The 50,245-nt window shown below is 62.1% G+C and carries 48 protein-coding genes and 1 pseudogene (1 of these 49 running past the window's edge); 16 read left to right on the top strand and 33 right to left on the bottom strand.

Features of this window, described 5'->3' with window-relative positions:
- From C5P05_RS33440 to C5P05_RS33430, 3 genes are all read left to right on the top strand, one after another.
- Window positions 1–278: sensor histidine kinase (locus C5P05_RS33440; RefSeq protein ID WP_232834764.1), on the top strand; the 278-nt coding region annotated here is incomplete at its 5' end.
- 73 nt (window positions 279–351) lie between these two features.
- Window positions 352–1,374: a P1 family peptidase gene (locus C5P05_RS33435; RefSeq protein WP_114974159.1), complete on the top strand. Its 1,023-nt coding sequence runs from the start codon at window positions 352–354 to the stop codon at window positions 1,372–1,374.
- 21 nt (window positions 1,375–1,395) lie between these two features.
- A complete protein-coding gene (locus C5P05_RS33430; protein WP_198674942.1) occupies window positions 1,396–2,724 on the top strand; it encodes a TAXI family TRAP transporter solute-binding subunit in 1,329 nt (442 codons plus the stop codon).
- On the opposite strand, the gene ettA is transcribed toward C5P05_RS33430, so the two are convergent.
- Window positions 2,708–4,369, bottom strand: a complete 1,662-nt coding sequence (gene ettA, locus C5P05_RS33425; protein ID WP_114974157.1) for an energy-dependent translational throttle protein EttA — start codon at window positions 4,367–4,369, stop codon at window positions 2,708–2,710. The two genes, C5P05_RS33430 and ettA, sit on opposite strands and share 17 nt — an antisense overlap.
- Window positions 4,370–4,682: 313 nt before the next feature.
- Here ettA and C5P05_RS33420 point away from each other — a divergent pair, with 313 nt between their 5' ends.
- Entirely contained in the window at window positions 4,683–6,419 is a 1,737-nt protein-coding gene (locus tag C5P05_RS33420; RefSeq protein WP_114974156.1) for a DEAD/DEAH box helicase, read from the top strand.
- Between the two features lie 169 nt (window positions 6,420–6,588).
- Here the strand turns inward: C5P05_RS33420 and C5P05_RS33415 are convergent, their stop codons facing one another.
- The 6 genes and pseudogenes from C5P05_RS33415 to C5P05_RS33390 form a co-directional block, all read right to left on the bottom strand.
- Complete coding sequence (locus tag C5P05_RS33415) at window positions 6,589–7,131, bottom strand: PaaI family thioesterase (protein ID WP_114974155.1); 543 nt, start codon at window positions 7,129–7,131, stop codon at window positions 6,589–6,591.
- An 84-nt stretch (window positions 7,132–7,215) separates the two neighbouring features.
- A pseudogene (locus tag C5P05_RS33410) lies at window positions 7,216–7,521 on the bottom strand (short-chain dehydrogenase/reductase); the annotation flags it as partial.
- A gap of 68 nt (window positions 7,522–7,589) precedes the next feature.
- Window positions 7,590–8,396 carry an oxidoreductase gene (locus C5P05_RS33405; protein ID WP_114974154.1) on the bottom strand — a complete coding sequence of 269 codons (807 nt, stop codon included), beginning with the start codon at window positions 8,394–8,396 and terminating at the stop codon, window positions 7,590–7,592.
- 46 nt (window positions 8,397–8,442) lie between these two features.
- Complete coding sequence (locus C5P05_RS33400; protein WP_114974153.1) at window positions 8,443–11,511, bottom strand: efflux RND transporter permease subunit; 3,069 nt, start codon at window positions 11,509–11,511, stop codon at window positions 8,443–8,445.
- Window positions 11,508–12,623 (bottom strand): efflux RND transporter periplasmic adaptor subunit, encoded by a 1,116-nt coding sequence (locus tag C5P05_RS33395; RefSeq protein ID WP_114974152.1) that lies wholly within the window; start codon window positions 12,621–12,623, stop codon window positions 11,508–11,510. Before C5P05_RS33395 ends, C5P05_RS33400 begins: the two co-directional genes overlap by 4 nt.
- Window positions 12,624–12,708: 85 nt before the next feature.
- Window positions 12,709–13,326, bottom strand: a complete 618-nt coding sequence (locus C5P05_RS33390) for a TetR/AcrR family transcriptional regulator (protein ID WP_114974216.1) — start codon at window positions 13,324–13,326, stop codon at window positions 12,709–12,711.
- A gap of 98 nt (window positions 13,327–13,424) precedes the next feature.
- Here C5P05_RS33390 and C5P05_RS33385 point away from each other — a divergent pair, with 98 nt between their 5' ends.
- Entirely contained in the window at window positions 13,425–14,885 is a 1,461-nt protein-coding gene (locus C5P05_RS33385) for an efflux transporter outer membrane subunit (RefSeq protein WP_114974151.1), read from the top strand.
- A gap of 121 nt (window positions 14,886–15,006) precedes the next feature.
- Here C5P05_RS33385 and C5P05_RS33380 read toward each other — a convergent pair whose 3' ends face one another.
- The 5 genes from C5P05_RS33380 to C5P05_RS33360 form a co-directional block, all read right to left on the bottom strand.
- Window positions 15,007–16,119, bottom strand: a complete 1,113-nt coding sequence (locus tag C5P05_RS33380) for an MFS transporter (RefSeq protein ID WP_114974215.1) — start codon at window positions 16,117–16,119, stop codon at window positions 15,007–15,009.
- Between the two features lie 80 nt (window positions 16,120–16,199).
- On the bottom strand, window positions 16,200–17,594 hold the full coding sequence (gene rmuC / locus C5P05_RS33375) for a DNA recombination protein RmuC (protein ID WP_114974150.1): 1,395 nt from the start codon (window positions 17,592–17,594) through the stop codon (window positions 16,200–16,202).
- 161 nt (window positions 17,595–17,755) lie between these two features.
- Window positions 17,756–18,538, bottom strand: coding sequence for a slipin family protein (locus C5P05_RS33370; RefSeq protein WP_114974149.1), 783 nt, complete (start codon window positions 18,536–18,538; stop codon window positions 17,756–17,758).
- A 20-nt stretch (window positions 18,539–18,558) separates the two neighbouring features.
- On the bottom strand, window positions 18,559–19,998 hold the full coding sequence (locus C5P05_RS33365; protein ID WP_114974148.1) for an NfeD family protein: 1,440 nt from the start codon (window positions 19,996–19,998) through the stop codon (window positions 18,559–18,561).
- The gene (locus tag C5P05_RS33360; RefSeq protein WP_198674941.1) at window positions 19,995–20,876 is read right to left on the bottom strand and encodes a universal stress protein; all 882 of its coding nucleotides are present in this window, start codon (window positions 20,874–20,876) and stop codon (window positions 19,995–19,997) included. The genes C5P05_RS33365 and C5P05_RS33360 overlap by 4 nt, the downstream gene beginning before the upstream one ends.
- Before the next feature lie 198 nt (window positions 20,877–21,074).
- On the opposite strand from C5P05_RS33360, the gene C5P05_RS33355 reads away from it, so the two are divergent.
- On the top strand, window positions 21,075–22,148 hold the full coding sequence (locus tag C5P05_RS33355; protein WP_114974146.1) for an AI-2E family transporter: 1,074 nt from the start codon (window positions 21,075–21,077) through the stop codon (window positions 22,146–22,148).
- 11 nt (window positions 22,149–22,159) lie between these two features.
- On the opposite strand, the gene C5P05_RS33350 is transcribed toward C5P05_RS33355, so the two are convergent.
- The 6 genes from C5P05_RS33350 to C5P05_RS33325 are packed head-to-tail and all read right to left on the bottom strand — an operon-like array spanning window position 22,160 to window position 27,940.
- The gene (locus C5P05_RS33350) at window positions 22,160–23,146 is read right to left on the bottom strand and encodes a 2-hydroxyacid dehydrogenase (RefSeq protein WP_114974145.1); all 987 of its coding nucleotides are present in this window, start codon (window positions 23,144–23,146) and stop codon (window positions 22,160–22,162) included.
- A gap of 12 nt (window positions 23,147–23,158) precedes the next feature.
- The gene (locus tag C5P05_RS33345; RefSeq protein ID WP_114974144.1) at window positions 23,159–24,568 is read right to left on the bottom strand and encodes a sodium:proton antiporter; all 1,410 of its coding nucleotides are present in this window, start codon (window positions 24,566–24,568) and stop codon (window positions 23,159–23,161) included.
- A 42-nt stretch (window positions 24,569–24,610) separates the two neighbouring features.
- Window positions 24,611–25,858 carry a nicotinate phosphoribosyltransferase gene (gene pncB, locus C5P05_RS33340; RefSeq protein WP_114974143.1) on the bottom strand — a complete coding sequence of 416 codons (1,248 nt, stop codon included), beginning with the start codon at window positions 25,856–25,858 and terminating at the stop codon, window positions 24,611–24,613.
- The gene (locus C5P05_RS33335) at window positions 25,855–26,550 is read right to left on the bottom strand and encodes a nitroreductase (protein ID WP_114974142.1); all 696 of its coding nucleotides are present in this window, start codon (window positions 26,548–26,550) and stop codon (window positions 25,855–25,857) included. The genes pncB and C5P05_RS33335 overlap by 4 nt, the downstream gene beginning before the upstream one ends.
- Window positions 26,547–26,993 carry an acyl-CoA thioesterase gene (locus C5P05_RS33330; RefSeq protein WP_114974141.1) on the bottom strand — a complete coding sequence of 149 codons (447 nt, stop codon included), beginning with the start codon at window positions 26,991–26,993 and terminating at the stop codon, window positions 26,547–26,549. Before C5P05_RS33330 ends, C5P05_RS33335 begins: the two co-directional genes overlap by 4 nt.
- The gene (locus C5P05_RS33325; protein WP_114974140.1) at window positions 26,990–27,940 is read right to left on the bottom strand and encodes a histone deacetylase; all 951 of its coding nucleotides are present in this window, start codon (window positions 27,938–27,940) and stop codon (window positions 26,990–26,992) included. The genes C5P05_RS33330 and C5P05_RS33325 overlap by 4 nt, the downstream gene beginning before the upstream one ends.
- A gap of 195 nt (window positions 27,941–28,135) precedes the next feature.
- Between C5P05_RS33325 and C5P05_RS33320 the strand changes: the two genes are divergently transcribed.
- Window positions 28,136–28,678: a phasin family protein gene (locus C5P05_RS33320; protein WP_114974139.1), complete on the top strand. Its 543-nt coding sequence runs from the start codon at window positions 28,136–28,138 to the stop codon at window positions 28,676–28,678.
- A gap of 174 nt (window positions 28,679–28,852) precedes the next feature.
- Here C5P05_RS33320 and C5P05_RS33315 read toward each other — a convergent pair whose 3' ends face one another.
- Window positions 28,853–30,112 (bottom strand): MFS transporter, encoded by a 1,260-nt coding sequence (locus C5P05_RS33315; RefSeq protein ID WP_114974138.1) that lies wholly within the window; start codon window positions 30,110–30,112, stop codon window positions 28,853–28,855.
- Complete coding sequence (locus tag C5P05_RS33310; RefSeq protein WP_114974137.1) at window positions 30,105–30,587, bottom strand: MarR family winged helix-turn-helix transcriptional regulator; 483 nt, start codon at window positions 30,585–30,587, stop codon at window positions 30,105–30,107. The genes C5P05_RS33315 and C5P05_RS33310 overlap by 8 nt, the downstream gene beginning before the upstream one ends.
- Before the next feature lie 62 nt (window positions 30,588–30,649).
- Between C5P05_RS33310 and C5P05_RS33305 the strand changes: the two genes are divergently transcribed.
- Window positions 30,650–31,201, top strand: a complete 552-nt coding sequence (locus C5P05_RS33305) for a PaaI family thioesterase (protein ID WP_114974136.1) — start codon at window positions 30,650–30,652, stop codon at window positions 31,199–31,201.
- Complete coding sequence (gene gloA, locus C5P05_RS33300; protein ID WP_114974135.1) at window positions 31,198–31,608, top strand: lactoylglutathione lyase; 411 nt, start codon at window positions 31,198–31,200, stop codon at window positions 31,606–31,608. The genes C5P05_RS33305 and gloA overlap by 4 nt, the downstream gene beginning before the upstream one ends.
- 67 nt (window positions 31,609–31,675) lie before the next feature.
- On the opposite strand, the gene eda is transcribed toward gloA, so the two are convergent.
- Window positions 31,676–32,317: a bifunctional 4-hydroxy-2-oxoglutarate aldolase/2-dehydro-3-deoxy-phosphogluconate aldolase gene (gene eda, locus C5P05_RS33295; RefSeq protein WP_114974134.1), complete on the bottom strand. Its 642-nt coding sequence runs from the start codon at window positions 32,315–32,317 to the stop codon at window positions 31,676–31,678.
- Window positions 32,318–32,348: 31 nt separating this feature from the next.
- Window positions 32,349–34,175 (bottom strand): phosphogluconate dehydratase, encoded by a 1,827-nt coding sequence (gene edd, locus C5P05_RS33290; RefSeq protein ID WP_114974133.1) that lies wholly within the window; start codon window positions 34,173–34,175, stop codon window positions 32,349–32,351.
- A 142-nt stretch (window positions 34,176–34,317) separates the two neighbouring features.
- Here edd and pdxH point away from each other — a divergent pair, with 142 nt between their 5' ends.
- Window positions 34,318–34,968: a pyridoxamine 5'-phosphate oxidase gene (gene pdxH / locus C5P05_RS33285; RefSeq protein WP_114974132.1), complete on the top strand. Its 651-nt coding sequence runs from the start codon at window positions 34,318–34,320 to the stop codon at window positions 34,966–34,968.
- A 6-nt stretch (window positions 34,969–34,974) separates the two neighbouring features.
- Here pdxH and C5P05_RS33280 read toward each other — a convergent pair whose 3' ends face one another.
- Entirely contained in the window at window positions 34,975–35,886 is a 912-nt protein-coding gene (locus C5P05_RS33280; protein WP_114974131.1) for an HTH-type transcriptional regulator ArgP, read from the bottom strand.
- Between the two features lie 117 nt (window positions 35,887–36,003).
- Here C5P05_RS33280 and C5P05_RS33275 point away from each other — a divergent pair, with 117 nt between their 5' ends.
- Window positions 36,004–36,660: a LysE/ArgO family amino acid transporter gene (locus tag C5P05_RS33275; RefSeq protein WP_114974130.1), complete on the top strand. Its 657-nt coding sequence runs from the start codon at window positions 36,004–36,006 to the stop codon at window positions 36,658–36,660.
- A gap of 11 nt (window positions 36,661–36,671) precedes the next feature.
- Here the strand turns inward: C5P05_RS33275 and C5P05_RS33270 are convergent, their stop codons facing one another.
- The 8 genes from C5P05_RS33270 to C5P05_RS33235 all read right to left on the bottom strand — a co-directional run bounded on the left by C5P05_RS33270 (window position 36,672) and on the right by C5P05_RS33235 (window position 44,573).
- Complete coding sequence (locus C5P05_RS33270; RefSeq protein ID WP_114974129.1) at window positions 36,672–37,619, bottom strand: AEC family transporter; 948 nt, start codon at window positions 37,617–37,619, stop codon at window positions 36,672–36,674.
- Window positions 37,620–37,625: 6 nt separating this feature from the next.
- Window positions 37,626–41,033 (bottom strand): EAL domain-containing protein, encoded by a 3,408-nt coding sequence (locus C5P05_RS34885; RefSeq protein WP_114974128.1) that lies wholly within the window; start codon window positions 41,031–41,033, stop codon window positions 37,626–37,628.
- 4 nt (window positions 41,034–41,037) lie between these two features.
- Window positions 41,038–41,181, bottom strand: coding sequence for a DUF3149 domain-containing protein (locus tag C5P05_RS33260; RefSeq protein WP_114974127.1), 144 nt, complete (start codon window positions 41,179–41,181; stop codon window positions 41,038–41,040).
- Window positions 41,182–41,328: 147 nt separating this feature from the next.
- Window positions 41,329–41,856, bottom strand: a complete 528-nt coding sequence (locus C5P05_RS33255) for a DUF3299 domain-containing protein (RefSeq protein WP_114974126.1) — start codon at window positions 41,854–41,856, stop codon at window positions 41,329–41,331.
- A gap of 27 nt (window positions 41,857–41,883) precedes the next feature.
- Window positions 41,884–42,132 (bottom strand): hypothetical protein, encoded by a 249-nt coding sequence (locus C5P05_RS33250; RefSeq protein ID WP_114974125.1) that lies wholly within the window; start codon window positions 42,130–42,132, stop codon window positions 41,884–41,886.
- 14 nt (window positions 42,133–42,146) lie between these two features.
- A complete protein-coding gene (locus tag C5P05_RS33245; RefSeq protein WP_114974124.1) occupies window positions 42,147–43,349 on the bottom strand; it encodes an ABC transporter permease in 1,203 nt (400 codons plus the stop codon).
- A gap of 10 nt (window positions 43,350–43,359) precedes the next feature.
- A complete protein-coding gene (locus C5P05_RS33240) occupies window positions 43,360–44,028 on the bottom strand; it encodes an ABC transporter ATP-binding protein (protein WP_114974123.1) in 669 nt (222 codons plus the stop codon).
- A complete protein-coding gene (locus tag C5P05_RS33235; protein ID WP_114974122.1) occupies window positions 44,025–44,573 on the bottom strand; it encodes a Fur family transcriptional regulator in 549 nt (182 codons plus the stop codon). Before C5P05_RS33235 ends, C5P05_RS33240 begins: the two co-directional genes overlap by 4 nt.
- A 128-nt stretch (window positions 44,574–44,701) precedes the next feature.
- Here C5P05_RS33235 and C5P05_RS34120 point away from each other — a divergent pair, with 128 nt between their 5' ends.
- From C5P05_RS34120 to C5P05_RS33220, 4 genes are all read left to right on the top strand, one after another.
- A complete protein-coding gene (locus tag C5P05_RS34120; protein ID WP_198674940.1) occupies window positions 44,702–44,848 on the top strand; it encodes a hypothetical protein in 147 nt (48 codons plus the stop codon).
- 92 nt (window positions 44,849–44,940) lie between these two features.
- Window positions 44,941–45,798, top strand: a complete 858-nt coding sequence (locus tag C5P05_RS33230) for a metal ABC transporter ATP-binding protein (protein WP_232834763.1) — start codon at window positions 44,941–44,943, stop codon at window positions 45,796–45,798.
- A gap of 10 nt (window positions 45,799–45,808) precedes the next feature.
- Window positions 45,809–46,729, top strand: a complete 921-nt coding sequence (locus tag C5P05_RS33225; RefSeq protein WP_114974120.1) for a metal ABC transporter permease — start codon at window positions 45,809–45,811, stop codon at window positions 46,727–46,729.
- Between the two features lie 92 nt (window positions 46,730–46,821).
- The gene (locus C5P05_RS33220; RefSeq protein ID WP_114974119.1) at window positions 46,822–47,751 is read left to right on the top strand and encodes a metal ABC transporter substrate-binding protein; all 930 of its coding nucleotides are present in this window, start codon (window positions 46,822–46,824) and stop codon (window positions 47,749–47,751) included.
- 129 nt (window positions 47,752–47,880) lie between these two features.
- Here C5P05_RS33220 and C5P05_RS33215 read toward each other — a convergent pair whose 3' ends face one another.
- Window positions 47,881–48,690 (bottom strand): NAD(P)H-dependent oxidoreductase, encoded by an 810-nt coding sequence (locus C5P05_RS33215; RefSeq protein WP_114974118.1) that lies wholly within the window; start codon window positions 48,688–48,690, stop codon window positions 47,881–47,883.
- A gap of 67 nt (window positions 48,691–48,757) precedes the next feature.
- Between C5P05_RS33215 and C5P05_RS33210 the strand changes: the two genes are divergently transcribed.
- Window positions 48,758–49,729, top strand: coding sequence for a LysR family transcriptional regulator (locus tag C5P05_RS33210; protein WP_232834762.1), 972 nt, complete (start codon window positions 48,758–48,760; stop codon window positions 49,727–49,729).
- Between the two features lie 311 nt (window positions 49,730–50,040).
- On the opposite strand, the gene C5P05_RS33205 is transcribed toward C5P05_RS33210, so the two are convergent.
- Window positions 50,041–50,245, bottom strand: the final stretch of a protein-coding gene (locus C5P05_RS33205) for a tRNA-uridine aminocarboxypropyltransferase (protein ID WP_114974116.1). 500 nt of this gene lie beyond the right edge of the window; the window shows 205 of its 705 coding nt (coding positions 501–705); the start codon falls outside the window, past its right edge; it ends in the stop codon at window positions 50,041–50,043.

Genomic DNA, 50,245 nt, shown 5'->3' with positions numbered 1-50,245 from the left:
GCACCACGGTTCATGTGCGCATCCATGCGAATCCAGACACGGTGTCGATTGGCATGGCAAACACCGGCGACGGCATTGCGCCCGACTATTTGGAGCGGATTTTTGACCGCTTTTTCCGGGTCGATCCGTCGCGGCAGCGCAGCAGCGAAGGCACGGGCCTGGGACTGGCCATCACCAAGTCCATCGTCATCGCCCATGGCGGCACGATCTCGGCAGCATCGACCGGCGCAGTAAACACCTTTACGATCAAACTGCCGCGCGTCCCTTTGGCGCTATAACTCGCTCTTTGGTGCATGTTGGCCCGTATCGCAGAAAATTCAATTCATCCCCATATTCCCGAAGGTAACTCCCGTGTCCTCAGACCAGCATTCTTGGCAAGCAGACAAAGGTGCCATCACCGATGTCGCAGGCATCGAGGTGGGCCACTTCACCGACGCACGCCGCCCCACCGGCTGCACCGTGATCATCACGCGCGACGGCGCGGTGGCCGGGGTGGACGTGCGCGGTGCCGCACCCGGCACGCGCGAGACTGACCTGCTGCACCCCTCCAACCTGGTGGACCGTATTCACGCCATCCTGCTGGCCGGCGGCAGTGCCTGGGGGCTGGACGCCGCCAGCGGCGTGATGCAGTGGCTGGAAGAACACAACATTGGATTGCAAGTCGGCTTCGGTCTAGTGCCCATCGTGCCGGCCGCCGTGCTGTTTGACTTGCCGGTGGGCGATGCCAGCATCCGGCCGGACGCCAAAGCCGGTTATGCCGCGTGCGCCGCAGCCAGCCTTGACGCACCTGCACAAGGCAACGTCGGCGCCGGTGCCGGCGCCTTGGTGGGCAAACTCTTTGGCCTGCAGCGCGCCATGCGCGGGGGTATCGGCACCGCCTCGATCACCGCGCATGGCATCACGGTGGGCGCCCTCATCGCCTGCAACGCTGTCGGCGACGTCATCGACCCCGCCACCGGCCAGGTGCTGGCCGGCGCCCGAACACCCGATGGTGTGTCGCTGCTCAACAGTCGCGAGGCCATCCTGACGGATGCAGTGCCGCAGTCACTACTGGCAGGCACCAACACCACCATCGGCGTCATCGCCACCGACGCCATTCTGACCAAGGCGCAAGCACACCGGCTGGCGCAGGTGGCGCACGATGGACTGGCCCGCAGCATCAACCCGGTGCACACCCTGATCGACGGTGACACCCTGTTTGCGCTGGGTACGGGCAAGGCCGGCAAAGCGGCGGACATGCTGGTGCTCTGCACCCTGGCAGCCGAGGTCACCGCCCGGGCGGTGGTGCAGGCCATACGGGCCGCAAAAGGAATCACCATCGGCGCGACGACCTGGCCGGCCGCGTGCGACCTGATGCGGCCTGCCACCCCCTGACTCGCCAGAACGCTGCACACCATGCCAAAAACCATCCGCTACACCTTGCTGTCGATACGCGACATGATCACCTCGGCCGGGCCCTTTCTTCTCTTGGCCGTCGCCCTGCTGACACTGACCTACTGGTGGCTCGACCCGACACCGCCCAAGCATGTGACGCTGGCCACCGGGCCGGGCCAGAGCGCCTACGATGAATTCGGCAAACGTTATGCCAAGGCCATGGCTGCCTACGGCATCGAGGTGCAACTGCTGCCCAGCGAAGGCTCCTCCCAAAATCTTGAGTGGCTGGCAGCGGGCAAGACCGATCTTGGTTTTGTTCAAGGTGGCACCAACGCGCTGCCGGCGAATGACAACGAAGGCTTGCTGTCGCTCGGCAGTTTGTTTGTCGAGCCGGTGTGGCTGTTTTACCGCACCGAGGCCGCGCAAAAAGTGACGAAGGACAGCACGCTCAATGGGTTGACCCAGCTTAAAGGTTTGCGTGTCAATGTCGGCACGGAAGGCAGCGGCGTGCCAAGCTTGATGGGCAAGCTGTTTGACGTCAACCGCATCGACGCGGGGGCCATCACTCTGTCGCGCCTGGAGCAGACGCCGGCTACGGTGGCCTTTTTGAATGGCGAACTCGATGCCCTGGTGTTTGCCTCGGCGCCAGAATCACCGATGGTGCAAATGCTGCTGCAAACGCCCGGCGTGAAACTGATGGACTTCGCGCAGAGTGAGGCCTACTCGCGCCGCTTCGCGTTCTTGACGCCGGTGACGTTGCCGCGCGGTGTGGTTGATCTGGCCAGTGACGTCCCGGCGCAAGACGTGCGACTGGTCGCCCCCACCACGACGCTGATGGCCAGGGAGGGCGTGCATCCTGCCGTGCTGCAACTGTTCTCGCAGGCATCGCTTGAATTTCACAGTCCGGCCGGCTGGTTCAACCGCGCCCATGAATTTCCCAACGCCGCCAACACCGAGTTTCCCCTGTCCAGGGAGGCCGAGCGCACGATCCGCGACGGCGTACCGCTGATGCAGCGCTACCTGCCGTTTTCCTACGCCAACCTGATGGAGCGCATGTGGCTAGCGCTGGGCATCATCATTGCGGTGCTGCTGCCGCTGAGCCGCATCGTGCCGCCGCTGTATGAGTTCAGGATCCGCTCCCGGGTTTTTCGCTGGTATGGGCAGTTGCGCGACATCGAAAACCGTGCCGGCAACAGTGCCGAGTCGGCGCAGGAACTGGCCGATGAGCTCAACCGGCTGGAAACCCGCGTGGGCAAGATCATCGTGCCGCTGTCTTACGCCGATGAGCTCTACGCCCTGCGCAACCACATTGAATTGGTGCGCAAGAAACTGCTTACTTCAGCGCCTTGAAACGCATGCGGTGCGGACGCGCACCCTCTTCACCCAGGCGCTTCTTCTTGTCGGCCTCGTATTCCTGGTAATTGCCATCAAAGAAAACCCACTGGCTGTCGCCCTCGCAGGCCAGGATATGGGTGGCAATGCGGTCCAGGAACCAGCGATCATGGCTAATCACCATCAGTGAGCCGGCAAACTCCAGCAAGGCGTCTTCCAGCGCGCGCAAGGTTTCTACGTCCAAATCGTTGGACGGCTCATCGAGCATCAGCACATTGCCGCCGGCAATCAGGGTCTTGGCCAGATGCAAGCGTCCGCGTTCACCACCGGACAAGGTACCGACGCGTTTTTGCTGGTCCGCGCCGTTGAAGTTGAAGCGTCCGCAATAAGCGCGGCTGGCCATCTGGAATTTGCCGACGTTCAGAATGTCGAGTCCACCGGACACATCTTCCCAAACGGTTTTTTCGTTGGCCAGGTCATCGCGGTTCTGGTCCACAAAAGCCATCTTGACGGTCTGGCCGATCTTGACTTCGCCGGAATCGGGCTTTTCGCGTCCGGCAATCATCTTGAACAGTGTGGATTTACCAGCCCCGTTGGGGCCGATGATGCCGACGATGGCGCCCGGCGGCACCTTGAAGCTCAGGTTGTCGATCAGCACGCGGTCGCCAAAGGACTTCGTGACATTCGTGAATTCAATCACTTCCTGGCCCAGGCGCTCGGCCACGGGGATGAAAATTTCGTTGGTTTCGTTGCGCTTCTGGTACTCAAAGTCGCTCAATTCTTCAAAGCGGGCCAGACGGGCCTTGCTCTTGGCCTGACGCGCCTTGGGGTTCTGGCGAGACCATTCAAGTTCTTTCTTCAGTGCCTTGGCGCGTGATTCCTCGCCTTTTTGCTCCTGAACCAGACGTTCCTGCTTCTGTTGCAGCCAATCGCTGTAGTTGCCTTTGTAAGGCATGCCGTTGCCGCGATCGAGTTCCAGAATCCACTCGGCCGCGTTGTCCAAAAAGTAGCGGTCGTGGGTAATGGCGACCACGGTGCCGGGGTAGCGCTGCAGGAACTGCTCCAGCCAATCCACCGATTCAGCATCCAAGTGATTGGTCGGCTCATCGAGCAACAACATGTCGGGCTTGGACAACAGCAGACGGCACAAAGCGACACGGCGCTTTTCACCACCCGACAACAGGCCCACTTTGGCGTCCCATGGGGGCAGGCGCAAGGCGTCAGCGGCAATTTCCAGTTGGTGTTCAGAGTCGGTACCGGCACTGCCAATGATGGCTTCCATCTTGGCCTGCTCTTCAGCAAGCGCGTCAAAGTCGGCGTCTTCTTCACCGTAGGCGGCGTAAATTTCTTCCAGACGGGCTTTGGCGGTGAACACATCGCCCATGCCGGCTTCCACACTCTCGCGCACGGTTTGATCGGGGTCCAGCTGCGGCTCTTGCGGCAAATAACCGATGTTCAGGCCGGCCATGGGCATGGCTTCGCCTTCAAATTCCTTGTCCACACCGGCCATGATCTTGAGCAGAGTGGACTTGCCGGAGCCGTTGGTGCCCAGCACGCCAATCTTGGCGCCGGGGAAGAAGCTGAGGGAAATGTCTTTGAGAATGAACTTTTTCGGCGGAACGATCTTGCCGAGGTGGTTCATGGAAAATACGTATTGAGCCATGGGGTCTTGCGAGTTTTTGCGGGATGGAAACCTGACATTATCGGTGAACGCCTCGTTTTCACCTTATCCGACTCCTGACTTCGCGCTGAGTGGCCGCCTTTCGCAGCCGCTTTTGACTGAATTTTGGCCCAGATCACAGACCGTGCGACAATGCACGTAATTGTGGAGCGTCAGTTGCCCACAATGCCAGCACCTTGCTGGGAACAATGCCTCGCGCAGACGTTCCATCTTTGTACCCATCTGCCTTTGACTGACTTGGTGCATCTGCACCAAGACGGGCCGATGCCATAGCGCCCAGGATAGGCGCCACACTATGAAATTTGAAGAACTAAATCTGGCTCCGGCCATCGTTAAAGCCGTGCTTGAGCAAGGCTACGAGACCCCCACGGCCATTCAGGCGCAAGCGATTCCCGCTGTGCTCGAAGGACACGATCTGCTCGGCGGGGCCCAAACCGGAACCGGCAAAACAGCGGCTTTCGTGTTGCCCATGCTGCACAAGCTCACCGCCGGTGAAACACCGCGCAACAAATTCGGCGGCATCGGCATTCGTGCCTTGGTGCTGACACCGACCCGCGAATTGGCGGCACAGGTGGAAGAGTCCGTACAAACCTACGGCAAGTACCTGGAACTGTCCTCCACCGTCATCTTTGGCGGTGTGGGCATGAACCCCCAGATCAGCCGCGTCAAAAAAGGCGTGGACATTCTGGTGGCCACGCCAGGTCGCCTGCTCGACTTGCTTCAGCAAGGCGTGCTCGATCTGGGCCAAGTGCAAATGCTGGTGCTCGACGAAGCGGACCGCATGCTCGACATGGGCTTCATCCATGACGTGAAAAAAGTGCTGGCCGTGGTGCCAAAACAAAAACAGAGTCTGCTGTTCTCGGCCACCTTCAGTGACGAAATTCGCGACCTGGCCGCGACGCTGCTGAAAGATCCGCTGAGCATTCAGGTGACACCGCGCAACACCACGGTGCAGCGCATCACCCAGCTGATTCACCCGGTCGGTCGCGGCAAAAAGAAAGCCCTGCTGGCCCACATCATCCAGGAACACAACTGGAGCCAGGTGCTGGTGTTCACCCGGACCAAATTTGGCGCCAACAACGTCGCCGAGTTCCTGACCAAGAATGGCATTGAAGCCATGGCCCTGCACGGCAACAAGAGCCAGTCCGCCCGTACCCAGGCCCTGAGCGGCTTCAAGAGTGGTGACATTCGCGCACTGGTGGCCACCGACATTGCCGCCCGCGGCATCGACATCGATGACCTGCCGCACGTCGTGAACTATGAAATCCCGAACGTCTGCGAAGACTATGTGCACCGCATCGGCCGCACTGGCCGGGCAGGTGCCGACGGCACCGCCGTGAATCTGGTCTGCCTGGACGAAGAAGGCTTCATGCAAGCTATTGAGCGTTACACCAAACAGAACATTCCAGTCCAGATCGTGGAAGCCTTCATGCCCGAGCCAGGCGAAAAGGCCGAGCCCATCGCCATGGGTCGTCAGACCGTCTGGGGTGGTGCAGGCAAGCCGCCAAGCCGCGACGTCATGATGGCGGCTGGCAAGGCCGCACGCACCGAGATGCTGCAACGCGTACGTGAGACCAAGGGCGCCCAAGGCGACCGCGGTGGTCCTCCGGGTGGCGGACGCGGCGGTAACGGTGGCGGCAATGGCGGCGGACACCGCAGTGGTGGTCAACGCAGCCACAACCCGGCCGGCGACCAAGCAGCACGAGGCCCACGCCCCGCGCAAGGTCGCGGTGGCAACGGCGGTGGTTACGGCGGCGGCAATGGCGGTGGTGGCAACAGCGGCGGCAATGGCGGCGGCTTTGGTGTGGGTGGCAATCCGCCTGCCCGCCCGGCTCAAGGTCAGCCCGATCCGATGCGCACCAGCGTGGACATGATGGCCGAACGCGGCGCTCGCCGTGGCGGTGGTGGTGGCTTTGGTGGCGGCAACCGCAATGGCGGCGGCTTTGGCGGCGGTGGCGCGGGTGGCCGCTCCGGCGGCGGCGGTGGTTACGGTGGTGGGGGCAATGGCTCTCGCGGTTCCTTCAACCGATAAGCACTACGCCTTGTTCATCCGGCCTCCGCTGGGCTGAACAAGAGCACTCCACAGAGCGGGCAGTCAGAGCGACTTGCCCGCTTTTTTTATTTCATGCTGCGTTTCAGGCGAGCCCGGACGCTTTCCTCGGGCTTGAGTCGACGGGGCCAGCAGACATGAAACGGCGCCATCAGACCGCCGCCGGCACGTCGAAGACAAAACAGGTTGTGGTCGCATGGGCGTACAGCTTGCCTTTTTCGTCTTCGATACGCGCCTCTGCCGTGGCGATCTGCCGGCCAATGTGGATAACCGTGCCGACCGCACGCAACGGGCCGGTCTTGTGCGAGGCTGGCCGCACAATGTTGATGCTGAGTTCGGCCGTGCTGTAGGAACGCCCGGCCGGTAGCGTGGTTTGCACTGCACAGCCCAGCGCTGAGTCCAGGAGCGTGGCAAACCAGCCACCGTGCACCGTGCCCAGCGGGTTGTAGTGCTGCAGCAGCGGGATGCCTTGGAACAAGACGCACCCGGTGCCCACCTCCAGCAAGGTCATGTTCATGGTTTCGTTCATGGGTGGATACGGCAACTCGCCGGACATCATGGCTTCGAGAATCTCACGCCCGCTCTTACCGGCGAGCTGCTCCATTCGGGCGAGGCCAGGCTTGCCACCACCTGCAACCGAACGTTGCCGCGAAGCTTCATGCTGAGAGGTCCAGTCAATAGTCGGAGTTTTCATAGGTTTTCCTGACAACCGCTACGGGTGTTTTCAGAGACAAACAATCCTCGCACCTGCGCTACGAGGTCGATCCTGCTCGGGCTTTCAGTTGAGTTCAAAAGTTTTTCTAAGGCTTGAATCCACGGGGCCAAACGGCATAAAGCGGCGCAACTTGCTCCGCAAGGATGCTTGACCGGCCGGCGTGCGACGCATGCGCCAAGCACCAAGCGCTGCTTCAACAATGGTGTTTGCAACGCCGTCGGGTTCGGGCGCACTTTTGACCGTGTTGACGATGGCGCGAGATGCAAGTTCACGCTCACGGTCATAGTCGGCGATTCCTACACTTGCCAAAGGCGCATTGCTGTCCAGATTGGTCTTCGTGAAAGACGGTTCGACCAGCGTTACTTCTAACCAGCAAACGCCACATGCACACCGACCACCATTGGAGTGCTGCCAACATGACGTCTGGGCGATGTTTTTCAGGCGAGCCCGAACGTTTTCCTTAGACCCTTCTCGACCGGGCCGGCCGGCATGAAGCGGCGCAACTTGGCCAGAAGAGAGGCCTCGCCTTTGGGCGTACGGCGCATCTTCCATGCTCCCAACGCGGCGTCGACAATCGTGGCGGCGACGCCATCGGGCTCGGGCGCTTTTTGGACATTGTTCTGGATGGCCTGGGAAACGATGCCGAGCTCTTTGTTGTAGTCCGGGATTCTGGAGACGGTCTGGGGCGCGTTGAGATCCAGGTTGGTTTTGGTAAAGGAGGGTTCGACAAGCGCCACGCGGATGCCGAATTGGCGCACCTCGTGATCCAGGGTCTCGGACAGTCCTTCGACGGCATGCTTGGATGCCGAATAGAGCGCCATGTACGGCGCAGGCAAAAAGCCCAGCACCGAGCTGACGTTGACAATGCGACCAGAACGCTGTTCGCGCATATGCGGCAGCACGGCCTTGATCGTGCGCAAGAGACCGAACAGGTTGGTGTCAAACAGCGTCTGGGCTTCGGCAATCGACGTTTCTTCCATCGCGCCCAGCAAGGTCACGCCCGCGCTGTTGACCAGCACGTCGATGCGCTGGGCTTGCGCAATGATGGTCTGGATCCCGTGCTCAATCGACGCTTCGTCACGGATATCCATCTGAATGAGTACAACGCCAGGTATGGCTTGCGCTTTTGCCGTGTTGCGCACGGTACCGAATACACGGCAACCCTGCTTGGCAAATTGCATGGCGGCGGCGCGCCCGATGCCCGATGACACGCCGGTAATGACGACAACTTTGAAATTCGACATAACAGTTCCTTTTTGATTTGGGTGAATAGCAGGGATGAATGGCAGATCAGTGGTGCAATGGGGCTGGCCTGATCTTGAACCAGATGGAATACATGGCCGGCAGGAACACGAGGGTCAGAATCGTCCCAGCGAAGGTGCCGCCGATCAGCGTGTAAGCGAGGGTGCCCCAGAACACCGAATGGGTCAGCGGGATGAAGGCCAGGATCGCCGCCAATGCGGTCAGGATCACCGGACGCGCGCGCTGCACGGTCGCTTCGACAAGCGCACGGAAGGGATCCAGCCCGGCCTGTTCGTTTTCACGAATCTGACCGATCAAGATCAGCGTGTTGCGCATCAGGATGCCCGACAACGCGATCAAGCCGACCAGCGCATTGATGCCGAAGGGCTGCTGGAACAGCAGCAGGGTTGGTACCACGCCGATCAGTCCCAGCGGACTGGTCAGGAAGACCATCACCATTCCCGCGATCGAGCGAACCTGCAGGATGATGATGAGCAGGGTGATGGCCAGCATGATGGGGAAGATCGGCAGCATGGCGACCGTCGCCTTGCCTGATTCTTCGATGGAGCCGGCTTCGACGATGTGGTAGCCACTCGGCAGCTTGTCCATGATGGGCTGGAGTTGCTGGGTGATGGCCGTCGACACGTCCGGCGGCTGCAAGCCTTCGGCGATGTCGCCACGGATGGTGATCGTCGGCACACGGTCGCGTCGGCGCATGACCGGTTCTTCCATGCGCACCTCGACCTTGCCCACCTGCGACAGCGGGATGCGCTGCCCGTTGGCGCCAGCCAGCGTGAAATCGCCAATCTTGGCCGGGTCGAGCCGGTTGTTGCCCGCCGAGCGCGCGACAACCTGCACCGTGCGAATGTCCTCCCGCACGGCAGTGACTGGAATGCCACTGAGCAGGAATTGCAACTGTTGCGCCACGGAACTGGAAGTCAGGCCCACGGCCTGCAATCGGTCCTGCTGCAAGGTGAAGTGCAGCGCGGGCGTGCGCGTACCCCAGTCGGTGTTGACCGTGCGCATCATCGGACTGGCGTCCATCACCCGCTGCACCTCAGCCGCCACTTTGCGCAACACCTCCGGATCCGGGCCGGAGACCCGGTAGGCCACCGGATACGGCGAATACGGACCAAACACGAGCTGGGTGACGCGCACGCGCGCCTCTGTGGCGAGGCCGTCAGCGATGGCCTCGCGCAGCCGCTTTTTCAACACCTCGCGCTCGTCCTGGTTGTCCGTGCGGACCACGATCTTCGCAAACGACGGATCAGGCAACTCCGGTCCCATCGAGAAATAGAAGCGTGGAGCGCCCTGGCCGACGTAGGCGGTGACGATCTTGGCTTCCTCTTGCTTGGCCAGCCAGGCTTCCACCTTCTCCGCAGCGGCGCTGGTCTGGGTGATCGACGTGCCATAGGGCATCTGCACTTCGACCAACACTTCAGGCCGGTCGGAGATCGGGAAGAACTGTTTCTTGACCACCGCCATGCCAAGCACCGACACCACGAACAGGCCGATCACCGTGCCGGCGACGATCCACTTGCGGGCAATGACGCGCCCCAGCAGGCGACGAAAGCGGTTGTAGCGCGGCGTGTCGTAGATGGCCTCGTGACCGCCTTCGACCTGTCTGAAGTCGGGCAACAGCTTGACCCCGAGATAGGGCGTGAACACCACCGCCACCACCCAGGAGGCGATGAGCGCGATGCCCACGATCCAGAACATGTTGCTGGTGTACTCACCCGCCGTGGATCGGGCGAAGCCGTTGGGCATGAAGCCGACGGCCGTGACCAGCGTACCCGACAGCATGGGGGCGGCGGTATGGCTCCAGGCATAGGCCGAGGCCGCGATGCGGTCATAGCCTTCTTCCATCTTCACCACCATCATTTCGATGGCGATGATGGCGTCGTCCACCAACAAGCCCAGTGCCAGGATCAGGGAGCCCAGGGTGATGCGGTCGAAATTCTTGCCGCTGGCGAGCATCACCGCAAAGACGACGGCCAGCGTCAGCGGCACGGCCGCGGCAACCACGACCCCGACACGCCAGCCCATGCTCACGAAGCTCACCAGCATGACCACCAGCACTGCGGCAAAGAACTTGACCATGAACTCGTCAACCGCCGAGCTGATGTTGACGGCCTGGTCGGTGACCTTGGCCAGGCTCATGCCCAGCGGCTGCTCGGCGTTGATCGCACTGACTTCGCCGTCCAGCGCCTTGCCCAGGTCGAGGCCGTTCCAGCCGTCGCGCATGATGACGCCCAGCAGCAGGGCGGGTTCGCCGCCGTTGCGGATCATGAAAGTCGCCGGGTCTTCATAGCCACGCTTCACCGTGGCGATGTCCGAGAGCTTCAGCGTGCGCCCCGGCGTCACTACGGGCGTGTCGCGAATCTTCTGCAATTCATCGAAAGCGCCGTCCAGGCGAATGAACACCTCTGGCCCCTTGGTCTCGACGGAGCCGGCCGGCGTCAAAGCGTTCTGGCTGTTGAGCGCGGCGAACACCTCTTGCGGGCTGACCCCCAGCGTTGCCAGACGATCATGCGAGAACTCGACAAAAATGCGTTCGGACTGCTCGCCAACGATATTGACCTTCTTCACGCCCGGCACATGCAGCAGCCGCTGGCGCAGCGTTTCCGCGTCGCGAACGAGCACGCGCTGGGGTTCGCCCTTGGCCTTGAGTGCGAACAAGGCGAAGGTCACATCGGAATACTCGTCGTTGACCATCGGCCCGATCACGCCGGGCGGCAGATTGCGTACTTCGTCACCGACCTTTTTACGGGCTTGGTAGAACTCGTCCTGCACTTCCGATGGAGGGGTGCTGTCCAGCAAGGTCAGTGTGGTGAACGCCAATCCAGGACGGGTGTAGGTCTCGCTGCGGTCATACCAGCGCAGCTCCTGCAAACGCTTTTCGATCTTCTCGGCGACCTGGTCCTGCATCTCCTGCGCGGTAGCACCGGGCCAGGCCGTGATGATCGTCATCACCTTGATCGTGAATGAGGGGTCCTCCGCCCGACCCAGCTTGAAGAAGGACATGACCCCGCCCAGCGAGATCAAGAGGATCAAGAACAGGGTGATGGCACGCTCGCGCACGGCGAGCGCGGACAGGTTGAAACGACCTTCGCTCATGGCCGCGCTCCTTCAGTCGCAGTGGCGACGGCAAGGCCCGCCACCCGGACCTGTTCGCCTTCACGCAGCAGATGCGTGCCGAGTGCGACGATCCGCTCACCTGCTTTGAGTTGACCGGCAATGCGCGCGCCGTCGTCGCCGAGGCGCTGGACCGTGACCGGCCGCCAAAAAACCTTGGCGGGCTCGCCTTGAATGACCCAGACGCCTGGCCCCTTGCCCGCGTCGAACAGCGCGCCTATCGGTACCGACAAACCACCTTGCACCGCGGCATGCGCCTCCGGGATCTGAATGGTGACTGTGGTGCCCAAGGGCGCGTTGGACAGCTCTCCCTCCAGCACATAGCGCGCCTCGAAAGTGCGGGTCAGCCGGTCTGCGGCGTCCGAAAGCTGCCTGAGTTTGGCCGGAACGGCAACGCCTTCTTTGCCAAACAGCGTGGCCTGGCCGGCTGAACCGATCGCAGGGCGCAAGGTTTCCGGCAACTGGATGATGGCTTCACGGCGTCCGGCATGGGCCACACGCACCACGGCCTGTCCTGCGTTGACGACCTGGCCAGGTTCGACCAGCGTTTCCATGACGACGCCATCGGTATCCGCCACCAGCTCCGTATAGCGGCTCGCGTTGCGCGCCACTTCAGCCTGGGCTTCGGTCACATTGAGCTGGGCTTTGGCGGCATCTGCCGCCGCCTTGACCTGGTCGTAGGCTGAAGCCGATATCGCGCCGGTCCCGCGCAGATCGCTGTAGCGAGCTTCCTCCTGCGCCGTTTGCTGCGCCCGCGCTCGGGCGGCGGCTACCGCTTCCTGCTGAGCATGAGCTGCGAGCTTCAGATCGACGGAGTCGATGCGCATGAGCGCTTGCCCGCGCTTGACGGTTTGCCCCGTATCCACAAGGCGTTCCAATACCTTGCCGGAGACCCGAAAGCCCAGATCGCTTTGTACCCGAGCGGCTACGGTTCCGGTGAAGGTACGTGATGCAGCGACCGCCCCCTGGATGGTGGCCGCACGTACCAGCGGCGCTTCGGTGCGTGGATCGGATTGCGTCTTTTCGCCGCAGGCGACCAACGCAAACGGCAATGCAGATATGACAGCAGAGAAAACGAGGCGGCGGCGGAACATATAGAAATCCTGTAAAAAACTAAACAGGATTTCATTTTGTTACTAGTAACCAAATTTGTCAATAGTCACAATAAATTTTCCAAATTTAAGGCGACAAGCTGCGAAGCACCAGACTAGACAGTTGAGCCGGCGCGTCATCGGTGTAATCGAAGTTGTACTGCAGGAGCAGCGGATTGAGGTACGGGCGCATGACCAAGTAGATCGCCGTCGCCGCCTCGTCTAGCGGCGTCTTGCGCTCGAACTCCCCTGTTTCACGCCCCTGGCGCAAGATGTCCTGCAGCATGACCTGGATACGCTCCTCATAGGCGCGCACCGCCTCCCAACGCTCGGTAGCGGCCGAGGCCGCGATGTCATAAAGCTTGCGATCTTCAAAAAACAAGCGAAGACTCGACTCAACGGCCACCTTGAACATGCGTCGCAGCTTCTCTGGCGGGCGGTCGACGCCGTCAATGGCTGCTCTGACCTCCGTTTCGACCGCGTGCAGGCAATTCGCGCAAATCAGTTCGCCTATGGCCTGCTTGGACTCGAAAAACTTGTAGATGTAGGCCTTGGAAAAGCCGATGGCCTTGGCCAGATCGGAGACGGTCGTCTTCTCGTAACCGTACAAACCGAAGTGCTTGGTCGCTGCGGCAACGATTTGATCACGCACCTCGTGATCGATAGGGCCTCGGGCTGGGCCCGGATAAGTGCTTGCTTTGCTCATGATCGACAGCTTACCTTCCATATTCGATTTTCGCAACTAGTGACGTTTTGGTAATATAGTCACTTTCATTTCTCCCTTTCACTTCACGGAAGATGCCCATGCTACTCAAACGTACTCTCTTCATGTTAGCCGTCGCCAGTCTTTCAGCGGGTTGCGCTGTCGGGCCGGATTACCTTCGGCCTGCCCCCTCCATGCCAGACCGCTACCTGGGTCAAACTGCAGTTGAGCAACGGCATGCCAAAGCCACCGCCGACTTCATCGTGTGGTGGGGAGGCTTTGGCGATCCACAACTGACCCGCTTCGTAACGCTTGCGCTGGAGCAGAATCTGGATCTCGCGCAGGCGTCCGCTCGGGTCGCCCAGGCGCGCGCGGGACTTGGGGCCGCGAATGCCGCGCTGCTGCCTTCCGGCAACATCAATGCCCAAGGTGCGCGAGCCTACCAGTCGGTTGAAACGCCGTTGGGGCAAGTTTTGAATTCAAGGCCCAATTTCGATCGCTACGGCAATGCCTATGAGGCCAGCCTCGGCGTAGGCTGGGAGCTGGACGTCTTCGGTGGCGTGCGTCGCGGACGGGAAGCGGCACTGGCCGAGTACCAGGCTTCGGAGGCCGGCGCGGCGGCGACACGACTGGCGGTGGCGGCGCAGACCGCCGACGTCTACATCAGCATCCGCGGACTGCAAACTCGCCTGGACGTTGCCCGCAGGCAGGTACAGACGCAACAGAAGCTACTCTCGACAATCAATCTGCTGTATGGCAAGGGGCTGGCAGCCGAACTTCAAGTGCGGCAGGTCGAGGGCGCGCTCGCCCAAGTGCGGGCATCGGTACCGGTCCTCGAAGCAGGGCTGGACACGACCATGAATGCGCTGGACGTGATGCTGGGCACACCGCCCGGTACGCACCGGGAGGAGCTGGCGAATGCTGGCGCTATTCCGGCCGCCCCGCAGATCGCATCAACCGGCTCGCCGGGTGATTTGCTCAGGCGCCGGCCCGATCTGATCATGGCCGAACGCCGCCTGGCTGCGTCGAACGCGCGTATTGGTGTGGCCATTGCCGAGTACTACCCCAAGCTCTCTCTGGGTGGGCTGATCGGCAGCGCGACATCGGTGTCCGGTGGCAACCTGTTCACTAGCGGTGCAAGCCAGGCCGCCGGTGTGTTGGGCCTGCGCTGGCGTCTGTTCGACTTCGGCCGCATCAACGCGCAGATTGACCTGGCCAAAGGCCAGGAAGCCGAGGCGTTAGCCGCTTATCGGCTCGCCGCGCTGCGTGCGACCGAAGACGTGGAAAACGCGTTCTCGTTTCTGGTAAAACGCGAGGACCAGGCCGGCATACTGACTCAGGGTGTGGACTCGCTCAGTCGAGCGAGGGGGGCTTCGTTCGCGGCGTACCAGAAAGGGGGCGTCAGCCTGATCGAGGTCCTGCAAGCCGATGAGAACTTGCTACGCGCCTCCGATATGCGCGCGCAAGCACAAACCGAATCGGCACGCGCGGCCGTCGCGGCGTTCAAGGCACTCGGCGGCGGTTGGCAGCCCCGGGAATCCGAAACGGTAGCGATTAGATAAGCGCAGTACGTGCCAACGGAGATGACGGAGCGCATATAGAACTTCGCCTCAGTCCTCTCCCAAAGATTGAAAACGTCATGCAGTGAGCTGAAAACGGCTTGGTAGCGGACATTTTCTAGGGCTAACGGGACGGCGGCGATGCAGGTCGCAATCCGGGGCGCAGCAGCCAAGCGGGCCGTGCCCCGGCGCCCACTGCCAGCCCGACCGTCCAGAACACCACCGAGACCCCCACAACCGCGCCTGCGGTACCGAACAGCAGCGGCATCAGCACACTGGAGGCGTTAATGGACATCAGGCGCAAACCCAGCGCCTCGCCATGTCGCGCCTCGGGCGTGATCTGGTGCAGCGTGCTCATGATCATGGGTTGAACCGAACCCAGCGCCAACCCCAACAGCACCGAACAGACACCCATCGCCAGCGGTGACTGCATGAACGGGTACGCCCCGAAAAGCACCGCCGTGATCGCCATGGCCGAAGTGACGATGACCCACTCGCGCACGCGCGAGGCAAACAGCGGCAGCAGCACGCGCACAAACGTGGCGGCAAGGGCGAAGGCGCCCAGAATCGCGCCAATCACCGACGCGCTGAAACCCCGTTCGTGCCCCAGCACCGGCACCACAAAAGTGTGGACATCCCAGCACGATGACAGCAGCCAGTTCACCAGCATCAGGCGTCGCATCAGGGGTTCACGCAACAAATCCCAGGCCTTGTTGGGAGTCTTCCCCTGTTGGCCGGCCACAGGCGGCAGCTCGATCGTATGGCGCACCCAAAACCAGGTCGCCAGCGGCAACACGGCCATGAACAGGAAAGCCGTGCGAAAGCCGCTGTGGTCAATCAACAGGCCGGCCGCCAACGGCCCAACAAAATTGGACACGGCCGGACCGATGGCCAGCCAGCTGAACACTTTTTTGAGCTCGTTCGCATCCTGCGCGGCCCGCCCCACATGACGCTGCAGGGAGATGGAGGCCACCCCGGTGGCGCCGCCGGTCATCAAGGCACTCAGGCACAGCACGGCAAAAACCGGATATATCACCGCCAGTCCGGCGCCCACCGAGGCCGCCAGCACGCACAAGCCGACCGGGCGCTTGAGCCCGTGGCGGTCCACATAGCGGCCCGCAGGTAGTGCCAGAAAGACTTGGGTCAAAGCAAACAAGGCCAGCAGAAAGCCCACGGCCAGCGCACTGAAGCCCTCGCGCAGCGCCAGCAAGGGCGCGGCCATGCGCATGCCTGCCATGCAGGCGTGCAGGAATATCTGGCCCGCAATCAGGCGCGCCAGCGCAAAACGGGAAGTCTGCGTGTCGGTGGACGCCAACTTCACGCCCGCTCGGCCTCCACATCGTTGTCAAAATCCTTGTCCATCGGAATCAGCGCTGGCACTTGCACGTCAGGCAGCGCCTCGACTTTTTTCAACGCCCGGCCCATGGCGCGGCTGCGGGTCTCGGCACTGTCGAGCGTCTTGAGCACGGTTTCGGTTTGCGACTTGACCCGGGCCAGCACGTCGCCAAACTTGCCGAACTCGGTTTTGACCGCGCCCAGCACCTGCCACACTTCGCTGGAGCGCTTCTCCAGGGCCAGGGTGCGAAAGCCCATTTGCAGCGAACTGAGCATGGCCAGCAGCGTGGTGGGGCCCGCCAGCGTAATGCGGTGCTCGCGCTGCAAGGCCTGCATCAGGCCAGGACGGCGCAGTACCTCGGCATACAGGCCTTCGGTCGGCAAAAACAGAATGGCGAAATCGGTGGTGTGCGGCGGCTCCACATATTTATCGGCGATGGATTTGGCCTCCAGCCTGATGCGCACCTCCAGCGCCTTGCCGGCCGCCTCGGCTCCCAACACGTCGGCCCTGCCCTGCGCGTCCAGCAGACGCTCGTAGTCTTCATTGGGAAACTTGGCGTCGATCGGTAACCACAGCGGCTCGCCGTGCTCGGATTTGCCAGGCAGCTTGATGGCGAAGTCGACCACGTTTTTACTGCCCGGACGTGTCGCCACCTGTGCGCAATACTGGTCGGCCACAAACACCTGCTCCAGCAGCGAAGCGAGTTGGGCTTCGCCAAAAATGCCGCGCGCTTTGACATTGGTCAGCAGGTGTTTGAGATCGCCCACGCCCTGCGCCAGGGTTTGCATCTCGCCCAGGCCTTTGTGCACCTGCTCCAGCCGGTCCGCCACTTGTTTGAAGCTTTCCCCCAGTCGGGTTTGCAGGGTGGTCTGCAGTTTTTCGTCCACCGTGGCGCGCATCTCGTCGAGCTTGGCCGAATTGGTGGTTTGCAGCTGCGCCAGTTGTTTTTCCAGGGTCTCGCGCACTTCATTCATGCGCCGCGCGTTGGATTCACTCAAACCGGACAGCTGGTTGGTGAGCGTGTCGGCCAGCGTTTTCTGCAGCAGCGCCAGCTGCTGGCCAAAAGCATCAATCTGGGTGTTTTGGGTGCGTGTGGCTTCGGCCCCCTGTTGCACCAGCATCTGCTGAAAAGTGGCGAGATTTTGCGTCAGCTCCTGGCGCCCGCCGCGCGATGACTCGCTGATCTCGCGACGCAGTTCACTTTCAAGGCGCTCCATGCGCTCGGCGCCGCCCTTGACAGCGGCCAGCACCTCCGCCTTGCCCTGCTCCGCCGCCAGCGCCCCGCGGGCGTCCGGCCGACGCAATGCCAGCCACCACAATACCAAACCATTCAAGACAGCCAGTGCCAACACCAGCCAAAGCAAAACATCATTCAAAGCAATTTCTCCCCAAGGCGCTATTGTTGTTCAAAACACGCCCGGCTCTGGCAATTGGGGAGATAGAACAGCCAAACCGAATTTGAGGGTATCGCCACCCAAGTTTGGCAGCGCAGCGCTGCTCCGGGCAACCGTGCTGATGGGGGGGGCCTATGGACGGCTCACTCTGGTGTGATGGCTGGCCCAGGCCGAATCGACAAGCGATCCAGCACCGAGGCGATCAGGTCGATGGGCATCGGGAAAACGATGGTGGAGCTCTTTTCCCCGGCAATTGCCGTGAGCGTCTGCAGGTAGCGCAATTGCATCGCCTGCGGGGCCTGTGCCAATGTTTGCGCCGCCTCCAGCAGCTTGGCGGACGCCTGCAACTCGCCCTCGGCGTGGATAATTTTGGCGCGCCGCTCGCGTTCGGCTTCGGCTTGCTTGGCAATGGCGCGCACCATGCTTTCGTTCAAATCGACGTTCTTGATCTCCACCTTCGAGACCTTGACACCCCAGGCGTCAGTCTGCACATCAAGCACCTGCTGCAGTGCCTGGTTGATTTTGTCGCGCTCAGCGAGCAACTGATCAAGTTCGTGCTTGCCAAGAATGGCACGCAAGGTCGTCTGCGCCAGTTGCGAGGTGGCCAACATGTAATTTTCGACCTGGATGATGGCGAGTTGCGGGTCCACCACGCGGGCGTAGACCACGGCGTTGACCTTGACCGAGACGTTGTCGCGCGTGATGACATCCTGCGGCGGCACATCCATCACCACGGTGCGCAGATCCACGCGCACCATCTGCTGGATACCGGGAATCAGGATGATCAAACCCGGGCCTTTGACTTTCCAGAAGCGCCCCAGCTGGAACACCACGCCGCGCTCGTACTCGCGCAAGATGCGTACTGACGCAGCCACCAGCATGATCAACACAATCGGAATGAAGCCGTAACCGATTTCCCAGTACATAGGTTTCTCCTTGTTCGAGGTTATGGGCCTGAAACCCCTGACGACCGGCCTGCCGCGGCCCCACCCGTGGGCACCGCTTCAATCGGCTCCACCTGCAGCACCAGCCCCTTGCGCCCGATCACGCGGACACGCTGACCGCGATGCAACGGCACGTCCGAGAGCACACGCCAGCGTTCGCCACGCAGACGCATCCAGGTGGCATGGGTGGTGACCTCAAGAACTTCGCCGGTAGCACCCGGCAATTCCTCCGAACCGCTGACCACCGGCCGCGTTCGGGCTTTGAGCGCGAGCCGGAACACCACCAGCACGAACAGCACGTTGACCACGGCCACGGTGGCGATCAAGCCGCGCGGAATACCGAAGCCCGGCATGTCTGTATCGATCAGCATCACTGAACCAATGACAAAGGCGATGGTGCCGCCGATGCCCAAAGCCCCAAAGCTGGGCAACAAAGCCTCGGCCACCAACATGGCAAAACCCAGCACGATCAGCGCGACGCCCGCATAGCTCACCGGCAACATCTGCAGCGCAAACATGCCCAGCAGCAACGCGATCGAACCCGCCACACCCGGCACCCCGAAACCGGGCGTCGTCAGCTCGAAATAGAGACCGTAAATTCCGAGCAGCAACAGCAGGTACGCCACCGTCGGGTCGGTGATGATGCCAAGCAGCCGGGTACGCCAGTCAGGCTCAATGATCACCGCGCTTCGGCCCCGACTGTCCACGGTATGCCGCACGCCATCACTCATTTGCACCGAGCGCCCGTGTGCTTGCTGCAGCAGCGCTGCCAGGTCAGCGGCGATGAAATCAATCACCCGCTGAGACTGCGCCTCCTGTGCGGACAGGCTGACGCCATCGCGCACGGCCCGGTCAGCCCAATCTACATTGCGTCCGCGCATCTGGGCCAGCGAGCGCAGGTAGGCGGCCGAATCGTTGACGATTTTGCGCGTCATGGCATCCGCCCCCGGACGCACAGCTTCGGTCGGGTCTTTGGGTTCACTGGCCTTGCTGTCCGGCGCACTGGACGGAACCGGTTTGTCGGGTGCACCTGGCGCTGGCGTTCCAGGCAAGCCACCCATTTGCACCGGCGTGGCGGCACCGAGGTTGGTTCCAGGCGCCATGGCGGCAACATGGCTGGCATAGACGATGTAGGCGCCCGCACTGGCGGCCCGCGCGCCGCCGGGCGCCACCCAGGCCGCCACCGGCACGGGTGAGGCGAGGATGTCCTTGACGATCTGGCGCGTCGAACTGTCCAACCCGCCGGGCGTGTCAATTTGCAGAACCAGCAGAGGCTTGCGGTCCTGCGCTGCCCTTTTCAGGCCGCGCGCAATATAGTCGGCAGTGGCGGGGCCGATCGGGCCGCTCACGCGCAGCAATGGCACGTCAGACCCTGCCGAGCGTTCCTGCGCCGCCACGAGCACCGTGACGGCCAGGATCGCCAGCGCCAGCACAAACTTCATGGAACCACCAGAACATCCCGCAATGTATGGTGCAGCACATGTTGGACCATGCTGCCCAGCAGGCGTTCTGGGCCGGCACCGTGCCCGTGGTGGCCCACCGCCACGCAATCAGCGTGCAAGGTCGCGGCACGCTCAACAATGGCCCGCGACGGCACATCTTCAAGCACTTCGGCAGCGACCTGATGTTGAAACCGGGTCGTCAACTCTCGCGCCATCTGCTCAAGCTGTCGCACGGCCAGCGCGTGCATCGATTCATGCGGCACCCGCATCTGATCCTTCTCGACGGCACTCGTCCCCAGGACGCGTTCCAGTGCGGGGTCCACGGCATAGAGCAAGTGATGCTGTGCCGCCGGAAACAAGCTGAGGGCGACCGTTGCCACGCGCGCCGAGCCCTCGTGCATGTCAACCGCCAGAAGTACTTTTTCGTAAGACCGGGCGCCGCCCGAACGCACAATCAGGACCGGGCACGCGAGTGAGCGAACCACCTTCGACGCGGTACTACCCAGTCCCGTCGCGGCCGGCTCGGCACGCGAACCCATAACCACCAACGCGACCTCGTGGGCGCCGGCATAGGCCTTGATGCCACTGTCCGCCTTGCCAACGGAGAACCCGGCTTCGACGCGCAGCCCGGTTTGCTTGGCCAGTGCTGCCGCCAGATCGCTCAGGTGCTGGCGCATCAGGACGTCCGGCGGCGCATTTCGGGTCAGGCGCTGCGGGTCAAAGATACCCTTCACACTGTGCCCGAGGCTTACATCGAACGCATGCAACAGACGCAGCGAGGCGCCATGCGCCACCGCCAGTTGCACCGCGCGCTCGACCGCTGCATTCGAACCGGGTGAAAAATCGGTAGCCACCGCAATGCTGTGAATGATCGTCATGATCGCGTTCTCCTCGTGCGTTCGAAGCCGCTGCGGCACCACGAATTGAAGGTGCCTGTGCTTATGCTCCACCATTCCCGGACGGGGTCTTTGATCATCATCAACTCCGCTGATTCGCCGCACGCCAATGCGTCTGTCCGCTGCGGCAAGCCATCAAAAAAAGAGCACACTTGCTGTGAAACGTCATCAGGACCCGCCATGTACGAACAGCAGACACCGCTCTGGTTGCGCCGCACTGTGCTCACGGGCTTGCTCGGTGGCCTGCTGCTGGCGGGCTTTGTGGTGATGCAACCCTTTCTGGCGGCCATCGCATGGGCGGCCATCCTGAGCTATGTATCTTGGCCACTGCACCTGCGTGTGCTGACCTGGTTGCACGGTCGCCGGACCTGGGCCGCATTGGCCATGACCGTATTCCTGACGCTGATCCTTGGTTTGTCGCTCTTCTGGCTGGGATTTTTGTTGCGCAGCGAAGGCATGGCGGGCATTCGCGAGGCCGCTGCGCTAGTAAAAGGCGGCATACGCCTGCCGGAGGCTATCCTGCGCATTGCGTGGCTGGGGCCCTGGCTGCAGGAGCAACTCACGGCGCTCAGCGGCGACCGCGCGACTTGGGGCGCCCCACTGTCAGACCTGGCCGAGCAATGGGGCGGTCGCGCCATGCGCCTGGTCGGCGATTTTGGCTTGAATGCGCTGCGCCTGGCCATTGCCTTGCTGACATCCTTCTTCCTGTTTCGCGAAGGCGACCGTCTGCTCGAACAATTGCGCGGCATCATGCACGGCCTGCTCGGGAACCGGGTACAGGCCTATTTCGAGGCAGTGGGCGACACCACGCGCGCCGTGGTTTACGGCCTGTTGCTGGCGGCCCTTGCGCAAGGCTTGCTGGCAGGCCTGGGCTATTGGGTCGCCGGTGTGCGGGCACCGGTCTTCTGGGGTGCCGCGACTGCCGTGGTGGCACTCATCCCCTTCGGCGCGCCTGTGGTCTGGGGTTCTATCGGCGTGTGGCTGCTGTTAAAAGGTCAGGTGAGCGCAGGGGTCGGACTGCTGTTGTGGGGCGCGCTGGCGGTGAGCTGGATCGACAACCTGGTGCGACCGCTGGTCATCAGCGGCGTGGCAAAAATTCCCTTCCTGCTGGTGTTGTTCGGCGTCCTGGGCGGGCTGGCGGCCTTCGGCCTCATCGGTCTGTTCGTCGGGCCGGTGATTCTGGCTGTTCTGCTGGCGCTGTGGCGCGAATGGGCTGACGACAACGCACATGGGCCCAGGCGAACGCCCGATTGACGCACATGGCGCTATGGCTTCGGCAGCACCTCGGGATTCAGCGGCGTGAGGGGCTTGCCCTGCGTCAAAAACCCGATCAGGTTATCCGCTGCCAGATTGGCCATGGCCAGCCGCGTAGGCAACGTGGCACTGGCGATGTGCGGCGTCAGCACCACGTTGGGCACGCCCAGCAAATCCGGGTGCACTTTGGGCTCCCCTTCGAACACGTCGAGCCCGGCGGCGGCAATGGTCTTGTTGCGCAGGGCAAGCGCCAGCGCCGCGTCATCCACAATGCCGCCGCGCGCGATGTTGATCAGCGTCGCGCTGGGTTTCATCTGCGCCAGCTCAGCCGCGCCGATGGCGTGGTGGGAAGACGCAGAGTACGGCAGCACCAGCACCAGATGGTCGGCTGATCCGAGCAGCTCTTCCTTGCTCACATAACGGGCCTGGCATTCGGCCTCGGTCGCCGCGTCCAGGCGCGACCGGTTGTGATAAATCACCTTCATGCCAAAGCCAAGGGCGCCGCGCCGGGCAATGCCCTGGCCGATACGGCCCATGCCCAGAATGCCGAGCGTGCTGCCGTGAATATCGGAGCCGGCGAACATGTCGTAGCTCCATTTGCTCCACTGCCCTGCCCGCAAAAAATGCTCGGCTTCCGCCATGCGACGAGCGGTGGCCATCAGCAAGGCAAAGCCAAAATCGGCGGTGGTCTCGGTCAATACATCCGGCGCGTTGGTGGCGAGCACCCCGGCGGCGGTCATGGCCTCGAGGTCGAAGTTGTTGTAACCCACCGCCATGTTGGCACAGACTTTCAGGGCCGGGCATGCGGCCAGCAACGCGCCGTCAATGCGCTCGCTGCCGGTGGTGAAGACGCCCTGCTTGCCCTGCAATTTGGCAATCAGCTGCGCGGGGGTCCAGACTTGATCGGTCTGATTGGAATCCACATCAAAGTGCTGCGCCAATTTGGCAATGACTTCGGGAAAAACGGCCCGTGCGATCAGGATGTTGGATTTGCTCATAGTTAATAGCCTCTAGCGAAACCAGATGAAGGTCATGACGATGAACAGCGGAATCAGGACAGCACCTGACCACGCCATATAGCCGAAGAAACCGGGCATCTGGACACCCCGGTCTTCGGCGATGGCCTTGACCATGAGGTTCGGCGCATTGCCGATGTAAGTGTTGGCGCCCATGAACACGGCGCCGGCTGAAATCGCGGCCAATGTGGGCGCCAGCGCATTCATCAGCACTTGCGGATCACCACCCGCCGTATTAAAGAAAACCAGGTAAGTGGGCGCGTTGTCCAGGAAGGAGCTCAAGGCACCGGCAGCCCAGAAATACATGGCTGGGTCGGGCGTGCCGTCGGGTCGCGTGACCGCGGCCACAATGGCGCTGAATGGCCCGTTCACACCCGCCTTCAGCATGGCAATCACGGGAATAATGGTCAGAAAGACACCGGCGAACAGTTTGGCCACTTCTTGCATCGGTCCCCAGGAAAATTGGTTGTCCTCGTGGACTCGAGCGGGCGTAATCATGAGCGAGACAGCCGTCACGGCAATCAGGCCAGCATCACGCACCAAGCCGGGCAAACCGACTTCGATACCAAACAGATTGAAGACCACGGCTGATTTCCAGAAACCGCTGAGCAGCACCAAGGCCGCGATCAGACCGAGCAACCAGAAGTTGGCCACCCCATCAAAACCGATACGCTTGCTGTCGGGGGTGGGGTCCACCAGCAATAGCTCCCCGCGCCGGTGGTAATACCACGAGTCCATGAGATAGAAAATCGCCAGCAGCGCACCTACCAGAAAAAGCGTTTCCGGGAAAATATGGCGAACCGTCCAGAAAAAATCGACGCCCTTGAGGAAGCCAAGAAACAGCGGTGGATCGCCCAACGGCGTCAGCGAGCCGCCCGCGTTGGAGACGATAAAGATGAAGAACACCACGACATGCGCCTTGTGAACGCGGTGGTCGTTGGCACGAATCAAGGGGCGAATCATCAACATCGACGCACCCGTGGTCCCCATGAAACTGGCCAGTACCGCGCCAATAGCCAGAATCGTCGTATTGAGCCCGGGACCGCCACGCAAATTGCCCCGGATGTAAACCCCGCCTGCCACAGCAAACAAGGCTGTGAGCAACAGAATGAAGGGGATGTATTCCGCCACCAGCGCGTGTGCAAAATTAGTCGCGGCCGCATCGACGCCATACACCAAGGCAAATGGCAGCAAGAAGGCCAGCGACCAGGCTGCGGTCACTTTGCCAAAGTGGTGATGCCAGAAGATCGGCGCGAACAAGGGCATCACCGCAATCGACAGCAGAACGCCAGCAAATGGCACACCCCACAGTGGCGAGAGCTGGCTGCCATCAAACTCTGCGGCCTGAGCCAGCCCTGGCAGAGCAAAAAGGCCTGCCGCGGCAAGCCAGTTAAGTAATTTCATATTTTTTTGTCTCCGGTTCTGATGCCGGCAGAGCATACCCGGTCAGGCAGGCTGGGTAATGTCAAAGACCTGACGCAAGTAGGCCAGGTATTTTTCATCGTCGCACATGTTCTTGGAGGGCGTATCGCTAAGCTTGGCCACGGGCTGGCCGTTGCAGCGCACCATTTTGATAACGATTTGCAGCGGCACATGGTCCGGCGCGTCGCCCAGGTCGTTGGTCAGGTTGGTGCCGATGCCAAAGGCCAGCTGGCAGCGTCCACGAAACTGCTGGTACAGCTCAATGGTGCGCGGCACGGTGAGCGCGTCGCTGAAAATCAGGGTTTTGGTGCGCGGGTCCACCCGGTTGCGGCTGTAGTGATCCAGCATGCGCTCACCCCACTGAAAGGGGTCGCCACTGTCATGACGGGCACCATCAAACAGCTTGCAGAAAAGCAGGTCAAAATCGCGCAAAAAGGCATTCATACCGTAGACATCGCTCAGGGCAATGCCCAGATCACCCCGGTATTCCTTGGCCCAGGACTCGAAGGCGTAAATCTGGCTGTCGCGCAGGCGCGGCCCCAGCGCCTGGCAGGCTTGCAGGTACTCATGCGCCATGGTCCCCAGCGGCGTGAGGCCCAGTTGCATGGCAAACAGCACGTTGCTGGTCCCCGCCAACTGGCCCGGCACGCCAGAGACATGGCCGGGGCTCTGGCCGGTGCCCAATCGGGCTGCCAAGACCCGCAAAACTTCTTCGTGCCAGGCCTTGGAAAAGCGGCGACGCGTGCCGTAATCCGCAATCTTCAAATCGCTCAAGCCCTCTGAGCGCAGTTGGCCAATCTTGATGTCCAGGCGCTGGCGGCCCTCCAGCAGATCCGGCAGTTTTTGCGTGTTGCGGAAGTACACCTCGTTGACGATGGCCAGCACCGGAATCTCGAACAGGATGGTATGCAGCCAGGGGCCCCGGATGGTGATGTCGATCTCACCCGAAGGCAGCGCGGTCACCGTGATGTATTTTTCATTGAGTTTGAACAGCCCCAGAAAGTCTACGAAGTCGCTCTTGATGAAACGTAGCGACTGCAAATAGGCCAGCTCGGCATCCTGGAAATGCAGTCTGCACAGCGAACGGATTTCATCGCGAATTTCATCCACGTACACCGCCAGATTGCGCGTGGCCTGCCCTGTGAGCGAGTCAATGCCAGAATTGCGGCACTTGAACTTGTATTCAACCTGGGCACCCGGAAACTGGTGCAGCACCACCTGCATCATGGTGAACTTGTAAAGGTCGGTGTCGAGCAGGCTGGTGATGATCATGACAACCAGTGCGTGAACTCTTCCACCGGCACCCGGGGGGTACGAAACGTATTCACCACATCAGTCTCATCTGCGTAGCCCAGCGCCATGCCGCAAACCAGCATCTCATCCGCACCCGCACCGATGTGCGGCAGGATGATTTTGGCAAAGCCATTCCACGCCGCCTGGGGGCAGGTGTGCAGGCCACGGCCGCGCGCCGCCACCATGATGTTTTGCATGAACATGCCATAGTCCATCAGTGAACCCCGCCCCATGACGCGGTCCATGGTGAACATCAGGCCCACCGGCGCGTCAAAAAACCGGTAGTTGCGCTGGTGCTGCAAGTGCATCTTGTCCTTGTCGCTTTTTTCAATGCCCAGCAGGCCGTACAGGCCCCAGCCATTCTCGCGGCGGCGGTCGATGTAGGGGCTGACCCATTTTTCGGGGTAATAGTCGTATTCCTCGCGGTAGTCGGCCGCCAGCGCCGGATTGGCACGGATGGCGTTGTGGGTGGCGCACACTTTGTCCACCAGCACCGCGCGACTGGCGCCCTGCAGCACATACACCTTCCAGGGTTGGGTGTTGGTGCCCGATGGCGCCCGGCTGGCCACCTGCAGCAGTTCGGTAATGGTCTGGCGCGAAACGGGCTGTTGGGTAAAGGCGCGGGTCGACATACGCGAGGTGATCGCAGCATCCACGATGGTTTGGGTCATGCAAGAGTCTCCAGAACAGTTTTCAGATTTAAAGGCAGAGGCACCGGGCGGCGGCTGTGTTTGTCAACGTAGACATGGATGAAGTGGCCCTTGGCCGCAGTGAGCAACGCGCCTTGGGCAAACAGGCCCACTTCGTAGCGCACGCTGCTGGAGCCCAGCCGGGCCACGCGAATGCCAGCCTCAACGGTTTGCGGAAAAGCCAAAGGAGAAAAATAGTTGCACTGGGTCTCAATCACCAGACCGATCGTCTCGCCCTGGTGAATGTCGAGTGCGCCATGCTCTATCAGATGGGCATTCACGGCGGTGTCGAACCAGCTGTAATAGACCACGTTATTCACGTGACCGTAGGCGTCGTTGTCCATCCAGCGCGTGGTGATGCTGCGAAACACCTTGTAGGCACTGCGCGGTTCCGGTTGGGGTTTGTCTGATTGGGGTTCGCTCATGAGGACTGATTCTGCCAGCGCTGCCAATAGTCAAGCGCAACGCGGTAGGTGTTGAGCTGGATCTGCACAGTTTCTTCAATTTTGGCGCCATAGCCCCCGGCCATGACGAAAGCCAGCGGGATACGCCGGGTAAAACACCAGTCAAACACACGCCGGTCACGCGCCTCCAGGCCGTCGATGCTGAGCTTGAGGCGCCCGAGACGGTCCCCCTCAAAAGGGTCCGCACCGGCCAGATAAATCACCAGCCCGGGATTAAAACGATGGCCCAGTTCATCCAGCGCCTGTTCAAGCGCCACAGCGTAGTCAGCATCGCCACACCCATCGGCCAGCGCCACATCCAGATCGCTGCATTCCTTGCGAAATGGAAAGTTCTTGTCGCCATGCAATGACAGGGTGAACACGCTGTCGTCATGCTGGAAGATACATGCCGAGCCATTGCCCTGGTGAACATCCAGATCAATCACCGCCACCTGCAGGTGAGCTCGGCGAACACCGGCAGGCCGTCCCGCAGTGCGACCCCACTCCGCCTGCATCAGTCGGGCGGCAACGGCCACATCATTAAACACACAAAATCCACTGCCTTTGTCGGCGTAGGCATGGTGCGTACCACCTGCCAGGTTCGCAGCAATGCCCTCTTGCAAGGCGCTACGCACCGCCGCGACGGTCGCTCCGACGGAACGCCGCGCGCGCTCCACCATGGCGTGACTCCAGGGGAAACCGATCTCACGTTGAGCCGCCGCATCCAAGGTACCGCCCACAATCGACGCCACATAGGCCGGGCTGTGCGCCAGCGCCAGTTGCCCGTCGCTGGCGCAGGGCGCCTCCATCAACTGCAGCGCTGGAAAGGCCAGCGCCAGCTGTTCCCGCAGCATGCGGTACTTGGCCATGGGGAAGCGATGCCCCGACGGCAGGGGCAACACATATTGGTCCGAGTAATAGGCCTTCATAACGACATTGTGTCGGGCCCCTAAGACCCGTTTTCTAGAATCTGCTGCCTAATATGTTGCATTGCAGCAAAAATCACTTGCAGGGGTTCGTGATATCCCTATAATTCAAACCATGCTGCACTGCAACATAAACCAGTCCAAGACTGGGGTACGGAGCAGATATTATTTTTTCTCATTCTCACTGGAGATACTTATATGTTGACCGTCGAACAAGTCATGGCTTCGCAAAAAGCAAGTGTTGAGACCCTGCTGGGTCTGACCTCCAAAGCCTTCGAAGGTGTTGAGAAGATCGTTGAACTCAACCTGACCGCTTCCAAAGCCGCTCTGGCTGAGTCCACCGAGCATGCCAAGGCCATGCTGAACGTCAAAGACGCACAAGAACTGATCGCCCTGCAATCGGCCATGCTCCAGCCTTTGGCTGAAAAGACCGCTGCTTACAGCCGTCACCTGTATGACATCGCGACGGGTTCCACTGCCGAATTGAACAAGACATTTGAAAGCCAGGCGGCTGATGCGCAGAAACAATTCCTGGGTTTGGTTGAAACAGCCACCAAGAATGCACCTGCCGGTTCCGAGTCCGCTGTCGCCGTGCTGAAGAGCAGCGTCGCTGCCGCCAACAATGCGCTGGAATCGGTGCAGAAGGCGGTCAAGCAAGCGACTGAAGCTGCTGAGTCCAATTTCAATTCGGTGACCGCGTCTACAGTGGACGCCGTCAAGACAAGCACGAAAAAACGCTGATTTACAACGCTGACGTGATGTAACGTAGAGAAAATTCGCTTTTTTTGAGCCTCATCTCTACAAAAACAGGGAAAACCCTGAGATACTTCACTTAAGCAGGATTTTTGAGAACAAGTAGTTTCTCTACAGGTTGTCTCCTCGGGTCCTTTCGAAACCTTCAGGTTCAGGGATCCCTTAAGGGCTGGTCGCAAGATCAGCCCTTTTTTTGTGCGCGACGAATTTTGCTTCGCGGATGGGCAGGTTCACCAGCGCGGCACCGGCGGCCAGCACGATGTCGATGTACCAGACCCAGTCGTAGCTGCCGGTGGCCTGAAACACATAGCCGCCGAGGAAAGCTCCGAAAAAACCACCTATCTGGTGCGACAGCATCACGATGCCGAACAGCATGGCCATATTGGCCGTGCCGAACATTTTGGCCACCAGTCCGGCGGTCGGCGGCACGGTCGAGAGAAAGGTCACACCCATGACGGCGGCAAAAACCAGCATCACGGCCGGTGTTTTTGGTGCCAGCAGAAAGACCAGCACCGCCAAGCCGCGCGTCGCATACAGCAGGGCCAGCAGCGATTTCATGCGCCAGCGCCCCACCGCCCAGCCCATCGCCAGGCTGCCGACGATGTTGAACAAGCCGATCATGGCCAGCGCCCAGCCGCCGATTTCGGGTGGCAAGCCGCACGCGGCGATCACGCCCGGCAGATGCGTCGCCAGGAAAGCAACGTGAAATCCGCACACCAGAAAACCCAGGCTCAGGTAGCGAAAGCTCGGTGTGGCGAGCGCCTGGCCGATGGCCTGGCGGGCGCTGAGGGCCTTCGTACCGGAGACCGCCGCGGCCTGCGCCGCCAAGGCCTTGGAATTGCCCTTGAGCACCCACACCGCCGGCAGCGCCAGCATGACGAGCACGCCGAGCCACTGCATGGCGCTGGCCCAGCCGACGGCGGCGGTGAGGCCAATCGCAATCGGCGCCATGGCGAACTGGCCGAAGGAGCCGCCCGCATTGACGATGCCGGTGGCGAGTCCGCGCTTTTCAGGCGGCACCAGGCGCGTGCTGGCCGCCATCAGTACCGAGGGGCCGGCCATGCCGGCACCACCGGCGGCCAGCACGCCGATCGCGAAAATCAGGCCGGCCGTGCTCGTCATGAGCGGCGTGATGAAGGTGCCAATGGCGATCAGCAGCACACCCAGACTGATCACGCGCCCGGTGCCGATGCGATCGGCCACCGCACCGGCAAAGGGTTGGGTCAGCCCCCACCAGAGCTGGCCGAACGCAAAAGCCAGGCTGATGCTGCCGATGCCCAGGGCCGTCGAGGTATTGAGCGCCGACAGGAACAGGCCCATGGTCTGGCGCACGCCCATGGTCAGGGCAAAGGTGCCAGCGGCGGCCAGCAATACCAGCCAGACGGCCACCGGGCGATTTTTGGACGTGTGCGATTTATTCATGCGTCTCTTCCTTGGTGGTGCCGGTCAAAATATCCAGCGATTCATCAATCAGGGTATGCAGTGCCTGCACACGCTGCATGCCCAGCAGGCGGTTGAGGCTGGACTGCGCCGCCTTCCAGTGCCGCTGGGCCTCCTGGCGTTTCTCGCGGCCGGTGTCGGTGATGGTGACCAGGCGGCTGCGCCCATCCACGCCCTCTGCCAGCTGGACCCAACCAGCGGCAAGCAGGGGTTTGAGATTGCGCGTCAGCGTGGAGGCATCCATCTTCATGGCCAACGCCAGATCGCCAGGCCGGATGGGGCCCAGTTTGAGCACATGCGACAGGAGCGAATACTGGGTCGTCTTGAGCCCGGCCTGCGCCAGCTCGGTGTCGTAATGCTGCGTGATGCGCCGCGTCAACTGGCGCAGCTTGAGATTGGTACAGCCCTGCAACTTCGCATCAGAAACTGCCGGCGGGGAAATCAGGTTGGTGTCCATGGATAATATTGTAGCTACAATTGTTGTATATGCAAATATTTTGTTAAACTGGAGAACCTACCATGAGCAAAACCAATCACCTCGACGCCTGGCTCGCCCAGGAACAAGCCATCCGTGCCGTGATGGACGCGGGCGCCGGACCGGGCGTCGCCCGCCCCGAGCAGCTCGTCGGCAAGACCGGGCTGGAATTGATGCAGGCGATGCTGCGGGGCGAATTGCCCTACCCGCCGATTGCGCAAACGCTGGACTTCACGATTATGGAAGCCGGCCATGGCCACGCCATATTTCAAGGCACGCCGGGGGTGGCGCACCTGAACCCGATGGGCACGGTCCATGGCGGCTGGTTCGCCACCCTGCTCGATTCAGCCCTGGGCTGCGCGGTCCACACCCGCATGGCGCCGGGCCAGGGCTACACCACGGCAGAGCTAAGCGTGAACATCGTGCGCGCCCTAACGCCCAAGGTCGCACGGGTGCGCGCCGAAGGCAAAGTCATCCACTGCGGCCGGCAACTGGCGACGGCGGAAGCCCGGTTGATTGGCCCGGACGGCACGCTCTACGCCCATGCCACCACCACCTGCCTGGTGTTTGAACTTGCGCCACAATCCACGCAATGAGATTCCTTCACACCATGCTGCGCGTTGGCAACCTTCAACGCTCGATCGATTTTTACACCCAGGTGCTGGGCATGAAACTGCTGCGCACCTCGGAAAACCCGGAGTACAAGTACTCGCTCGCCTTCGTCGGTTTTGAGGGCAACCCGGAACAGGCCGAGATTGAACTGACCTACAACTGGGGCGTGGAGTCGTACGAGCCGGGCACCGCCTTTGGCCACTTGGCGCTCGGTGTGCCCGATGCGTATGCGGCCTGCGACAAAATTAAAGCAGCGGGCGGCAATGTCACGCGCGAAGCCGGGCCGGTCAAGGGCGGTAGCACCGTGATTGCCTTTGTCACGGACCCGGATGGCTACAAGATTGAACTGATCCAGCGGGTCGAATCGGATTCCGGGGTCGGCCTGCGCTAACGGTCAGAAAATCAATACGCTACGCATTTAATAGCTACCTGCGCATATAGGACGGGGGCTAGAGGCCTTATTTCTTTAAATCTTGGGTATCACGCGCGAGCTGCGTGATGCGCGCCCAATCGCCCTGCGCCAGGGTGACTGCCGGTACCAGCCAGGAACCGCCGACGCACACCACATTGGGCAGCGCCAGGAACTCGGTGGCGTTTTGCAAGGTCACGCCACCGGTGGGGCAGAACTTCACGTCGAAAAACGGGCCGCCCCAGGCCTTGAGCATGGCCGGGCCACCGGCTTGCATGGCGGGGAAAAACTTCAGTTCGGTGAACCCATCCTCCTGCGCCATCATGATTTCACTGCCCGTCGCCACGCCGGGCAACAAGGCCAAGCCCAGATCGCGGCAGGCTTGACCGACCGCCGAGGTGTAGCCCGGGCTGACCGCAAACAGAGCGCCCGCCATGGCGGCCGCTTGCGCGTCGGCCTTGGTGCGCACCGTGCCGGCGCCAACAATGGCCTCGGGGACTTCCTTGGCAATCGCCTCGATGCAGGCCAGGGCCTGCGGCGTGCGCAGTGTCACTTCCAGCATGCGGATGCCGCCGGCCACCAGGGCGCGTGCCATCGGCACGGCATGGGCGACGTCATTCAACACGATGACCGGAATCACCGGGGCGTCCTGTATCACTTGCAGGGCCGAATAGCGAGGAATTTTGCTCATTGAAGTCTCCAGAGGGATAGGGGATGTGAATTCAAAACCAGGTGCAAGCACCGTGCTCGGCGCTCAGGGCATTGCGCCGCATGCCGGCAAAAAGCTCACGCCCCATGCCGATGCCATTGGCGTGCCGCAAGGCTTCGGGCATTTCGTCCAGCGCGCGTGCGGCCCACGCGTCGGCAGAAATCAGCACCTCCAGCGTGCCCGCCACAGCGTCCATGCGGATCACATCGCCGTCGCGCACCTTGGCCAGCGAACCGCCGGCGGCCGCTTCGGGCGAGACGTGAATGGCGGCCGGCACTTTGCCCGAGGCACCGCTCATGCGACCATCGGTGACCAGCGCGACCTTGAAACCCTTGCCCTGCAACACGGCCAGCGGCGGCGTGAGTTTGTGCAACTCGGGCATGCCGTTGGCGTGCGGACCTTGCCAGCGCACCACGCACACCACATCGCGGTCCAGCTCGCCGGCGCCGAAGGCCACATGCAAGGCTTCCTGCGAATCAAACACCCGGCATGGGGCTTCCACCACATGACGATCGTCCGGCACAGCCGAGACCTTGATCACACTGCGCCCCAGATTGCCTTTGAGCAACATGAGGCCGCCGTGCGGGCTGAACGGCGCACTGGCCGGCCGCACCACGCTGTCGTCTTTGCTGGCACCGGCATCCACCCAATGCAGCGCACCTTGTCCGTCCGGTGTGCCGGCGGGGATGCCGGTGTATTCGCGCAGACCGCCGGCGCGCACCGTCAGCACATCGGCGTGCATCAGCCCCGCGTCCAGCAACTCACGAATCACGAAACCGGGTCCGCCGGCGGCCTGGAACTGGTTCACGTCCGCGCTGCCGTTGGGGTAGACCCGCGTCAACAAGGGCACCACTTCCGATAGCTCCGAGAAATCATCCCAGTCAATCACGATGCCGGCCGCGCGGGCCACGGCCACCCAGTGAATCAGGTGGTTGGTGGAGCCGCCGGTGGCCAGCAAGGCCACCATCGCGTTGACGATGCAGCGCTCGTCCACCACTTCGCCAATCGGCGCAAAGCGACGTGCCTTGGTGATGTCGAGCACGGTGCGCACGGCTTCACGCGTCAGCTCGTCGCGGATCGCGTTGCCCGGGTTGACGAAGGCAGTGCCCGGCACATGCAGGCCCATGGCTTCAAGCAGCATCTGGTTGCTGTTGGCGGTGCCATAGAAGGTGCAGGTGCCTGAGCCGTGGTAGGCCTTGGATTCGGCCTCCAGCAATTCAGGGCGCCCGACCAGACCTTGGGCGGCTTTCTCGCGCACCTTCGATTTTTCATTGTTCGACAGGCCCGAGGTCATCGGGCCGGCCGGCACAAACACGGTCGGCAGGTGGCCAAAATGCAGCGCACCGATCAGCAGGCCGGGCACGATCTTGTCGCACACCCCGATCATCAGCGCGGCATCAAACACGTCGTGGCTCAAGGAGACAGCGGTGGCCATGGCGATGACGTCGCGCGAGAACAGGCTGAGTTCCATGCCTGGCGTGCCTTGGGTCACGCCGTCGCACATGGCCGGCACGCCACCGGCCACCTGGGCTGTTGCACCCAGTTTGCGGGCTTCCACCTTGATGATTTCAGGGTAATGCTGCATCGGTGCATGGGCCGACAGGATGTCGTTGTAAGCGTTCACGATGCCGATATTGAGCGCGCGCTCGGCCACGACGCGGAATTTGTCATTGATCGGGAGCGCGGCAAAGGCGTGCGCCACGTTCGCGCAACCCAGCCGTTCGGCACCGGGTTTGCGTTGCGCGGTCTGCGTCAGGCGCTCCAGGTAGGCGCTGCGTGAGGGCTGGCTGCGCTCGCGAATGCGCGCGGTGACGGATTCAACAGTGGAATTCAGTTTCATGGTGTGTTTCACCTTTTCACGAAAAGTTGGTAACAAAATTACAAACAGGATGGTAACCGGTAACACGACCAAAGGGGCAATCCGGCCGTTACAAGATGGTTACCAAACACGGTTTCGCCCTGTATCTGCCTATACTTCCCGCATGACTTCCATTGCCGACCTCCGAAAAAGTTACGAACGTGCCGAGCTCAATGAAGACGCCTCGCATGCCGACCCGCTCCAGCAGTTTGAGCAATGGCTGCAAGAAGCCATGGCCGCCGAAGTGCCCGAACCCAATGCCATGACCTTGGCCACGGTGGCGAGCAACCTGCGCCCCAGCACGCGCGTGGTGCTGATCAAGGGTTATGACGCGCGCGGCATCACTTGGTTCACCAATTATGAGAGCCGCAAGGGCCAGGAGCTGGCGGGCAACCCGTTTGCGGCCCTGCAGTTCCACTGGGTTGAGCTGGAGCGCGTGGTGCGCATCGAAGGGCTGGTCGAGCGGGTCAGCGCGCAGGAGAGTGACGAGTATTTTCACAGCCGGCCACTCGATTCACGCATCGGCGCCTGGGCCTCGCCGCAAAGCCAGGTCATCTCGGGGCGTGGCGTGCTGGTGGCCAACGCCGCCAAGTTTGGCGCGCAGTTTCTGCTGCGCCCGCCGCGTCCGCCGCACTGGGGCGGTTACCGGCTCATACCCGACAACTGGCAGTTCTGGCAGGGCCGCAAAAGCCGCCTGCATGACCGGCTGCGCTACACCTTGAATCCGGCCAGCAGCACCTCGCCAGTGTGGCTCCGCGAACGCCTGGCGCCCTGAGCCACCTCAAAGCAGGACCTTGCGTGCCGCCAGCTTGACGGCTTGGGTCAGGCGTTGTGCGGACGCGGGCTCGCGCTCCCAGTGGTGCCAGTACAGCGCCACATCCACCGCACTGCCGGGCAGCACCTCCACCAGCGCCGCCCGCCCCGGGTGCGCCGATAGCTCCGCCAGGTGCAGCTCCGGCACCATGCCCCAGCCGAAACCGTGCGCCAGCGCGCTCTCAAACGCATCCACGGCGGGCACGAAATGCCGCGGGTACTGCGGTGCCGTCAACTGAAAATTCTGGGCCAAAAAGAGATCCTGCAAACCATCCTTGCGGTTGAAGATGACCGCCGGCGTGGCCAGCAGACGGTGCACCGACACAGCCCCGCTCTTGGTATGGCACTTTTGCACCAGGGCCGCGGTCGCCATGCAGCGGTAGCGCATCACACCCAACAGTTCGGCCAGACAGCCGCGCATAGCCTGCGCCTGCGTGCTGACACAGCCCACCACATCGCCATTTTTGAGCGAATCATGGGTGTGGTTCTGGTCGTCGATCACCACGTCCAGCAGCAGCCGGTAGCGGGCCAGCGCCGCCGCCACGCCAGGTAAAAACCAGCTGGCCAGGGAATCGGCGTTGACGGCCACACACAAGGATTGCCACGCGCTGGCGGCGCCCGGCAGCTTGGCGCCCAGCCCGCCAACCAGGTCGGCCTCCATCAGGCGCAGTTGCTTGACGTGGGCCAGCAAGGCCTGCCCCGCCGGCGTGGCGCGCACCGTTTTGCCGCGCACCAGCAAACGCTGACCCAGCGCGGACTCCAGGCTCTTGAGACGCAGCGAGACGGCCGCCAGCGTCAAGTTCAGGGCCTGCGCGGCCGGGCCAAAGCCACCGTGCTCCAGCACCGCCGCCAAGGCCTCCAGTTGTTTCGCATCCAGCATGTCGACCCTCTTCAATCAAGAATTTTTTACCCTTAGTCAGTTTAATTTAGTTTTGTTTAACAAATGAGGCGCTTGCAGCACACTGAAGTTTTTCCCACCCCCTGGCGCCGACCCACCATGCTGACTCTCTCCCAAGCCTTCACCCTCGCCCCGGCGTTCAACGCCGGTTTGCTGCTCAGCCTCTCGCTCATCATGGCCCTGGGGCCGCAAAACGCCCATGTGCTGCGCATGGGTTTGCGCGGCCAGCATGTGTGGCTGACGATTGGCCTGTGCCTGCTGTCGGACATGCTGCTCATTGGTTTGAGCGTGCTGGGCCTGGCGCAGTTGGGCGGTTTGTCCGACACGATCAAGAACGCGCTGGTGGGCGGCGGCATCCTGTTCCTGCTGGTCTATGGCGCCCAGGCGTTTGCGCGCTTTCGCACCGGCGCAGCCACCAGCCTGCCTCAGACTCACGCGAGCGATGACACAGTCATGACGCGCCGCCAGGCTGCCCTGGCCGCGCTGGCTTTTTCGTGGCTCAACCCGCATGTCTGGCTCGACACCGCCGTCTTGCTCGGCACCGCCTCACTGGCCTGGGGCCAGCCAGGCAACGCGGTGTTTGGCCTGGGCGCGGCCACCGGCTCGGTGATCTGGTTTGGCGGTCTGGGTCTTGGCATGTTGTGCCTGGGCACACGCCTGCGTCAACCCGGCGTGTGGCGTGCGCTGGACGGACTGGTGGCCTTGATGATGTGGGGCACCGCCCTGGTGCTGGGCCTGGGTTTGCTCGGGCTTTGAATGAAGCGCCCTCACAACCGGTTCACCAGCGCCATCACCAGCGAGATGGTCACCAGACCCAGCCCGGTGGACACGGCCACGCTGGCTGTCACCAGGTCCTCAGCCACTTCGTAACGCTGGGAAAACATAAACACATTGGCGCCAATCGGCAAAGAGGCCGCCACAATCATTACCGTGAGCGGCAGCCCGCTCAGGCCCAGCGACCAGCTGAGTGCGGCCACCAGCGCCGGAAAAGCCAGGTTTTTCACCAGTGTCAAACCCAGCGCGCCCCTGAGATGCGCGCCCACCCGTACCTGGGTCAGCGTCACCCCGACCAGCACCAGAGCCAGCGGGCCAAAGGCATTGCCCAGCAGTTGCAGCGGCCGGTCCACCACCATAGGCAACGTGAAGCCCGTCTGAGCAAACAGCAGACCCGCGATGATGGGCAGCGGCACCGGGTGAACAATGCCGTTGCGCACCGCACCCAGCACCGTCAGCATCATGTGGCGCCCGCCACGGGTGCCCGTCGCCGCTTCCTCGCGCGCCACCGCCAGCTCCAGCACCACCGTGGCCAGCGTCAGCAGCACCAGCGCGTGTACCGAGATCAGGGTGAACAGCGTCACCAGCCCGGCCTCGCCATACGCCAGCCCGACCAGGGGAACGCCGATTGCCACGGTATTGCTGAAGGTGGCGGCCAGCGCCAGCACGGCAGCCCGGCGCGTGAAGCCCTGCCAGACCAGCATCACAGCAAACAGCAGCGCGGCCGCCACGAAATACATGGCCACCGGCTTGAAGTTGAGCTGCTCGACGTGCACCGTGCTCATGGTGCGAAACAGCAAGGCCGGCGTGAGCACCATGAACGTCAGGTTTGACAGGTCTTTTGTGGCTTCAGCCCTTATCCACCCTGCGCGACCAGCTATAAAACCAATAGCTACCAACAAGACCACCGGCAGCAGGGACGACAAAACAGGATTATTCACGCGGGCTTATTCTGGGTTGAAAAATGTCTCCAGTGCCTCGACCGGGCCCGGGTGGCCAAAATAATAACCCTGAAAGTTGCAGCAGCCCTCGCGTTCCAGGAAATCGCGCTGCGCCGGGGTCTCGACGCCCTCGGCAATCACCATCATGCCCAGGCTTTGTCCCAGGGTCACGGTCGCCCGGACCAGTGCCGCGTCCTTGGGGTTGGTCAAGGCCCCGAGCAGGAAGGAACGGTCGATCTTGAGCTGGTCCAGTGGCAAGCGCTTGAGATAACTCAGTGACGAGTAACCGGTGCCAAAATCATCCAGCGAGAAACCCACGCCCCGCGCCTTGAGCGTCAGCATCTTGCTGATGATGCCTTCCATGTCCTTGATCAGCAGGCTTTCGGTCAGCTCCAGTTTGAGCCGCGACGCCGGGGCGCCCGTGCACTCGATCACCGCCAGCACGTCGTCCACAAAGGTCTCGCGGTGAAACTGCAGCGCGCTGACGTTGACCGACAAGGTCAGGTGCGCGGTATGCGGCTGAACAGCCCATTGCTGTAACTGGCGGCAGGCCGTTTCCAGCACCCATTGACCCAGGGGCAGGATCAGCCCGGTGTCCTCGGCCAGGGGGATGAAGTGCGCCGGCGGCACCATACCGCGCCGGGGATGCGACCAGCGCAGCAGCGCCTCCACGCCGGTCAGGCGACCCCGCTCGTTCACCTGCGGCTGGTAGTAAAGCAGGAACTCGCGCTCCTGCAGGCTGTGACGCAGGTCGGCCTCCAGCTCGGCGCGCGCCGTCAGGGCGGTCTGCGATTCGAGATCGAAAAAGCGCAGGGTGTTGCGCCCCGCATCCTTGGCCTGGTACAGGGCCAGATCGGCACGCTTGAGCAGCTCGTCGACCGCGTCATGGTTTTCGTTGAACAAGGCCACGCCCACACTGGCGCTGCTGTGGTAGGTGAAATGGCCAAACTGGTAGGGCTGGCCCAGGGTATCGAGCATCTTCTGGCCCACGGCCCGGGCCTGCGTGGCGGCCTCGGTTGGGTTGTCGCTCAAATCCTGCAGCATGACCACGAACTCATCACCGCCAAAGCGCGCCACCGTGTCACCGTCACGCACGCAATAGTTCAGCCGTTCCGCCACCTGGCGCAAGAGCATGTCGCCCTGGTCATGCCCATAGGTGTCGTTGAGGTTCTTGAAATTATCCAGGTCAATGAAAAGCAAAGCGCCGTTGCGGTGACGGCGCGCGCCCTTGGCCAGCGCCTGCTGGAGCCGGTCGGTAAACAATCGCCGATTGGGCAAGCCCGTGAGCGAATCGTAATAAGCCATCTGTTGGATTTCAGCTTCGGCGGCCTTGCGTTTGGTGATGTCGGCCAGCGTGGAGACATAGTGCGTCACCGTTTGCTGCTCATCCCTGACGGCGGTGATGGTCAGCCACTCGGGAAACACTTCGCCATTCCTGCGCCGGTTCCAGATCTCGCCCTGCCACGATCCACTTTGCTCGATGGACTCCCGCATGGCGGCATAGAACGCTGCGTCGTGGCACCCCGAGCTGAGCAGACTCGGTTTTTTTCCAATGGCCTCACTGGCGGAAAAACCGGTAATTCTGGAAAAAGCCTGGTTGACGCGCAGGATGAGGCCGCTGGGGTCGGTGATGAACATGCCCTCCTCCGACTCGAAGGCGGTAGCCGCGATGCGCAGTTGGGCGTCAGCGAGTTTGCGCTCGGTGATGTCGCGCGCCAGGACAATGAAACGGAGTTCTTCATCGTCCTGCCTGGCTTTGCGGGCGACCGACAGCTCGAACCACATTTTCCCCTGCGGCAGATCCAGTGCGTACTGCGTGCCGCTTGAGTGGCCGTACTCGTTCGCCTCCTGCAAGGCCGCCATCCCGACTGCGGCAGCGTCGGGCGGCAGGATGTCCGAGACCTTTCTGCCGAGGAAATCTTCCGGCGGCGCGGCCAGCAAGTCGGCGCGAGGCGAATGGTAGGCGTAAATTCGCCCGTCCAGCCCGAGTTCAAACAGCAAGTCCGGTATGGCGCTGAGCGTGGCCTGCAGCCGCGCTTGCTCGGCCATCAGCGCCGCCTTGTGTTGATTGCGCCGCGTGGTATCAAAGACGAAGCCATGCCACAGCACCGAGCCATCGGCCTGTTTCTGCGGCATGGCATTGCCGGCCAACCAGCGCACGGTGCCATCCGCAGCACGCACGCGGTACTCATGCACCCAAGGCTCCAACGACTGGGCCGAGGCTTCGACCGAGGCAGCAACGCCTGGCGCATCGTCCGGGTGGATCAGGGCCAGGATTGGCGCGGCGTCCGCGGCCACTTCTTGCGGACTGAGGCCGTAGATCTCGCGTAGACCTTCACTGGCAAAAGGAAAGCAGGAACTGCCATCCGGGCGCAGCAAATACTCATACAGAAGCCCCGGCGCGCGGCTGGTGATGGTCTGCAATTGCAGCAAGGCGCCTTGCTGCGCGGCCGAATGGCGCTGGCGGGCCACCACGTAGCGGGAGGACATGAGGCCGAGCGCGAGCAGCAGGACACTGGCGATGCCGGCCTGCCACAAAAGGTAGGCCTTGGCCTGCTCGTGCTCGGCGAACACGTCGGCACTGGCCATCCCGGTCACAACGAGCAGCGGGTAGGACGGCAGCTTTCTGAAGTGATAAGTGCGCTCAATCCCGTCCACAACCGAGCGAGAGGTGAGCGTGCCGTTTTCTTCGCCCTGTGCGGCACGCAAAAATACCGGGCTGGAGGCTGCATTGCCCTCGAAAGTTTCCACGCTCGGCGTCTTCCTGGCGAGCAGCGAGCCACTCAAGCCATACAGGGCAGATACACCCTCGTGGCCGAGCGAGAGTTCGGCGAAGAAATGGGTGAAGTAAGCCGGGTCCAGCGAGGCCACGACGACGCCGCCAAATTCACCGTTTTTCCGGGTGATGCGACGCGACAGCTGAATAGACCACTTGCCTGAAGCCCGTCCGAGCACCGGACGGGAGATGAACAGCGCGTTACTGCCGGGCGCCACATGCGCTTTGAAATGCTCGCGATCCGACAGATCAACGCGACCGCTGAACGGAAGATTGCTCTGCGCCAGCAGGCCTTGCGCATCGATCACGCCCACCTGCAGAAGAATACGGGGATCGAAAACGCCTTGTTCGGTCATGCCCTTCAGGTCAATTTGGCCCCCGTGCTCATGGTATTGACCCAAGACCATGCGCAGTGTCTGGTCGGCGCTGAAGAAGGTCCGCTCGGCATGCTCCTGGCTGAGTCGCCCCAGATTGACGAGGTCACTTTCTGCGCCAGCAATGGTCCGGCTTCGGTCGTCCGCAATCGTCCTGAACGTCAGCAGCCACCCTGCCGTGAGCAAAAGGGTGGCAAACAGCCAGATCAGGAGATGCGGGCCAGCGCGGGAGGCGGCCCCGCGAGGTTGACGAAAAAACGGCAAACGATCAAAGGCCGGCGGCCTTCGCGTCCTCTTTCATTTTGCGTTTGAAAAAAGCAACGAACCAGATACCCATGCAAATCATGAACGCGATGCCGGCGACACTCATCAGGCCGTAGTCGGTGGAAAAGAGATCGGAGAGTGCTTTCATGGTGGCAATCCTTATTAAGTTGTGAACAGGACCGCATGCCAGCGGCCCTTGACGCAACTATCGCCTGCCGGGCCGGACACAGGCCTGACGTGGATCAACCACCTTAAAGATAAGGTTATCAATTTGATGGCAAGCGCCACCAAGTCGCTATTTCACGCTGACCGCGTCGGTGATGCGGTAGTACAGACCGTAGGAGTCGTCGTTCAAAACCGCAAACTTGCCTTCCACGGTGACCGGTTCCATCGAGTACTTGACGGGGGTTTTGGTCTTGACTTCGACCATGCTCTCCGGGCCGCCCGGTGTGCAGAACGAGCAGGTCAGCGGCACGGCACTGAGCAGAAAGTGCTTTTGCTTCTCGCCCGGGTCCAACGGCATCATGAAGCCCTGAATGCGCTGGGTTTTGTCATTCAATGCCTGCACTTGCGCCGGGAACGCGGGCAGCAGGCGGTTCTTGACCGCCTTGGTCTTGACGTCCGTCAGCATGGACCAGGGCAAGACATCCGCCCGCTCCGGCAAAGGGGCAAACGGGCTGTTGGGGCTATGCACGCCGGCGCCGCTGCCGCTGGGCACACCACCCGCAATCGGTGGACTCAACTGGGCCAGCGCGCCCAAGGGCAGGAGACAAGCGCTCAGCGACAAAACACCTACCGCCGACGTAATGGAAAAAAGTTTCATGGCATATCCCCCAACAATCTTTCTATCTTAGTGCGCGTGCTTCATTCCGCAAAATTTGCCAATCGCCAGACCCTTGCAAGCCATTTGCAGCTCCTTGTTGCACACGTCTTCCTGCTTGCCGGATTCCAGGCATTTGGCGACGCCTTCGTGGGCCGCTGCGATGGCGCGGTGACGCGCGATGTCTTCCTTCGTTTCCTTGTCACCGTGGGTTTCAGCTGCTATGCAAACCGTAGCTGTCAGCGCAATGGATACGAGGGCCAGAAGCAGTTTTTTCATAAATTTACCTTGATTTACCGGGATTGAAGAAGTTCAAACACACTCACACGATAGGCGCCCAGCGCCGGCAGAACAGCCGCCGCCAGCGACACGCCCAGGGCCAGACAGGGCACCACCAGCAATTCAGGCGGCCAGACCAGGCCACCGATGAGCAAGGAGTTGTCCAGCTGCAGCATCCAGCCGATCAGCGCCGCCAGCGCCTGGCCGCCCGCCACGCCCAGCACGGCGGCCAGCGCGCCCAGCCACAGCGCTTCCGTCAGCAGCAGGGCCGCGACTTTGGAGGGCGGCGCGCCCAGCATGCGCAACAGCGCCAGATCGGCCCGACGCTCGCGCACCGCGCTCCACAGGGCGATGAACACGCTCAGGCCGGCGGTCAGCAGCAACACGCCGGCGAAGGCCCGCAGCACGTCGGTGCCTATGCCCAGCATGCTCAAGAGCCGGGTGATCTCCAGCGCCGGGGCGGCGGCCTGCATTTCAGTGCTGGTGTTGACATAGCGCGGCAAGCTCAGCGCCGCCATCGGGGTCTTGTAGCGGATTAGCGCCAGGGTGACTTCGCGCTCTTCTTCCAGAACCTGGCGGTCGTCCGCGTCCACGGCGGTGTAGTCCTCGTGCACCTTCCAGACCGAAGCGGTGTCGGTCAGGATCAGCCGGTCCAGCACACTGCCGCCGCTCGCCAGAATGCCGGTCACGGTATAGGGGTTGTCGCCATGGGTATGGCCGCCAGCGCCCAGGCCGTGCGAGCCGACAAAGCTATTGCCCACAGCCAGCCCCAATTTGCGCGCGACGGTCGCGCCCAGCACCACCTGCATCGGCGCGTCCCATGAACGACCTTGCGCCAGCGTGGCCTGGTAGTGCGTGAGGTAGTCGTGCGAGGTGCCGACGATGCGAAAACCGCGGAAGTTGTCACCCAGGCTGATCGGGATGAGACTGGCCACCAGCGGGTTCTTCTCCAGCTCCCGCACCGCCTTGAGCGGCACATTGCCCGGCGGCACGTCGATGTGGAACACACCCGACAAAATCAGCTGCATCGGGCTGCCCTTGGCGCCGACCACAAGGTCAACACCCGCCAGATCGCGCTCGAAGGCCTGGTTCAGCTGGTGCCCGACCAGCAGCAAAAAAGTGATGGAGGCCAGCCCCAGGCTCAGCAGGAGCAGGTTCAGCGCCGCGCCGAGCGGGCGTGACCAGAGGTAGCGCCAGGCCAGAAAAAGGGTCTTCATGCTTCTTTTTTCATAGCTGGTTGCGCTGGAGCTGCAAGGGCTGGAAGCCAATTTGACCATTATTACCCGGCGGAATCAGTGCCGCCACGCGGGCGTCGTGGGTGGCGATGACCAAGGTGGCGCCGTGCGTGCGGGCCGTGTCCAGCAGCAGGCCGACGGCGTCAGATGCGGCTTCGTCGTCCAGGCTGGCGGTGGGCTCGTCGGCCAGGATCACGCGCGGGTTCAGCAGTACGGCGCGCGCCAGCGCCACGCGCTGCGCCTGACCGCCCGAGAGCTGCGACGGTCGGCGTCGGGCCAGCTCCTGCACGCCCAGCGCACTCAGGGCGGCGTGGATGCGCGCCGGGTCTTCAGCCTGGCCGCTGGCCCATTGCGCCAGCGCCAGGTTCTGCTGCACGTCGAGCGCCGCGCTCAGGTGCAATTTTTGAGGTAAAAACCCGATAGCCCTCGCCCGCCATGCGTCAGCAGCTATGTTTTTAAGAGTACCCAGCGCTTGCTCAGCGACCGTCAAGGTGCCTGCGGTGGGCGCCAGCAAGGCGGCCACCAGCGCCAACCAGGTCGACTTGCCGCAGCCCGAGGGGCCGCTGAGCAAGAGCACCGCGCCTTGCGGCACGTCCACATCGGGAAAAACCAGCAAGGGACCGGCGGGGTACTGGTAGCTGAGCTGGTGGGTGCGGATCACGCTGCGGACCCTGACGTGGGCGCGCCGGGCTCCACGTCCACGGTTGCCGTGGCGCAGTCCACGCACACGCCGCGCACCGCGAAGTCCAGGCTCATGCCCTGGTAACCCAAGGCTTTGAGCGCATCCAGCGCGGTCTGCGCGGCCCGATCCAGGTCAATGGCATTGGCCCGCAGAGCGTCACCCAGGGGGCTGTCGCGGTGGCAACTCTGGCATTCGAAGTGCGGCATGGCGTGCACGCTGGCCGGCATGGCCTGGTAACGGCGTACCCGGTTGGCATCGACCCGGCACAAGAGCAAACCCACCTGGGTGAGCCGGTCAATCAGGCGGTACAGGGTCACCCGGTCCAGCGTTACGCCTTCGGCCAATGCGCTGTTGTCACCCTGCAAGGCCGACTGCAACTGGGCATGGGTGTAGCTGGTGTCGGGATGCGCCAGCAGCCAGCCCAGCACCAGGCGCGCCGCGCTGGTACGGCGCAAGCCGTGCGCGGACAGCAGCGCATCAATGGGATCGGCGCGGGGGTCGAGGGTGGGAATCAGGGAAGCCATGGTGATATTTGATCTCAAAATGCAAAATAACGCAACCAAGTTGCATTAGAATATATCGCAATCGAATTGCATTATTACCGCAAGCCAGGGCTTATCCGCCCCGCATTTTGTAAAGACGGGTTTTTTTCATGTCATCTCCTCAGGATTTTTTCAAGCGTCAAACCCGCAGTGTGCTGGCTTGGCCCGCGTGGTTGCGGGTAGTGGCGGTGCTGCCCGCGTTGCTACTGCTGTGGCTGGCAGTGCTGTGGGCCAGCGTGGAGGCAGCGCCGCTATGAACACGCATCAAACACCTCAGACGTCCGTCGTTGCGAGCACTGAGCAACAGTCCGTCGTTGCGAGCGCAGCGCGGCAATCCAGGAGCCATGGATTGCCGCGCTGCGCTCGCAATGACGGGGACGGGGACGCGAACGGGGCGGCTCCTCTTATCACGCTGGACAACCTGACGGTGAGCTACCGCCAGCACCCTGCCCTGCACCACATCAGCGGGCAATTCATGCACGGGTCGCTGACCGCGGTGATGGGACCCAATGGCTCGGGCAAAAGCACCTTGCTCAAAAGCATCGTCGGCCTGTTGCCGATTGAAGGCGGGCGTTCGGGCGGGGCGCTGACCCTGAACACCGACGAGCGACGCATCGCCTACCTGCCGCAGCTCAGCGAGATTGATCGCGGCTTTCCGATTGACGTGCGGGACTGTGTGCTTTTGGGTTGTTGGGGCAGCGCGGGCGCTTTTGGCGACGTCAGCCAAAGCATGCTGGCGCGGGTGGACGCGGCGCTGCACGCGGTCGGTCTGCAGGGCTTTGAGCGCCGTGCGGTGGGCTCGCTCTCGGCGGGGCAATTGCAGCGCGTGATGTTCGCCCGCATTCTGGTGCAGGACGCCAGCCTCATCTTGCTGGACGAGCCCTTTAACGCGATGGACAGCAAAACCACGGCCGGCCTGCTGGCCCTGGTGCAGCAATGGCACCAAGAGGAGCGCACCGTGATCGCTGTGCTGCACGATGATGCGCAGGTGCGCCAGCACTTTCCGCAAACCCTGCTGCTGGCACGCGAACTGGTGGGCTGGGGGTCTACCGCCGAGGTGTTGACCGCGGCCAACTTGCAGCGCGCCCGCGCCATGGCCGAGGCTTGGGACGAGACGGCGGCGGTGTGCGAGATCGACACCGCGTTGGTCCAACGCCTCAGCGCCAGCGCGCACGCCACGCGCCCTGCCCACCCGGTAACGACCTGAGGGCCACAGCATGGACGCACTGCTTTACACCGCGTGGGATATGTTGCTCGGCCCATTTACCGACTTCGCCTTCATGCGCCGCGCGCTCGTGGCCACCCTGGCGCTCTCGCTCAGCGCCGCCCCGCTGGGCGTGTTCCTGACGCTGCGGCGCATGAGTCTGCTGGGCGATGCGCTGAGCCACGCGGTCTTGCCGGGGGTAGCCATCGGCTTCATGGTGGCGGGTTTGTCGCTCTCGGCCATGGCGCTGGGCGGCGTGATTGCGGGCATGCTGGTGGCAGGTATTGCCGGCATCGTGAGCAAGTTCACCGCACTCAAGGAAGACGCCAGCTTGGCGGCCATCTACCTGGTGGCGCTGGCCCTGGGCGTGACCCTGATCTCCAACCATGGCACGCAGCTGGATTTGCTGCACATCCTGTTTGGCAGCGCGCTGGGCGTGGACAGCGCCGGGTTGCTGCTGGTGGCGGGCGTGGCCACAGTGAGCGTGCTGGCCCTGGCGCTGATGTACCGCGGCCTGGTGCTGGAAACCTTCGATCCGGTGTTTCTCGATGCCAACCGCCGCAGGGGCCGGGGCGTCTTTGGCGCTTGGGGCAGCCGGGGCAGTTGGGTATGGCAGCAGGGCTTTTTGATGCTGGTGGTGGTGAACCTGGTGGCGGGCTTTCAGACCCTGGGCACGCTGATGGCGGTGGGCTTAATGATGCTGCCCGCTGTCTCCAGCCGGCTGTGGCACGACACGCTGCCCGCGCAGTTGTTGAATGCCAGCTTGCAAGCATCCATCGCCGGGGTGGCCGGGCTACTGCTGTCTTATCACCTGGATACGCCCTCGGGTCCCACCATCATCGGCTGCGCCGGGGCGCTGTACTTCAGCTCGCTGTTGATGGCACCCGGTGGCTGGCTGCCCCGCTGGTGGACCACCTGGCACCGGGTGGCTTGAGCCGCCTGCCCCGCGCCCTCTTCTCCGCACTTCATTTCCGCTTTCGCTTTTGCTTTTGCTTTTTCATCCCTTTCACATTCAGAGCTCAACCCATGAACAACACCCGTCGCCTCCTTTTGGCCAGCAGCCTGGCCCTGGCCTGTTTGGCCAGCGGCACGGCCACTGCGGCCGACAAAATCCCCGTCACAGCCAGCTTCAGCATTCTGGGCGATCTGGCGCGCGTGGTCGGCGGCGAGCGCGTGACGATCACCACCTTGGTGGGGCCGGACCAGGACGCCCACACCTTCGAGCCGAAGCCCACCGATGCCAAAGCCATTCTGAACACCCGGCTCTTGCTCACCAACGGCCTGGGTTTTGAGCCATGGGCCAACAAGCTGGCCAAGTCCGCTGGCTACAAGGGCGAGACAGTCGTGGCATCCAAGGGCGTGAAGGCGCGCCGTAGGGTGGAAGAGGCCGAAGCAAAAGGTCATGGTGGCCACGGCGACCATGAGGAAGCAGACCCCCATGCCTGGCAAAACCCCAACAACGTGGTGATCTATGTGCGCAACATCGCAGTCGGTCTGTCCAAGGTGGACCCCAGTGGCGCGGCCATTTACCAAGGCAATGCAGAAGCCTACGTGAAGGAGCTGCAAACACTGGACGCCTGGGCGCAAGCGCAGTTCGCGGCCATCCCGACAGCCAAACGCAAGGTCATCACCTCGCACGACGCGTTCGGCTACTTCGCAGCGCACTACCAGATCAAGTTTCTCGCGCCCCAAGGCGTGAACACCGAGGCCGAGCCCAGCGCCAAGCAAGTGGCCCAGCTCATCAAGCAAATCCAGCGCGAAAAAATCCGGGCCGTGTTTGTGGAGAACATGAGCAACCCCAAGCTGATTGACCAACTCAGCAAAGACGCCGGCGCCACCGTGGGTGCCAGCCTGTACGCCGACGCCCTGTCGGCGCCAGACCAGCCCGGCGCCACTTACCTGCACATGATGCGGCACAACGTGACGCAGCTGGCGGCGGGCATGAAGTTGAATTGATAATCTGAATGCTATTGCAGCGACACCTCGCTGGTGGACATGAGCGAGGCCAACGCAGCCCAGCCAACTTTGGGTGACTGATGCCCAAAGTGGGGTCGGCTGGGGAAGCCGTGCCAAGTGGTCTTCACATCACAGGCCCATCTCGGCCGCTTGAGGGGCTGTTTCCATGTCGGCGACGTGCGCCAGCAAGCCACTTTGGCCGACTGCGACATGACGTGCCAGGACGTGACCATCCGGATAGTCCCCGCCATTCTGCCGCCGGAAAGGGATGGGCGCGTCCTCGAAGAGTCCTTCAAGACGCGACCGCCAAGCGTCCTTCGCCGCCGCCACGCCTTCCGCGGTGATGCCTGCGGCACCATAGACCGCATAGGTGGGCAGCACGTCAAAGCCAGGGAAATAAAGCGTGCCGTGGGTGATGGGAAAGAGCAACTGTTCGAGCGGCCCGTTGATGCCTCGCGGCGAATAATCGTTTGCAGGTCCACCGACGGCGACGGACAGCATGGCCCGTTTGCCCTTGAAGGCACCATCGCCATAGCGATATTTGTTGCCGGCATTCTTGTAGCCATACGCTAGGCCGTAAGCCCACACCCGGTCCACCCAGCCCTTCATGATGGCCGGCATGCCATACCACCAAAGCGGAAACTGAAAAATCACGGCGTCGGCGGCAAGCAACTTCCGCTGCTCGGATGCGATGTCCGCGGACTGACGCTCGCCGGAATAGGAATGCCCTGACTCGGTCACGAAGGACAAGCGATCCGGATCGGCACGGGTAGGGAAGTCGTCTTCGTCGAACACAGCCTTCCAGCGCATGCCGTACAGGTCGGTCTGGAGAACTTCATGCCCTTGCCGCTGAAGCGCCTCCGCAGACACATCGACGAGCTGGTGCGTCAGCGATGTGGGTTCGGGATGTGCATGGACGATCAAAACATTTTTTTTCATGAATTCACTCTCTATCTGTTTACAACGTTGAACGCGAAACGCAAGTTTCCATGGTTATCAGCTATATGTGAAATCACCAAATTTCTCGGCTACCATCCATTTCATGGATAGCAAACGCCTCGACCTCAATCTGCTGGTGACACTGGAAGCGTTGCTGGTGGAGCAGAACGTGACCAAGGCGGCGGCACGTCTGCACCTGAGTCAACCAGCGGTCAGCGCCCAGTTGAGTCGCCTGCGAGATGAGTTTGATGACCCTCTGCTGATTCCCGCACAGCGAGGGATGAACCCGACCGCCAAGGCCATCGAACTGCTTGACCCGTTGCGCCGCGCCCTCGATCAGGTGCGTGCCACGGTAGCCACGCACAGGAACTTCGACCCTGCCAAAGCCCAATTGACCGTCACCATCGCCTGCACCGACTACTTGCAGGCGGCGGTGGTCAAGCCGCTCGTCATGGAACTCAGGACAAGAGCGCCCGGAGTGCGAGTAGCGTTGCGTAATCTGGACACACCGCAGTTGGAAGCACAAATGGCGCGCGGCGATGTCGACCTGGCGCTCATGACGCCGGAAATCGCACCGCCCAGTTTTCGCACCAGACATTTGTTCGATGAGCGCTATGTGCTCATCGGCCGACGGAACCATCCGCAACTTCGGGACGGAATCACGGTCGAGAAATTTGCCCAGTTGGAACATGTGATCGTGTCACTTGGCGGCGCCGGCTTTGTCACTCCAGTGGACAACGCTCTGCTGGCCCTTGGCCACAGCCGCAACGTGGTGCTGTCCGCAGCATCATTCCTGTTCGTTCCGGAGATCGTATCTCAGTCGGACTTCGTAGCGCTTGTCCCGGAGCGGCTGGTGCACGGCCGTGCCGACAAGCTCCAGTGGATTGACTGTCCGTTCCCCGTGAAGGGGTTCGCCGTAGGAATGGTGTGGCACGAGCGTAGTCACGGACACAGCGGTCAACGCTGGATCCGGGAGACTGTCGTCGCACTGATTAACGCGAAGACCAGCAACCGCAGGGGTCCCGCTGAGGAGCGATAAAACTTGCAGACGGATGCCATGTGACGCGAGGCCAAATGATTGGCGCAGGCTCCAAGTCGCAGCTGGCGCACTGACGGCATCGCCAGCACACTCCAGAACCATATACACGTGGAAGCGGCCGCTCGACAGCAGGGGGCATTGGCGCACTAACAGTGCAAACCCGGACGAGCGGAAGTTTCATAGTTGATTCGCAAGCCGTTGATTTCTTTCGGAAAGATAACTCAATCGCTTTGAAAACCTAGACATAAACCTGAACTGACGCGCCCTTATTGCTATTGTTTAAATAGCAACTTACGCTTATTCCACGGTGGCTAGAGGCTGATTTTGTTTAAACTCCACCGACTACCGGCAGAACCCGCTTGGCCCAGCCGATACCCCAGCTGCTGCGCCACAAAACCGTCAAACGCCGCCAGCAGCGGCGCAAACGACTCAATGCGGCCTTCCAGTTGCATGAGCGCCGCGCAAGTGGCCTCCAGCGTGGACAGCTGATCGGGCCGATGCGCTTTGCGGATCAGG

It is taken from the genome of Rhodoferax ferrireducens (genome assembly GCF_003347515.1).
Lineage (GTDB): Bacteria > Pseudomonadota > Gammaproteobacteria > Burkholderiales > Burkholderiaceae_C > Rhodoferax.
Note: the sequence above shows the minus strand (reverse complement) of the source record. Positions and strands in the feature narration are given on the sequence as shown.

Bases quoted from the DNA above. Each gene is read 5' to 3' on its own strand.
- C5P05_RS33330 (WP_114974141.1), bottom strand. From the start codon at position 26,993: ATGAGCGAACCCCAATCAGACAAACCCCAACCGGAACCGCGCAGTGCC.
- ettA (WP_114974157.1), bottom strand. From the start codon at position 4,369: ATGGCTCAATACGTATTTTCCATGAACCACCTCGGCAAGATCGTTCCG.
- C5P05_RS33245 (WP_114974124.1), bottom strand. From the start codon at position 43,349: ATGAAGACCCTTTTTCTGGCCTGGCGCTACCTCTGGTCACGCCCGCTC.
- C5P05_RS33335 (WP_114974142.1), bottom strand. From the start codon at position 26,550: ATGACCCAAACCATCGTGGATGCTGCGATCACCTCGCGTATGTCGACC.
- C5P05_RS33320 (WP_114974139.1), top strand. From the start codon at position 28,136: ATGTTGACCGTCGAACAAGTCATGGCTTCGCAAAAAGCAAGTGTTGAG.
- C5P05_RS33325 (WP_114974140.1), bottom strand. From the start codon at position 27,940: ATGAAGGCCTATTACTCGGACCAATATGTGTTGCCCCTGCCGTCGGGG.
- C5P05_RS33305 (WP_114974136.1), top strand. From the start codon at position 30,650: ATGAGCAAAACCAATCACCTCGACGCCTGGCTCGCCCAGGAACAAGCC.
- C5P05_RS33260 (WP_114974127.1), bottom strand. From the start codon at position 41,181: ATGAAAGCACTCTCCGATCTCTTTTCCACCGACTACGGCCTGATGAGT.
- pncB (WP_114974143.1), bottom strand. From the start codon at position 25,858: ATGATCATCACCAGCCTGCTCGACACCGACCTTTACAAGTTCACCATG.
- edd (WP_114974133.1), bottom strand. From the start codon at position 34,175: ATGAAACTGAATTCCACTGTTGAATCCGTCACCGCGCGCATTCGCGAG.
- gloA (WP_114974135.1), top strand. From the start codon at position 31,198: ATGAGATTCCTTCACACCATGCTGCGCGTTGGCAACCTTCAACGCTCG.
- C5P05_RS33225 (WP_114974120.1), top strand. From the start codon at position 45,809: ATGGACGCACTGCTTTACACCGCGTGGGATATGTTGCTCGGCCCATTT.
- C5P05_RS33395 (WP_114974152.1), bottom strand. From the start codon at position 12,623: ATGTTCCGCCGCCGCCTCGTTTTCTCTGCTGTCATATCTGCATTGCCG.
- C5P05_RS33390 (WP_114974216.1), bottom strand. From the start codon at position 13,326: ATGAGCAAAGCAAGCACTTATCCGGGCCCAGCCCGAGGCCCTATCGAT.
- C5P05_RS33255 (WP_114974126.1), bottom strand. From the start codon at position 41,856: ATGAAACTTTTTTCCATTACGTCGGCGGTAGGTGTTTTGTCGCTGAGC.
- C5P05_RS33315 (WP_114974138.1), bottom strand. From the start codon at position 30,112: ATGAATAAATCGCACACGTCCAAAAATCGCCCGGTGGCCGTCTGGCTG.
- C5P05_RS33280 (WP_114974131.1), bottom strand. From the start codon at position 35,886: ATGCTGGATGCGAAACAACTGGAGGCCTTGGCGGCGGTGCTGGAGCAC.
- C5P05_RS33385 (WP_114974151.1), top strand. From the start codon at position 13,425: ATGCTACTCAAACGTACTCTCTTCATGTTAGCCGTCGCCAGTCTTTCA.
- C5P05_RS33250 (WP_114974125.1), bottom strand. From the start codon at position 42,132: ATGAAAAAACTGCTTCTGGCCCTCGTATCCATTGCGCTGACAGCTACG.
- C5P05_RS33365 (WP_114974148.1), bottom strand. From the start codon at position 19,998: ATGAAGTTTGTGCTGGCGCTGGCGATCCTGGCCGTCACGGTGCTCGTG.
- C5P05_RS33370 (WP_114974149.1), bottom strand. From the start codon at position 18,538: ATGTACTGGGAAATCGGTTACGGCTTCATTCCGATTGTGTTGATCATG.
- C5P05_RS33360 (WP_198674941.1), bottom strand. From the start codon at position 20,876: ATGACGATCATTCACAGCATTGCGGTGGCTACCGATTTTTCACCCGGT.
- C5P05_RS33405 (WP_114974154.1), bottom strand. From the start codon at position 8,396: ATGTCGAATTTCAAAGTTGTCGTCATTACCGGCGTGTCATCGGGCATC.
- C5P05_RS33420 (WP_114974156.1), top strand. From the start codon at position 4,683: ATGAAATTTGAAGAACTAAATCTGGCTCCGGCCATCGTTAAAGCCGTG.
- eda (WP_114974134.1), bottom strand. From the start codon at position 32,317: ATGAGCAAAATTCCTCGCTATTCGGCCCTGCAAGTGATACAGGACGCC.
- C5P05_RS33355 (WP_114974146.1), top strand. From the start codon at position 21,075: ATGTACGAACAGCAGACACCGCTCTGGTTGCGCCGCACTGTGCTCACG.
- C5P05_RS33350 (WP_114974145.1), bottom strand. From the start codon at position 23,146: ATGAGCAAATCCAACATCCTGATCGCACGGGCCGTTTTTCCCGAAGTC.
- C5P05_RS33345 (WP_114974144.1), bottom strand. From the start codon at position 24,568: ATGAAATTACTTAACTGGCTTGCCGCGGCAGGCCTTTTTGCTCTGCCA.
- C5P05_RS33430 (WP_198674942.1), top strand. From the start codon at position 1,396: ATGCCAAAAACCATCCGCTACACCTTGCTGTCGATACGCGACATGATC.
- C5P05_RS33400 (WP_114974153.1), bottom strand. From the start codon at position 11,511: ATGAGCGAAGGTCGTTTCAACCTGTCCGCGCTCGCCGTGCGCGAGCGT.
- C5P05_RS33310 (WP_114974137.1), bottom strand. From the start codon at position 30,587: ATGGACACCAACCTGATTTCCCCGCCGGCAGTTTCTGATGCGAAGTTG.
- C5P05_RS33235 (WP_114974122.1), bottom strand. From the start codon at position 44,573: ATGGCTTCCCTGATTCCCACCCTCGACCCCCGCGCCGATCCCATTGAT.
- C5P05_RS33415 (WP_114974155.1), bottom strand. From the start codon at position 7,131: ATGAAAACTCCGACTATTGACTGGACCTCTCAGCATGAAGCTTCGCGG.
- C5P05_RS33275 (WP_114974130.1), top strand. From the start codon at position 36,004: ATGCTGACTCTCTCCCAAGCCTTCACCCTCGCCCCGGCGTTCAACGCC.
- C5P05_RS33380 (WP_114974215.1), bottom strand. From the start codon at position 16,119: ATGGCAGGCATGCGCATGGCCGCGCCCTTGCTGGCGCTGCGCGAGGGC.
- C5P05_RS34120 (WP_198674940.1), top strand. From the start codon at position 44,702: ATGTCATCTCCTCAGGATTTTTTCAAGCGTCAAACCCGCAGTGTGCTG.
- C5P05_RS33220 (WP_114974119.1), top strand. From the start codon at position 46,822: ATGAACAACACCCGTCGCCTCCTTTTGGCCAGCAGCCTGGCCCTGGCC.
- C5P05_RS33215 (WP_114974118.1), bottom strand. From the start codon at position 48,690: ATGAAAAAAAATGTTTTGATCGTCCATGCACATCCCGAACCCACATCG.
- pdxH (WP_114974132.1), top strand. From the start codon at position 34,318: ATGACTTCCATTGCCGACCTCCGAAAAAGTTACGAACGTGCCGAGCTC.